A 57,671-nucleotide genomic window follows, 5' to 3' on the forward strand; every position below is an offset into this window, starting at 1 on the left:
TTTATTTTGATTTTGACAAGTCTAACATTACCTCACAAGCAGCATTTGAGTTGGATAAGCTGGTACAGGTGATGCAAAAGTATCCAGAGATGGTTATCTCAGTATCGTCACATACAGACAGTAGAGGATCAGCATCATACAACATGGCCTTATCGGACAGGAGAGCAAAGACAACAGTATCTTATGTAGTCTCTAAAGGGATAGACAGATCAAGAATAACAGGATCAGGCAAAGGAGAGAGTGAGCCTAAGGAAGACTGTGGCTCAGGATGTACAGAGGAACAACACCAGATGAACAGAAGGTCGGACTTCATCATCGTTAGTGGTGGACCTATGTAATATTGCTTTAAGTAAAAAATAAAAAAAGCTCTATCTTTTACGATAGAGCTTTTTTTATGAAATTTTTATCAGAAATAGTATGGCAATAGCTATGGTTACAATTGGTAAAAGTATTAAAGAGACAATACTATATTGAGGATTGTTACTCTTTGTTTTAGTATTAAGAATTTTTCGTTTTTTGCCACTATAGTACATCCAATTTCTAAAATAAAGTGCTATTGAAACTAAGATAAAAAGTGTCCAAGCTTTAGAGGATGACATAGTATTTACTTTCATTTGAGCTAAGAATTCAGAAAAGAAAATACCTAAAAGCAATACTAATGAACATTGTACTAAAGAAATGTAGGCAACACTAATTGTGTTTGAACGCTGTTTATACCTTTTTTTAATTTGATTAAAAAAGGAAAAGAATAAAGTATCAAAGGTTGTCATTTATTAAATATAAAAAAACCTGCTAAATAATTTTAGCAGGTTTTTAATAAGTTATCTAGCTTAATTAATCTACAGATATTTTTACATTATCAACATGTAATGTCATGTTTTGGTTTGATGTATCACTTCCTGTATATCTAAACGCTATATAAGCTGTTCCTGTATAAGAAGAAAGATCTACAGAACCAGAGCTTACCCAAGTAAACCATGTATCAAAATCTACAATATAACTTTTGTTTACTGTTAAAGTTGTCCAAGTTGCAGTTGTTACTCCATCTTCAGTACCATCAAAATCAGTTGAGATTAGTACTTCTAATGGGTCATGACCTGCATCAGGATAAGCATGCTCAGTTGCAAAAGTAAATGTTTCACCTGTTTGAGCATCCATATCAATTCCTGGAGTGATTAACCAAGCAATATTAGAAGAATCTCCAGAGTTATAAGGATTAAGCTCAGCATAACCGTTTCCAGAATATACTTGCTCAGTCCAAACTACACTACCAGCTTCAGCATAGTTAATCCAACCATCAATATTAAGTTCAGTATTATCGATTGCCGAACCAAATCCTTCTTCAAAAACAGGATCGCAACGTTGATCGTTAAAGTCAATATCACTAGTATCATTAAGGCTTAATACTATTTCATCTCCTCCGTAAGTTTGGTAAACAACTCCTGATATAGTTCCTCTGAATTCAGTTGGAACAGGTAAGTCAGAAAAACTTGCAAATGAGCTAGTAAATACATCAAATTCATAACCTGATTCACAACTAGACATTGCTCTTTGTGTATCAAAATCATCATAAGGATCAACAAATGGTCTACCTTCTAAATCACTTAAAAACTGCATGTTTTCTAAAGATACAAACATTCCTAAGTGTGAAGAGTTAATGTCTGAAGGATCTACAACTAAAGGAACAATGGTTTCAGTAACATCAGATCTAAAAACATAGTCAGGCACCATAGCAGCTGTTATTTCAGTTACTTCATCGCCATCTTCTAATCCAATACTTAACAGTTCGTTAGAGTTTTCTCCAATGTATAATCCATTTAAAGAAACATAAACTTCTCTACCCTTATTAAATTGATTGTATGAATCAACTTGATTTAAAAGTATACCTATTGCTGCTGTAGGGTTTTCAGGTGCATCTTGCATGTAAAACTCTTTATAGAAATTTCCTGTTAAATCTGAAGAAGATACATAACCTTTAACAACAATGTTAGATTCTATTGCAGTAGGTGCTCCATTATATAAGTTTTTTACATCTGCAATACTCATCATTGACCAGTTGTCTGACATAGCTACAGAATCTAAAATACGTTGAAGACCTAAGTTTTCTTCAGTTCCTAAATTACTAGGAATAGTAAAGTCGTCATCTTCTACACATGAAGTAATAGTAAATAATACCATTAAGCTTAATGCGTACGTTAATAATTTGTTTGTTTTCATAATTTGTTAATTAATTTTATTTAATTTTTCTTTTTCTAGAATCTAAAATACACATTTACAAAGTAGTTAGTACCACGACCGTACCAATATTTTGGTCCAAACACTCTTGTTGGGTTTGCAGTGTCGTCTCTAAGCTCTCTATAATTAGCGTTTCTACCTTGTTCAAAACCTCCAGTTTTGTACTCTTTGTCTAATAGGTTACCTACACTTGCAAAGAAACCAATGTAGTAATCGTCAATTTTCCAAGATTTTCCTCCTATAAGGTTAACTACCATATAATCGTCAAATTCTTCTTGTTTTAATAACTCAGTAGCAATAGCTTCATCATAGTCATTAAATGGTAATCCATCAGCATCTAAATAGAAATTTTCAGTTCTTGTTAATGGATTAATATCTAAGTATGCGTTTGAGAAAAAGTTTGCTGTTGCACCAAACCACCAGTAGTCTGGATCACGATATTCAAAACCAATTGAAGCAGCACGTTGTGGTCCTCCAGCAATTTTATAATCTTTTAAGTTAGCTTCTCCGTAAGAGATTGAACCATCTTCTGAAGTGAAACTAGCAGATGTTAAGTATAAATTAGGATTGTTGTCGTATGTGTATTGTCCTACTGAAGCAGCACCTTTTAACTTAATTGTAGGTGTTACTTGCGCTTCAATACCAAACTCTGCTCCTATATGTCTTTTATCTATACCTTGTAATACTTCTTGAACAAAAGCAGAAGTTTCGTTATCCTGAATATCAAAACCACTTAAACCATCAGCATAGTAAAAAGATACTTCGTTAGCATCTTCTATTTTTGAATAGAAACCTGTAAGTCTAGCTTTTACAATTGGAGATCTAAAAATATAGCTTGCATCAACTGAGGTTACTTTTTCTTCTTCAATACCTCTTACGATATTGTGGTTTTCTCTTGAGTTAGAGTACGTGTTTCTTAAAGAAGGTGCTCTTGTAATGTAACCAGCGTTAACATCAAATAAGTGTTTACCTGTAATTTTATAAGTAAATCCACCTTTAGCACCAAAACCAGTAAATGATAGTTTTTCACCTTTACCGTATGAACCGTCTCCAGCAAACCTACTGTGTTCCCAAAGACCTTCTCTTTGGTATTGTGTGCTTGTTAAGCTACCAGCAACATAAAAATCAACTTTGTTGTATTTAAATTGTGCTTGAGCATAACCTGAAACGATATCGGCATGTAAGTTATAGTTATATCTAAACTTGTCTCCTTCACCTACACTTCGGTCAGGGTTTTGAGCATCAAATTGATAACCATCAAAAGCATCTACGTTTAAAGCTCCAACAGTAGAACCTAAAACATCAATGATTTCACCAAAATTTTCTGATTTTAATTTTCTGTAATTAACAGAAGCATTTAATAATATATTTTGAGAAAGCTCAGAGCTTAAAATAGTATTAGCTGTAATTTGTTTATCGTCACTTCTGTCTTCATATAAAACATAAGCAGCATTATCACCATTAATATTATTGGTAAGGTTGGCGTCTATAATTCTGTTCCAGTCTAACTGACCATCGTTAATAAATTCTTGTTCAGCTGTATAAGCACCTGCATAATCAGGACCATCATTATCTGCTAAAAAGTAACTTGGTAGTTTTTGGTAATAAGCAGGACTTGGGTTAGCTCCACCTGAGAAATCTAATCTACTATTTCCTAATTTACCAAATTGGTAAGCAACATTTGTGTTTAAAGATGTTTTGCTGCTAATATCCCAATAGTGGTTTAACATTAAAATTGGTTCTTCAACTTCTTTTACACGAGAGTTACGCTTTTCACCATCTAAATAACCCCAATATTCATTATACTTAATTCCTTTTAAATCATAAATTTCTTGTGTGTTAGGAGAAGATTTTCCTCTTCTGTTAGGCGCATAAATTGAAGTAAAGTTTATGCTGTGCTTGTCATTTATTTTTTTCTCTATAGAAGCAAAAAATGAATTAGCATCATATAGTGTTGCATCTTGGAAACCTTCATTTCCCCAACGTCTTCCTACCATAAAAGTGTAAGCCCAACCACCTTTTACTAAACCAGAAGCATAACTAGCCATTAAACGGTTAGTGTAACTTCTGTTTGAAGATGAATACGTAACACGAGCACCTTTTCTGTAGCTAGAAGCTCTTAAATTAATATTTGTAGTTCCTAAAACACCACCAAAGTTGTAAGCAGAAGGTGTTAAACCAGTAGTTAATTCTTGGTTACGTAACACGTCATTAAGTCCACCCCAATTACTCCATTGTGGTCTTCCGTCAAAAACTTTGTTCATTTCAATTCCATTAAGTAATATGGAACCGTTTTCAGAATCTAAACCTCTTACTCTAAAGAAAGAAGAACTAAATTCAAAGGCAGCAGTACGCTGAAAGATGTCTTGCGATGATTGTAAAAGACCAGAAATGTTGTCGGCAGCACTGGTATCATCGTTTAACTCATCGTCAGAAAGAGTGATAGTAAATAAATCAACAGAGTCAGAGACATCAATATCTAATGTCATGTCTGTAATATTCACTGTTCTTCCTTCATTTACTACAATAGGATATCTTTTAGTAGTATATCCATTTTTTGAAATTCTTAAAACTTGCTCACCTAGTGGCACGTTTGAAGAAAATGTAAACTCACCAAGAGCATCTGTAGTAGTTGTTTGTTGTGTTTCTTCTATTGTAATCGTTACACCAGGAATTGGTTCAGATGTTACTGCATCTTTAACACTACCTTTTACAATTGTGCTTTGAGCATACATTGTAAGAGATGAAAAAATTCCAAATAGAAAAATTAATAAACTTTTTTTCATACTAAATTTTAAGTTAATTGTCTTGTCTACATTAAATAATTATTATTTAAGGCGTGCAAATTTACATTATTTATAATAAATATATACTTTTGGCCTGAGTTTTGTACTCATATTAATGATAACATAACATAGCTATAAATGAAATACTTGAAAATTTGTGCTGCATTACTACTTGTAGCATCTTTTTTTACCGCTAATGCGCAAGAGAAAAAGAAATTTAAAATTCACACAGTTGCTTTTTACAATTTAGAAAATTTATTCGATACCATTAATGACCCATTAAAGTTTGACGAGGCGAGTCCAATTATGGAAATGAGCGCTAACAGACAAGAGGTTTATGAGAAAAAGGTTAAAAATATGGCGAGAGTAATTTCTGAAATTGGTGCAGATGTTACAGGAAACGCTCCAGCTATTATTGGTGTTTCTGAAATTGAAAACAGAGATGTACTTGAAGATGTTGTTAACGATCCTCAATTATTAGATAAAGACTATGGTATTATTCATTACCATTCACCAGATGCTAGAGGAATTGACGTTGCTTTATTGTATCAAAAAAAGTTATTCAGACCAATAAGCACAAGTTCTCACGAGTTGAAACTCTATGATGATATTAGTAGAAAGCGTGTGTATACTAGAGATCAACTTTTAGTGAGTGGAGAATTAGATGGAGAGTTAGTGCATGTTGTGGTTAATCACTGGCCTTCTCGTAGTGGTGGAGAAGCACGTAGTAGACCAAAGCGTGTTGCAGCAGCTAAACTTAGTAAGCGTATTGTAGATTCGCTTCAGTCTATCGATCCTTATGCTAAAATATTCATCATGGGCGATTTAAATGACGATCCTACCAATGAAAGTGTAAAAAAGGTTCTTAAGGCTGAAAACAATAAAGACAAAGTAAAACTTAAAGGAATTTATAACCCTTATGAAGATTTTTTCAAGAAAGATGGCTTAGGAACAACAGCATATAGAGATGCATGGAGTTTATTTGACCAAATTTTGGTTACTAAACCTTTAATTGAAAAAGATTACGATTCATTTAGAATGTACAAAGCAGGTATTTTTAACAAAAACTACTTAACTAATAAATATGGACGTTATAAAGGATATCCATTAAGAAGTTTTGCAGATGGTGGATTTACCGATGGCTTTAGTGACCACTTTCCAGTATATGTTTATGTCATTAAAGAAGTAAAAGAATAAGAAGAATTTTCTTCAAATAAAAAAAGCGCAAATATTTATTTGCGCTTTTTTTATTTAAGCTATACCCAACCAAATTTTCCATGGTATCATATACAATACAAATGCTAACGCAATAGTATAAAATATAGCCAAAAGTTTAAACTTAGGTTTAGAAGTTAATTTCTTTTTATGTTTAGAATAGCCAATTGTAATAAGTACAACAGCAATAATCATCGCAAAAGGATGCTCAATAATTTTAGAACGTAAATCATCATTTCCCATAATACTACCCATTCCCATATCACTAATCAAAGCCATATAATCAGATACAAAAAAGAATATTAACCCTAATAAGAGCTGTATATGAGAAGTAATAAGAGTGAATAATGAAACTCTAAAATCAAAGGCTTGAAATTCTTTGTTGCCAAAAAACTTAACAAGAGCATTAACAGTAGCAATGATTAAAACCAAAAGCACCAAGTAAGCCCAATAGGAATGTAAAAATTTAATAGTATCGTACATAGTTAGTATATAAAATGTTTGTAAGACAAAAATAGCGATTTTATGGCATCAATAAGCATAAGCTTATTCTGAAATTGTAAAATGTCGCTTCGCTTCATTACCAAATTCATCTACCACAGTAATTAAGTGCTTACCTTGTTTAGGGATAATGGCGAGTTCGTGGATGTCTTTCGTGCTTCCCATATAAATATCATTAACATACCAAAACACAGTAGTTTCAGGTTTTGAATGGGCGATTTGGAGCACTAAATCGTTGGTTGAACCGTCAAAATCTTTTGGCAGAAAAATACTGTTGTTTTCCTTCGGATAAATAAATGCCATTGAAATACTGTTTTCACCCAAACAATCACTTCTAAATTTTGGCAACGGCTTGTAAAACGGATTTTTGGTTTTGTAATAATACCCCATCAAAGGTGGCAGCACAAACCACGATTTATGCGTGATATTGCTTGTGCTCTCGCAAGAAGAATTCACTTGAAACGTTTCAGTCTTATCCAAATGCACCAACACATGATACGGACAAGGTTTGGTTTTCAATCCGCTAATTTGAATAAATTTATTTTCGGTATCATCACAATTTGGTGATGCTCTATGGCCACTTTTTTTGCAGATAGTAACTTCTTGCATTTCATCAAAAGGTTTTGCAAACCATGGGCTGTTTGGTAACACATCAAACACGTCAAATAAAATAGGAGCTGCTGCTTGTACTCCAACCAAACCTGGTCTGCCTTCGCCATCAGCATTTCCTACCCAAACACCAACCACGTAATCTGTTGTTGTGCCAATAGCCCAAGCATCACGAAAGCCAAAACTGGTTCCTGTTTTCCAAGCAATTTGTTTAGAACCATCAAAAAACTCCCAGTTTTCGTCGCCTTCTGGTCGATTTACTTCTTTTAAACTTTCGTAAGTGAGATAAATGGAGCCTGCATCAAAAAGTATTTTTTCACTATTTTTTTTTCCGAAGTCAACCGTTTCCGAAGCTAAAAATGTAGGTTCACAAAACTCGTTGGAATAATATTCACTCGACGTTTCAGAAAAATGATTTAAGGTTGAAGACAATGCCGCGTAGCTTTTGCACAAGTCCCAAAGGTTGCTTTCGGCACCACCAAGAATGAGCGATAAACCGTAATGATTAGCGTTGTATTTTAAATCTTTTAGCTGAAGCGTTTTTAGGTAATGATGAAATCGATCCAACCCAAACTCCTGAAGCATCCTCACCGAAGGTACATTCAACGAACGCGATAAAGCCCTACTTGCTGGTATGGCGCCATCGTAAGTTTTGTTGTAATTCTCGGGATTGTAACTGCCAAATTGTGTCGGTACATCTGCCACTAAAGTGTTGGGTAAAATATCGCCAGCATCAAGCATTGCAGCATATAAAAACGGTTTTAAAATACTACCTGTACTTCTTGGTTTGTCAATAATATCCACATCTTTTTGGTGGGATTTATCGGTAGGCGTGTTGCCCACATAAGCCAAAACCTGTCTGGTTTTTACATCTAGAACCAAAACTGCAGCATTGTAAATTTCATTCTGACTTAATTCATTGTAATGTCTTTTTACAATACGATTAACCTGCTGCTGCAATGGTGTGTTGATGGTTGTTTTTATGTGTTTACCAGAATAATTTTGAGTCACTTTTTGCAACAAATGAGGTGCGATTTGTGGCAACGGAAACGGTTTTTGTGGCAAACTTTCGGCAACGGATAAATTATAAGTTAACGAATCAATAATTTGGTTTTGAAGCAATTTTGCTAAAAGACGGTTGCGTTTTTTAAGTAAGCGCTCCTGATTTTTCCCAGGGTAAATTAAACTAGGAGCATTAGGTAAAACAGCTAAAGTGGCACTTTCAGCCCAAGAAAGTTCATTCGAATTTCTGTTAAAATAACGCCACGAAGCAGCATCTAAACCAACGACATTGCCTCCAAAAGGTGCATTGCTGCTATAGTAAGAGAGAATTTTATCTTTGGAAGTTCGTAATTCTAAACGTGTTGCCAGAACAATTTCAATGGCTTTTTCAAAATAGGTTCTGTTTTTACCTTTTCTGGATAATCGAATCACTTGCTGCGTAATGGTGCTTCCACCACGTTTTATACCATCAGATTTTAGATTTTCGCGTAAAGCTTTAAAAATGGAAACCGGATTAAAACCAGGATGTTTGTAGAAATATTCGTCCTCAAACTGAATAATGCAAGTTTTGAATTTCTCTGGAATACTATCGTTATGCGGAAATCGCCATTGACCGTCTTTTGCAATTTGAGCACCTAATAATTCATCGTTTTTACTGGTGATAACCGTTGCGGTTGGGTCTTTGAAAAGTTGTTTTGGCAAACAGAAATAGTAGGCAATCAGCAATACAAAAAGTGCCACTGACTTTATTTTGTTGTTTTTTATGTAAGATAAGAGGCGTTTCAAATTAAGTGCTAGATTTTGTCATTCTGCGCTGCGACGCAGAATCTATTTTATTTGGATTCCGCATCAAGTGCGGAATGACAGCTTTGATTATATTTCTCCAAACTTATACTCACGCTCTACCTTACAAATTTTCACATTATACCAACTGTACCAATCTTGTCTGCCTTTTTGTTGTGCTATTAAATGTTCGGTGTTTTGCTTCCAGTTTTTTATAGCTTCCAGACTTTCCCAATAGCTCACTGTAATTCCAACTTCGTTTCTTGCGCTATCCATACCTAAAAAGCCGTCTTGAGTTTTGGCAAGTGCTTCCATTTGGTTAGCCATTTCAGCATAACCTTCAATATTTTCTTTTTGAGTTGAAGTGAAAATGACTGCATAATAGGGTTTAAAATCTTTCTTCATAGCGTGAGCTTTCTTTTGTCCCAAGTTAAAACTTGGACACCTTTAGAGTAGTGAATTCTATCAGGTTTGTTATTGATTAAGTGATTGAATTTAGGGTAATCTAGTTCTAACTTTTTTATTGAAATAGATTCCATTGGCCATTCAACGTGATGCACATCGTACTCAATAATATGGTTTTTATAATCCTGAAAAACCGCATAACGTTCGGTTAGCCAAATATCAGTTTCATCTTTTATAATCTGTTTGTTGTCAAAACGATATTCAGTGTAAAATGAATTGTCGTAATTCTTGTTTATGCAAGTAAAGCTAAAGTCCGTTCGTTCCATTTTAGAATAATAATACGGAAATTTAGACATTGCTTTTAAGACTTTGCACGAGGAGCGTTTACTGCCTTCCATACTTAAAAAGTAAACACTGGGTTTGCCATTGCAAGTAATATAAACGCGTATGTTTATTTCATGAAAATCTGATATATGTGGGACTTTAGGCAAACTTCTTACACCAATATTATTCATATTAAAAGCCACCAAACTAACCCAAGTTTTTCCGTTAATCGTATCTACCGATAAACCTTTAGGTAGAAAAGGTGTTATTTGCTCTGGAGTAACTTCCCAATGTAAAAAAATGGCTTTGTTCCACTCTTGGTAAAACTTCCAAGAGCGTGAAGGGACTTCAAAAGGCCTGTGTTTGGTATGTTTTAATATTTCTTTTGCTTTCAAAACGAGATTAATGATTTATATAATTATACAACTTCGGGAATTCATCTTTAAAACGTTTATCATCCATTTTACCATCATAATCATTATCGCCATATTATAATCCTACATCGATTAATCCTTCGAAATCTTGTTCGTTTTCAGGAAATCTTTTAACTAAACTTATAAATTCCTCCTCACCTAGTCTGTAAATAATTTGTGTTATTACATAGCCTAAATCATAACTACTAGCAGCACCTCCATTAGGAAAATTTTTCAAACTAACTAAAGCATTAGTATCCTTGTTCAAGGATTGTTGAATCAACTTTTTCATTTTTTTGTTTCTACTAAAGCTTTGATGAACAAATAAAGTGTCACCTATAACAATCCCATCAACATTATCAGTTTTACAACCGACTAAAAGAGAAGTTGTAAATGCAAAAATTAAATAACAAATTACCTTTCTCATATTATGAGTTTAATTTTGTCATTCTGCGCTACGACGCAGAATCTATTTCATTTGGATTCCGTATCAAGTACGGAATGACAATTACTTCTCAACAGTTATCCATTGTCCTTTAGTTCTCACTAAATACTCATTGTCATACATCGCTTCGGCTTGAATTCCTGGTAAATAATAGGTTCCTAAATAGGAAGCGTTCAACATCACGTTAAAGGTTTTGGCGCCATGTTTTCCTTTTTTACTTAAATCGAAATAGAAATTCACACGGTCGTCTCTAATGTCTGTATAACGTGCTTGACTTGTAGTCGTGTCACCAAAATCGGTAAAGCGTGTATTGACGATTTCCCAACCTGAAGGGAAAATTTGCGTTAAAGCTACATCGTTTACGTTTTCATTTTTAAGATTACTAACGCTAACAGTTGCTACAAAATCCTGACCTTGTTGCAGCTTGGAAACATCTATTTTGTTGCCTTTTAAATCTTTGTATTGCACCGAAACGCTTAATCCACGTTGTTCTGAAATTTCTTCGCCTAAAGGTAATTTCCCTGAATTCAACACACGTATATACACCACATTATCAATGTTATTGGTAAACGAAAGTGCATTATTGCCGTCAATAACGTTGAGTTCGCGTTGCGCAATGGCACTTTTGGTGTTTATGGTTTCGGTTTTGCCATTGTTGGTATAGCTTATGTTCAAAGCTTTTCCGCCATTGGCTTCCACCATTTTTGCCATAGCCAACAAACTGTAGGCTGTGGTTTGAGTGCTCATCCAACGATTTCCAGACAACTCTTTGGCAATATATTGTGCCAATTCGCGCTGTTTTGGGTTTTTGGTCAAGACCATAGTTTCCAATGCCATGGCTCTATTTCTATCTATCGAACCGTAAGTATAATAGTTGTATCGAGGCGGTTGAAAATTAATATTGGCACGTTGCGAAATGCTTTCACTCGCTTCTTTTTGTCCTGCCAAGGCGTATGCTGCTGCCAATCGCCATTTTGCTTCGTTTGAAATTTCGGTAAACTCACGCAAACGGTTCATGCTTGCTAAATCGGGTTCACCAGCCAATGCCAAAGTGTATAATCGGTAGGCTTGCGCTAAATCAGAGTTGTAAGTTCTGTAACTTGGTCTCCAATCGCGAGCAGCTTGTTTTTGATAACTTAACCAATTGCTTTTGAAGGTTAGCGGCAACACAAAGCCTTTCTTTTCGGCTTCCAACATAAAATGTCCTGCATAACTGGTGCTCCAATCGTTAGCGGTATTTTCTCCCATCCAATAACTCATTCCGCCATTGGGCTGCTGAAAATGGGCTAGTTTTTTAATGCCATTTTCAATGTTGGATTGAATGTTTTGCTTTTTATCATAAGTTAAATCGAAAATATCACTCAAGAATAACTGCGGAAAAACAGCCGAAGTAGTTTGCTCCAAACAACCGTGAGGATATTGAATTAAATACTGCAATCTGCGAGTGAAATCCATTGGAGGTAAGGTTGAAAATTCTATCGTTGCGCTATTGCTTCCTACAACGCCAAAGGTTGAGAAATCCAATGTGCCTGTGGCTTTAGCTTCTAAAGTTTTGTCGATAGATTTTGAAGTAATTGGATTCGGATTCACGACATCCAATTCTACTTTGTAAGTCGATTTTTCGCCATTTCCGGAAGCAATCACTTCAACGGTATTGATGCCTTTTGCTTTACTTACGTCCAATTCAAAATACGCCATTTGCTCATCAGGTTTTGCAAAACTCAAGTTTTGGGTTTGCGCACCAACTACGGAAATGCCATCGCTTAATTTCAAGCTAATATTGACGTTTTTTACTTTGTTTTCCATCGCAAAAACAGTAACCGGAAGTGTTACTTTTTCGCCAGGGCTTAATTTCCGCGGAAGCGAAGCCAACACCATCAACGGTTTTTTCACTTGTACGGTTTTGTCGGTACTTCCGTAAGCTTCTTTGGTATTGTCTCCAGCAACCACCATAGTGCGTACCGAACCAATATAATTTGGCAGTTTGATGCTGTGCGTGTTGTTCTCACCAGCTTTTAAAGTAAAAGGACCTAAATAGGTAACCACAGGTTTAAAACGGTTGGCTTTTTTGTTTTTTCCAGCCAATGCGCTACCATCACCACCAATGGCAAACACTTGGTCAATACTGCCGGAATATGCGCCAATAACATCGTCGAAAATATCCCAAGTTTTTACACCCAAAGCTTGACGTTTGTAAAATTCGTCCCAAGCATTTGGTGTTTTAAAACGTGTTAAATCGAGTAAACCTTCTTCCACCATCGCAATGGTGTAAGTCATGGATTTGTTGTTTTTTTCCGAAACCGAAACTTTAAATTCTTGTTCTGGTTTTAACACATCAGGCATTTTTAGTTGAGGTTCCAGTTTGGTATTTGGGTCTTCCACCATGATTGGAATGACGCCATACAAGCGGATGGGTAAATCGTTTGCCGAAATAGCGTGCGGTTGCAACAACGAAATATTAACGAACACATTTGGCGTCATTACATTGGTTATCGGTACATCCACAACCGTTTCACCTTGTTGGGTTTTTACCCATCTGTAATCGAGAACTTCGGTGCCATTTTCTATACTTACCAAAGCACGTCCTTCGTTACCAGAATTAAAAGTGATTTTTGCCGTTTCGCCAACATTGTACTGTTCTTTATCGGCTGAAAACACTAACATTTTAGCAGCTTCTTTATCGTTTGAAGGTGCTTTTTGCCACCAGTTTTTATAGAAATAAGCGGTTCGTCCTGTGGCGTGACCACTTTTTGGGTCAACCACTCTAATGAGGTAACGACCACGTTCGTTATCGGGAATTTTTATACTGAACGACCCTTTTCCGTTGGCATCGGTATTGACTTTGGTGTCTAAATACGGTCTGTGGTAGCTGCTTGATACGTAACTCGACAGGTTGTCGTAAGAGGAATTCCACCACCAACGCCATTCAATTTTATAGACTTTTACTTCAAGATTGTCACGTTTAATAGGTTTACCATCTTTATCGACCACAACCACATCAAAGGTTTGGTTTTCATCTGTAAAAAATGAGCCGTAGGCATTTCCTTTAGGTGATTTCAAACCAACAAACGACTCGTAAGGCGCATATTGTTTGGTGAAAGCATCCATTGAAAAATCTCCGCCATTTTCAAAGGCACGAACCAAAAATTGTACGTTCAGCATGCCTGGAGCATTTTTACCGACTTCCAACTTTTTGTTGATGCTTGCTAAACCATCAGCATTTACATTGCCTTCAAACACGTTGATTTCTTCGGCGTTGAATTCGCGAGTTGGGTCGTTAAAAACGTAATCGGTATAATTTTTAAACCCTGAATACGATGTGCTGAATTTCGCCTTCACTTCAGCTTTTAAGTTTTTTCCAGCAGCTCCGTGAAGCCATTTTACATCTAAAGTTCCGTTTAATGGTTCGTTGCTGGTTAAAATGTCGTTTTCAAAATCGACTTTAAGTTTTAATCGGTTTGGTTTTACGGTTTCAATTTTCAATCCTTTATGGAAAGTCGCACCACCAACCGAAACTTTGGCGTTGTAATTTCCGGTTTTATCTTCGGTTGATGTTGGTACAGTAAACGTGTAAAAATTGTTGAGGTTATCCGCAGTAATATTTTTGTAAACCAACTTGCCGTTAGGGTCAGTCATTTCCAGTTTTACAGGATGTCCTTTTGGGAGTTTGTTGGCAACGTCATTCAACATAAAAGTTAAATGCAGCGTGTCTCCAGGGCGCCACACACCACGTTCGCCATAAATGTAGCCTTTAAGTCCGCGTTGTAATTTATTTCCTGAAACATCAAATTTGCTTAACGACAACGAATTACCATCAGCCAATTTTACATAGGTTTTGTTAGCACCTTTGGTGACAATGGCAAATGACGCGTGTTTTTCGGCATCAATAGTTACGAGTCCGTCTTTGTCGGTAAATAAAGAAGCGATTTCTTGCTGCTGAAAGTTGTAAATTTTAACCGACGCATTGGCTTCCGGATTGGTGGTTAAAATATCGGTAACTGCAAAATAGTAGGAATTGTTGGTGCTTTTTTTGGCAATCACACCCAAGTTTGAACCTAACAGATTTTGAGATACGATACGGTTTTCGTTGTAATACGCTTCGTGACAAGGGTTATCGCGTTCACGCCAATTGTAAGTGTAGTTTCGGTATCTGTACGTGAGGTTGTCCCAATATTCTTCTTCTTTTAATTCTTCGTCTTCGGTAAAAGTCTCATTGTAATCGCCTTCGTAATAATAGTCTTCTTCGTAGTAATAATCGTCGTATTCATCATCTTCTGCATTGGTAATAGAGGTGTTTGCAGAACAATCGTATAGTGAATAATTTTTGTTGAAACTCAATTCCACGCGATACATTGCACCAGCATCAGCCTTAAAATAATGGGATAAATCGATGCTGTAGGCTTTCCATTTCCCAGTGTTTTCGGCAGCAGTTTGTAGTTGAATGGTTTGTTTGGCAATGCGACGACCAACTTTTTTAATGTTGTATTCGTTGTTACTGTTGAGGTTGTTATCTTGTAGAAATTGTAAAATATTATCTTCAAAAATCTTGATGATGCGTACATCAACAGCACTTAAATTTACCGCTTCAAAGTTGAATTTTAGTTCCTGTGAATTTGGTAAAATGGTACCATTGCTGATTAATCGAACTTGCGGTTTTAGAGCTTCAAAAGCAATGCTTTCAGAAAATGGTTTTTTGAGTTTAAAGCCTTCATCGTTGGAAATGCCTTGAAACACATCAACCAGAATATTGCCAACCAACTTGCTGTCTGGATATACTTTTAACACGTTGCCATCAACAATATATTTTGGGTTTTTTACATTTTGAATAGTAACCAATCCATCAAAGTTTTGCTGTTTTTTTAATGGGTCGGAAAAGTTTATGGAAAGGTATTGTTCAGGCGATTGAATCACATCGACATCAATAATGGTGAAGTTGTTAATACCTGGAATAAGCACTTTGTTTTCGCCTGAATTATCAGCTTTTATAGCTTTTCCGTTCCATTTAACGAGAATTTCGCTGTCCTCAATTTTTCGATTGATGCTATCTATTCTAAATTCAAAAACTTTTGAACGCATGTTGTTTTCATTAAAAACAATGGACAGATTTTTTCCGTCTTGAGAGGCTTCAACTAATTTTTTGGCATCTTCTAAATTAATCACATCTGCCGAACGTAAAATAGACTCTAAATACTGCCAATTTTTGCTGTAGGATTGTAGGTTATTGGTAACGATACTGAAATTTGGCGTGATAGTTTTAAACTGAAAGGTGTAATCTTCAAACCCTTTCGGAATGTTGTCGTAAATCTTGTTCAGCTTTACTGAAACAGTGTATTCTGTTGCAGGTTCTAGAGGTTCGTCTGGAGTAAAAATTAGTGTGTGTTTGTTGGCTACTGTTAGTTTTCCTTCAGAATGTGGTGAGATAGACACGATCTTATCGGTAATTTCTTGTCCCATTTCCCAACCCTCGACATCGTTTGCCAAATTAATTTGAATAGGATCAACCACCGAAACCAACCCTGAAGAGGTGTAACTTATATAGTCTCTAAATTTAAAAATGTTGTCGGTTTCTACTTCTTTCTTTTTGCAGGATGCGACTAGCGTAAGCACAGCTACGATAGCCAAAAATTTTCTTAATGGCATAGATTGATGGTTTTAAAAAATTGAACTTAATAAAAAGAAGTGTAGGTAATTCCTTATAAAATAATTACGCTCAATTTTTAAGTTTTAGTCTTTGGGTTACTGTTAAATAAGTCTTAAATTTTTAATTAAACTTAAAGTTTTAAAGTTACGTTTTTTAAAAATGAACTCTCAAGTTAAAACGACAATTTATTAGTATCTTCGCATAAAAATTTAATAATTCATAAAAAAACGACAAATATGGATGCAATCGCTACCGATTTCGGAATAAAAGAAGCGTTACAACAATTAGGAGTTAAAGATATAAATGAAGGTACATCTACAGGTGTAAATAACTTCTCTAATGGAGATGTTATTGAAAGTTATTCTCCTGTTGATGGAAAATTGATAGCCAAAGTAAAGGCGACAACAAAAGACGATTATGAAAGAGTGATGCAAGCAGCTACTTCAGCATTTAAAACTTGGAGAGTAATGCCTGCGCCACAACGTGGAGAAATAGTACGTCAGTTTGGAGATAAATTAAGAGAAAAGAAAGAAGCTCTTGGTAAATTGGTGTCTTATGAAATGGGTAAATCTTACCAAGAAGGTTTAGGTGAAGTTCAGGAGATGATTGATATCTGTGATTTTGCTGTAGGGTTATCTCGTCAGCTTCATGGTTTAACGATGCACTCTGAAAGACCAGGACATAGAATGTATGAGCAATATCATCCGCTTGGTGTTGTTGGGATTATTTCTGCATTTAATTTCCCTGTAGCTGTTTGGTCATGGAATACAGCTTTAGCTTGGATTTGTGGTGATGTATGTGTTTGGAAACCTAGTGAGAAAGCTCCAATTTGTGGAGTAGCTTGTCAAAACATTGCAGCTGAAGTTTTTAAAGCTAATAATTTACCAGAAGGGATTTCTTGTTTAATAAATGGAGATTATACAGTAGGTGAAATGATGACTAAAGATACACGAGTGCCTTTAGTATCTGCAACCGGATCAACAAGAATGGGTAAAATTGTAGCTCAAGAAGTTGCAGGACGTTTAGGTAAAAGCTTATTAGAATTAGGAGGAAACAACGCAATAATTGTTACACCAGATGCTGATATTAAAATGACTGTTATAGGAGCAGTGTTTGGAGCTGTAGGAACTGCAGGACAACGTTGTACTTCTACAAGACGTTTAATTATTCACGATTCAATATACGATAAAGTAAAAGACGCTGTAGTAGATGCCTATAAGCAATTACGAATTGGTAATCCATTAGATGAAAACAATCATGTTGGACCATTAATTGATACTGATGCAGTAAAAATGTACCAAAATGCATTAACACAAGTTGTTGAAGAAGGTGGAAATATTGTTGTTGAAGGCGGTGTACTTTCAGGAGAAGGTTATGAAAGCGGTTGCTATGTAAAACCAGCAATTGCTGAAGCCCGAAACGACATGAAAATTGTACAGCATGAAACTTTTGCTCCAGTGTTATATTTATTAAAATACTCTGGTGATGTAGAAAATGCTATTGAGATGCAAAACGGTGTAGCTCAAGGATTGTCTTCAGCGATTATGACTAATAACTTACGCGAGGCAGAGCGTTTCTTATCTCATGCAGGAAGCGATTGTGGAATTGCTAATGTAAATATAGGAACGTCAGGAGCTGAAATTGGTGGAGCCTTTGGAGGTGAAAAAGAAACTGGAGGAGGACGCGAGTCTGGTAGTGATGCTTGGAAAGTGTATATGCGTCGTCAAACAAACACTATAAATTATACTACTGAGTTGCCATTAGCGCAAGGTATTAAGTTTAATTTATAAACTGTTTTTTTAAATAAATTAAAGCCACATCAAACGATGTGGCTTTTTTAGTTTTAACACTTTTTGACGCAACCTTTTCTTACAAAATACATCTTTTGTGTATATAAATATTTTATGGCTCAGCTAAAGATAATTTTAAGACGCTTAATACTATTTCTGTTAATCACTTTACTTATAGCTTGTGAAACACGGTTTGAAGATAATACCAGAATTTTAGTTAAAGGGAGTGTGAAAGATCAATATGATTTAGCAATACAAAATGCACAAATAAATGTCTACACAAGCCGTGTTACTTCTTTTTTAGGTGGAGAACAAGAGTTTTTACTTGGAAGCGGTTTTTCAGATTCAAATGGTGAATTTTCTGTAGTTTCTCTTTTTGATAAAGATGAAGACTTTTCGGTTGAAATAGATGCAGGACCAAACCATTCTAAATATGTTTATAAAACCAGTACAATTAATTATGAACCTACAAATTTGACTTTTGATTTAGGAAATAGAATTCTATTAGAGTTGACTGCTGTAAACTATACTATCAATAGAATTAGCGAAGAGGGAAATAACATTCAGTATTCATTTAGATTTACTAGTGAGTTTTGCTCAGAAGTATATGATGAAGGAGTGTTAAATATTGAAGATTCTCAATGTAATACGCAACAGCTTTTAGATGGTATTTTAAATGACAGTACACCTGATATAGAGGGAGATTTTTATGCTCCCACTGGTACTGAAGTTGTATTTATTTATTCAGTTAATGAAGCTCCTGAAAGCACTGAAACATTCATAGTTGAAAACAATAGTAATAATGAGTTTGTATTTTCCTATTAAGACATTTTATGTTGCTGTTTTTGTGTTGTTTGCGTTAAATGCTTTTTCCCAGTCAAGTTCTGAAAAGGATAGCGTGAGTTCAAATATTTCTTATGAAAATAATAGACAACGTTTTGGGTTTTTTTCTATGGGTTATCATAATCCAAACACAACAGGAGATAATTTCATGGGAGATGGTTTACAAGGTAAATCGGGTTTTGATTTTAAATTTCAAATGTATGTTTACAAACAATTCTTTTTAGGTCTTTACACAGGTGCAAGTTATTTTGATGTTAAAGATGTTGAATTGGTTGGCAATTATAAAAAATCAACATTAAATGAAAGTTATCTATATATTGGGTATGAGTTTTTGCCAGCTGATAGAATGCGATTAGGAGCATTAGCTTCGTTTTATGGAGACTCAAGATTTAAAAATTACTATTCCAAAACAAGTAATGTGTATCAAGTAGACAAAGGAAATCTTAATACTTTTGGAGTCTATTTCAATTATGAATTAAGTAGTCACTTTATGATTTATATTGACTATGCTTATAGAACTACCAAAACGGAAATAAATACTTCAACTGAGCTGAACCAATTCTTCGAAAAAGGCAAATACCATAGCATAGGAATAGGCTTAATTTTTGCATTAGGCAGTAAAGATGTGTTATCTGCCTTCATAGACTAGTTTGAAAGAATTCATTGATTAAAAATCAGTGATATTGTTAATCTATTAAGTAAAAATTGAAAGCTTTAACAAACTTTTAGTGTTGTTTTTAAAATTTTTGGAACTGTTTTTGAGTTATTGTTTTAAACGTTTCAGGTTTCTGTAAGTCAAACATATATGAATCAAAAGCACATTCTACACCTGTACTGGAGAGCGGGTTTTGGTATTACACCAAAGCAAATAGAGCAACTTATTGGTAAAACCAAAACACAGGTAGTTGATACGCTCTTTAGGCAATCTTCAAAGACTACTCCTTTAGTAATCGACTTAATTGAACTCGAAAGCTTTTCTGTTGATAGGCTTAAAAAGAGTAAATCCACTAGAATAGATTTCAATAAAATAAGTCGAGAAAAAATACTTGAATTTAATGGTGCTTGGATGCAAAGACTCACTAATACTAATGAGTTGCTACGAGAAAAAATGACTTTGTTTTGGGCAAATCATTTTGTTGTAAAAGAAGATAATGCAGTATTTGTTCAGCAATATAACAATGTTTTAAGACAACATGCTTTGGGTAATTTTGGCGATTTTGTGAAGGCCATATCCAAAGAGCCTGCAATGATAAAGTACCTTAATACCAAACAGAACCGAAAACAAAGCCCTAACGAGAATTTTGCCAGAGAATTAATGGAACTTTTTACTTTAGGAACAGGCCATTACACTGAGCAAGATATTAAGCAGAGTGCAAAAGCATTTACAGGATATAATCATGACTTTGAAGGTGATTTCAATCTTAGACAAAGACAGCATGACACAGGGTTTAAATACTTTTTTGGTAAGGCAGGAAAGTATGATGGTGATGATATAATTGACATTATTTTAGAACAAAAACAATGCGCTAAGTTTATATGTGAAAAGGTGTACAAGTATTTTGTGAATGATAGAGTAAATTCAGTTCATATTGAACAGATGGTGAATCAATTTTATCCTAATTATAACATTGAAAAGTTAATGCGTTTTGTTTTTTCAAGTGATTGGTTTTATGCTGAAGAACATATTGGTTCAAAAATAAAATCACCAGTTGAATTAATTGTTGGGATAAATAATACTGTACCATTTAAGCTGAAAAATGAGCGCGATTCTTTAAAAATTCAACGTGTTTTGGGTCAAGTATTACTTTCTCCTCCTAATGTTGCTGGCTGGAAAGGTGGAAGAAGTTGGATAGACAGTAACACAATTATGATTAGGCTAAGATTAGCTTCGGTTTTATTGAATAATGCGTTTATATCTAGTAAAGAAGATGGTGATTTTGTTGATGCTTATAAACAGCGTTTATTAAAAAGAAATAAAAACAAGCTACCTTTTCAAACAGATGCTAAATGGTCGGTTTTTGAGTCTAATTTCAGCAAAACAAAGGTCAATAACCTTAAAGAGTATATTATTCAACAACCTTTAAACAATGGTACGCTGTCTTATCTTAATAATTTAAACAAATCTTCAAAACAAGATGTATGTATTCAACTTATGTCGTTGCCAGAATATCAAATGTGTTAAGTTATGGATAGAAGAAAATTTATAAAAAACTCAACCTTAGCAAGCAGTTTGTTTTTTGTTCCAAGCTTTGTAAAAGCCTTTGAAACAGTAGCAAGTTCTAAACTAGGCTTTAAACGATTGGTCATTATTCAACTGTCAGGAGGAAATGATGGATTAAATACTGTTGTTCCTTTTAGAGATGATTTGTACCATAACGCAAGACCAACAATAGCATTAGGAAAAGACGATGTTTTAAAGTTGAACGATGATATAGGATTACACTCTAGCTTGGGTCCTTTAAAACGATTGTATGATCAAGGTTACTTGTCTATAATAAACAATGTTGGGTACCCAAACCCTAATCGGTCACATTTTAGAGCTACTGACATTTGGCAAACCGCAAGTGGCTCTGAAGAGTATAAGCAGAGTGGTTGGATAGGTCGTTTTTTGGATAATTATGGCGAACATCCTTACAATGCTATTGAAATAGATGACAGTCTTTCATTGGCTTTAAAAGGTGAAGAGTATAATGGTATTGCAACTAAAAACCCTGAAGCATTATTTAAAACCGCAAACGACCCATATTTTAGAGGAGTACTTAACCACTATAATGATGAACACTTAAGTGAACACAATTTGGGCTATTTGTATAAAAGTATGATAGCTGCAGAGTCATCAGCAAAGTACATTTATGAAACTACAAAAACGATTAGTTCAACTCAAGAATATCCTAATAACCAATTTGGAGCGCAGCTAAAAACAATGGCTAAATTTATTAATTCAGGTATTGATACTAAAGTGTTTTATTCCTCTTTAGGAAGTTTTGATACTCATGCAAACCAAAAAGGCACACATAGTAGATTGTTAGAAATTTATGCAGAAAGTATTGAGGCTTTTGTAAAAGATTTGAAACAGCAAAACACCTTTAAAGACACGCTTATTTTAACGTTTTCTGAATTTGGGCGACGCGTAAAACAAAATGCAGGACATGGTACAGATCATGGTTCAGCAAACAATGTATTTATTGTTGGTGAAAACCTAAAGCGACAAGGACTTTACAATGATATGGCTAGCTTATCTAACTTGGATGCCAATGGAGATATAAAATTTGAAATCGATTTTAGGTCTATTTATGCTACAGTATTAAACAAATGGTTAATGGTAGATGACACTAAAATTTTGAACAAAAACTTTATGAATCTAAAGTTTATATAAAACAAAAACCTTACTTCAATGCCGAACTTTTATCGGGAGAAATAAGGTTGATTTGTAATTGATTAATAGCACTGCTAAAATCATAAAAATTAAATATATAGGTAAAAAAATACTATGAGATGCAGAAAAAAATGTATGAACGGTAAATTCAATAAAAAACTAGCTGTATTTCACTTTTCTTAAAATTCTCATCGTGTCTTTATAAAGTGAATACACGTTGCTTTTATGTGCTTTTAAAAATGGTTTAGCTTCGTCAAGTTTATCAATAGCTTCATGAAAAAGGTTGAGGTAACATATTAAGTATGTTGCTGGTAAGTTTAATAAATCTTCTTCTTCATTTTTATTTAAAAGAAGCCCTTTTTTTAGTTTTTCAAGAATTTTATTGTTGGTGTTGTATATATGATGAAGTACTTTTTTGTCGTATTGTGGAGGCTGAAACAGTAGCTGTGTATTAATGTTGTAGTTTGCGTTGTTTTCAAAACTAATTATGGTTTCCTCTAGAGGATAATACTTATAAGAATTTTGAAGTCCAAGGCTAACGTATTCAATTATTTTAAAAGAACTTTCAGTGTATTCAATAGAAACTTCATCGAGTGTTGAATAAAACAAACGTACTTCTTCGTTTATCAATTTAATATCTACTCTTGAAAAGAATATTTCATTTTTCACTACTTTTTTTTGTCCTGACCAACACACTACAAAATATTCTTTAAACACCTTATATTGAGGGTTAAAATCTTTTCGTTTGACCATAAAATCAAACACGCCATCAAGTGTGTGTTCTATATTGTTTTGCGCATGGGATTCAATTGCTTCAACAAGTTTTGAATTAACATCCTTTATTTCAATATCAAACACTTTAGGCATGCTCATGCTACCATCTCTAAAAAAGACTGAGCCACCATAATATTTCCAGATGTTTTTTCTTAATGAGGTAATTTTATCGTTGGGTCTAATGGTTACTAGACCCACAACTTTGTCGTCAGGTAAATGAGGAAATGGAATGTTTTCGTATTGTACAATAGGAGGATTTGTAAGATAAGCGTTGATGAGGTTTTGAATTTTACTATCGTCAAAAAAATCAACGCCAATAATAGCGTTATCTGAATCTTCAACACCAATAACTATATAAGAATTGTTTTTAGGGTTGCTATTAGATAAGGCGCAAATGTGTTTTAAAAATTTAGCTTTTCCTTCCTTTTGACTAATATCAACTTTTCGCTTTTTGTCATAAAAACTGTTCTCATCGTTATGAGCTAGTAGGTTTTTTATGAGTAGGCGTTTATTAATCATAATTTAAATTTCCTGTGAAAGCAGGAATCTATATTATAGTTCAATGTTCTTTTTTCACAATAGTCGAGCTCGCTTGAGCAGTAGGAAATACAAGTAAGTCAGCAATATTTACATGAGCAGGTCGTGTTACTGCAAAATAAATTATCTCAGCAATATCTTCAGCTTGTAGTGCCTTGTAACCTTTGTAAACAGAGTCTGCTTGCTCACCTCCTTTAAAGCGTACTTTAGAAAACTCTGTTTCAACCAAACCAGGATTTATAGCAGTTACTTTTATTCCAAATTCGTTTAAATCTATTCGCATACCTTCGGTAATTGCTAACACTGCATGTTTGCTGGCACAATACACATTGCCTTTTGGATATACTTCTTTTCCTGCTGATGACCCAATGTTTATTATATGACCTGATTTTCGCTCAGTCATCTGTGGAATAATCGCTTTGCTAACATAAAGTAAACCTTTTACGTTTATATCCATCATTGCGTCCCAATCGTCGAGACTTCCATCTTGTATTGGGTCAAGTCCATGGGCATTTCCTGCATTATTGATTAATATATCAATGGTTTTAAAACTTTCAGGTAACGAAGCAATAGCATCTAGTGTTTCGTTTTTGTGTCTTACATCAAAGTTAAGAGTCACAACATCGGTTTCTTTTTCTAAAGCCTTTTTTACAATCTCTAAACGTTCTTGCCTACGACCACAAAGTATCAAGTTAATACCATGTTTAGCAAATAGGTGTGCTGTTGCTCGTCCAATACCACTTGTGGCTCCAGTGATTAACGCTGTTTTTTTCATAGTCTTTTTTTTTATTTTCTGGCGGGATTAGATACTTAGAGTTTTCAGTTTTATAATATGTGTCGATGATGAAAAACATACAAAAACTAAAAATGCAAGTGATACAAATATGCCACGAAAATGAAACAATTTTACTTTCTGTTTTGTCAGGAAAAAATCTAATGATTGCTGCGGTTAATCCCATTAATAACATTACAGACCAAAAGAGGTATATACTTTTCTGATAGGGAAGTTTAACCATAAAAAAGCCTATAACTATTGAAATAGAAAAATAAACTAATAACCTAAGCATTAATTTAAAGGCTTTTTTCTTCATTATATTTTTTGTTTTAAGGTACTTTATGGCCTTGGCAAGCGGTTAAAACTAAAAACCAATCTTCAAGCTCTAAATCAATAGCAGTAGCCTTTGAGGCAGCAACAATGCGATTTTTATTAGTAGTGCCAACAACAGGTGTTATTTGAGCAGGATGCTTTAATATCCAAGCCAAAAGCAGTTGGTCTTTTGAGGCGTTATATTTATCGGTTAATGCTTCTAGTTGCTTGTGTATGCGTTGGGTTTGGTCAGTTTCATCTTTAAAAACCGTTCCTAGAGGAGACCAACACATTGGCTTTATACCGTTGGTTAACATATAATCTAATGTGCCATCGTGCATAGCTGTGTGTTGTGTAAGTGAAAACTCAATTTGGTTTACATCTATATCTATTCGTAATCCAAGAAGTTCCATTTGTGAAGGTGTAAAATTTGAAACTCCAAACGATTTTATCTTTCCTTCTTTTTTTAAGATTGTAATAGCTTCAGCAATTTCATTAGGATGCATTAAAGGACTTGGTCTGTGTAATAATAATACATCTAAATAGTCGGTTTTTAAATGCTTTAAAGAGTTTTCGGCAGACCAGATAATGTAATCTTTACTGTAGTTATAATGCTTCACTTTATTATTGCGGTTTTCAGTAATATACTGTATGCCACATTTACTTATCAGTTGTATGTGTTCTCTATCAATGCCACTTTCTGCAAAGGCATCACCAAATTGAGATTCATTGGTGTAACCTCCATAAATATCAGCATGATCAAAAGTTGTGATTTGTTGTTCTATGCAATGGTGCATAAAGGCCTCCATTTCTTTTTTAGAAAACTGTTTTCCCCAATTTCCCCAGGTCATCGTACCTGCAATAATTTTAGAATAGTTCAAGAGATTTTAATGTTTATTGTAATTATCAGATAAAAGTACTTAAAACACATTTATTATTAAACTTTTGTTGGTTTATATATTTATTATGAATTGATTATTAGTTGTTTATTTGTGATTTCATAAGGAAAAACATCTAAAGCGCTATTTAGTGCGTACATATTTATGTAACCAAAAAACAATTAATATGATTTTTATGAGACAAGCTAAATTAATTTTAATGTCAGTTTTAACACTAGGTTTTTTAGCATGTAGTGATGATGACACAACAAGTTCTCCACAAGGAACATCAAAGATTTCAGTAAAATTAATGGATGCACCTGGAGATTATGACAATGTATTTGTTGAAGTAGTTGACGTTATGGTTAAAGTAAATGACGACAGTGATGATGATAGTGGATGGGTAAGCGTTGAAGCTATAAATACAGGAGTTTATGATTTACTAGAACTCACAGGAGGAATTAATGTGCTTTTAGCTGATGATTATGAAGTGCCTTCAGGAACACTTAATCAAATACGCTTGGTTTTAGGTGATGACAATACAATTGTAATTGATGGGGAAACACAACCATTAAATACACCTTCAGCGCAACAATCGGGTTTAAAAATTCAAGTAAACGAAACACTGCTTCCGGATTATGAGTATACTTTTCTTCTAGATTTTGATGTAGATGAGTCTGTGGTAATTGCAGGAAACTCAGGAAATATTAATCTAAAGCCTGTTATTAGAGCTTCGGTTGAAGCTGAAACAGGTATTATTAGCGGAAGTGTTTTACCAATAGGAATACAAACAGAAGTTAGTGCAACCAATGGTGTTGATACTGTATCTGCCTTTGTAGATGAATCAGGTTATTTCCAATTAGTAGGATTAGCTTCAGGAAGCTATACTGTTACAATAACTCCTGATGTAAGTTCTGAATTGCCAATACAGACTATTGAAAATGTTGAAGTCAATGTAGGCTCAAATACTGATTTAGGCGTTGTAACCTTGGAGTAAATTATTAAAACATATAAATATTTGTTAAAGCGTAGTGCAATTGGCACTACGCTTTATTTTTTAACCAATTATTAACAACAGCACACAAAAAATTTTAACAATTTGCATCACTCAAATAAGCATACTATATTCGAGCTTTTTAAAAACCAAAAAATGATGGAAGATACAAGTACAATTGATATTAAGTCAATTAACGAGAAAATTGAAAAAGAAAGTGCTTTTGTTGATTTACTTACTTTAGAAATGAATAAGGTAATTGTTGGGCAAAAACACATGGTTGAACGATTACTTATCGGATTACTTGGACAAGGTCATATCCTTCTAGAAGGAGTTCCTGGGTTAGCAAAAACATTGGCTATTAACACGCTTTCTCAAGCGGTTGATGGTAGTTTTAGCAGAATTCAGTTTACACCAGATTTATTACCTGCCGATGTTACAGGTACATTAATCTACAACATGAAGCAAAACGACTTCTCTATAAAAAAAGGACCAATATTTGCCAATTTTGTACTTGCTGATGAGATTAACAGAGCACCTGCAAAAGTGCAGTCGGCATTACTAGAAGCGATGCAAGAAAAGCAAGTAACTATTGGTGACGACACCTTTAAATTAGATAAGCCGTTTTTGGTTATGGCAACACAAAACCCTGTTGAGCAAGAAGGAACTTATCCGTTACCTGAAGCGCAAGTTGACCGTTTTATGTTGAAAACAGTTATCGATTATCCTAAAATTGAAGAAGAACAATTAATTGTTCGTGCTAACTTAAAAGGTGCTTTCGAAAAAGTAAACCCTGTAGTATCACTTCAACAAATCCTTAATGCTCAAAAAGCAGTTAGAGAAGTGTATATGGATGAAAAAATAGAAAAGTACATCCTCGATATTATTTTTGCTACACGTTATCCTGAAAAATATAAACTAGCCGATTTAAAACCACTAATTTCTTTTGGTGCATCACCTCGTGGAAGTATCAATCTTGCAACTGCTGCAAAATGTTATGCTTTTATAAAGCGTCGTGGATATGTCATTCCTGAAGATGTTAGAGCTGTGGTTTATGATGTGTTACGTCACAGAATTGGAATTACTTACGAAGCCGAGGCCGAAAATGTAACTTCAGTAGACATCATTAATAAAATCGTAAACGAGATTGAAGTACCTTAATTAGTTGGCAGTATTCAGTCGTGAGTCTTCAGTGTAAAACTGAAAACTAATTACTGGATGCTATTTTAGGACTGCTTACTGCATACTGAACACTGCATACTAAAAAAAATGGATACTAAAGAATTACTAAAAAAAGTACGAAAAATAGAGATTAAGACACGTCGATTGTCTGATCATATTTTTGGTGGTGAGTATCACTCAACCTTCAAGGGTCGTGGTATGACTTTTTCTGAAGTAAGGCAGTACCAATATGGTGATGATGTTCGTAATATAGACTGGAATGTAACTGCACGTTATAACGAACCATATATCAAGGTTTTTGAAGAAGAGCGAGAACTTACCATGATGCTTATGGTAGATGTTTCAGGTTCTGAATTTTTTGGGACCGAAGCTCAGTTTAAAAATGAGGTTGTAACCGAAATAGCTGCAACACTGGCCTTTTCTGCAACTCAAAACAATGATAAAATCGGACTCATTCTCTTTTCAGATGATGTTGAGCTGTATATTCCACCTAAAAAAGGACGATCGCATGTACTACGTATTATACGAGAGCTTATAGAATTTCAACCTAAAAGTAAACAAACCAATGTTGCTGAGGCGTTAAAGTTTCTTTCTAACGTAATGAAAAAGAAAGCCATAGTTTTTGTGCTTAGTGATTTCATTACTGATGACTATAAGCAAACCTTAAAAATTGCATCAGGAAGACACGATGTTACTGGTATTAGGGTCTATGATAAACGCGAAGAAGACATACCAAATATTGGTATGGTACAAATGCAAGATGAAGAAAGTGGCGAGTTAATGCTTGTAAACACTCAGTCTAAAACCGTAAGACGTAACTACAGCAAATATTATAAAGAGCGTGTAGACTATTACAAGGACAGTTTTACAAAATCTGGTGCAGGAACTATTGATTGTCGAGTAGACGAAAGTTATGTGAAAAAATTGCTAGGGTATTTTAAACGTAGAGGATAAAACAATTTATGATTAACGATTTTAGAAATATGAATTTTAAAATAAAGAACAGAACAATGTTATTGTCTCTGTGCTTTGTGCTTTGTTCTGTATTCTCTTTTGCTCAGGTTACATCATCAATAGATTCTACTAAAATAAAAATAGGTGAGCAAATCACTTATAAAATTCAAGTTGAGGCAGACACCACTGCACTTGTGGTTTTTCCTGAAGGTCAAACATTCTCGCCTCTTGAAATGATTGAGTCTTATAAAGTAGATACTACAAAACTCGATGCTAAATATAGTCTCATCAAAAAATATGGTTTAACGCAGTTTGATTCTGGTCACTATACCATACCAAGACAAAAAATTGTTATTGGAGATAAAACTTTTTTTACCGATTCGTTAAAAGTTGAGGTTTCCAATGTAGTTGTTGATACGACTAAACAAGGTCTTTATGATATTAAACCGCTTATAGGTGTTGAAAAAAGTAAACCCAATTGGATAACAACTCTACTTATTGTAATAGCTATTTTAGCATTAGTTGCCTTTTTACTGTATTGGTTTATATGGCGAAAAAAGCCATTAACCGAAGAAGAGGAAATTGCATTACTTCCGCCTTATGACAGAGCAAAACTTGCTTTAAAAAAGCTAGATGAAACTAATTACCTTCAAAACGCTGAGTTAAAAGAATACTATTCAGAATTGACCTTTATTATCAGAAGGTATTTAGATGAAAAGGTCTACGATAAAGCCTTAGAAAGTACAACGGATGAGCTGATTTCAAGATTGAATCTTTTAAAAGATGCTAATCAAATTGACATTTCAAAAGAAGACATTAAAAACCTTGAGAATATTCTTAAGCGTGCCGATTTAGTAAAATTCGCAAAATCTGCTCCAGATGTTGCACTAGCCGAATTAGACCGAAATACTATTGATCTAGAAATAGACCATGTAAAAGAAGCCTTACCAGAACCTTCTGAAGAAGAAAAACTACTAGATCAACAATATAGAGAATCGCAAGAACGTAAGAAAAAAAGAAAGAAGATTATACTAACTGCTGCAATAGTTTTAGCACTTATGGCAGCAATTTTTACGGGGTTTTCAATTAAATATGGGTTTAACTATGTTGTGGATACCATTATTAGAAAAGAAACCAAACAACTTCTAGAAGGTAATTGGGTAACTAGTGATTATGGTGTGCCTCCAATAAGAATTTCAACACCAGAGGTTCTTAAACGCATAGAAGTTCCTGTTCCTGATGAGATGAAGGATAAAATGAAATTGACCACTTTTGGTTATGAATTACCTAAAGAACTAACTATAGTCATTTCAACCACAACTTTAGCTCAAAAGCAAGAAGGTATAGATTTAAACTTAGCTGTTGAAGGCAATCTAAAAACGTTAGAAGGTAAAGGCGCAAAAAATATTATCACTAAATCAGATAAGTTTACCACACCTAATGGAGCAGAAGGCTTAAAAACCTATGGAACTTTAGATTTTCCTAAATCGCCAACCGATTTTATACATGGTAAATACACGATTTTGAGTTTTACCAGTAATGGTGTAGTTATTCAACAAGTACTTATCACTTGGGTTGAAGATGATGAGTATGCAAATCAAATTGTTGATAGAATAATTAATTCAATTGAATTACAACAAAAAGAAACCGAATAGATGTTTGAAGGTATTGAGTTTTTAAATAAAGAGTTGTTTTGGTTGTTGTTATTACTACCATTGTTGTTGGTTTGGTATATCCTTAAACACAAAAAACAAACAGCCGAATTAAAAATATCGAGCCTTAAAGGGTTTAAGGTAACTAGTTCATGGTTGCCAAAGCTTAAGCATCTCTTATTTGCGTTTAGGTTAATAGCATTAGGATTATTAATTACTGCATTAGCAAGACCACGAACGGTTGATGTTTCAACAAAAACCAAAACCACTAGAGGTATTGATATTGTAATGGCTATTGACGTGTCGGCAAGTATGTTGGCAAAAGACCTATCACCTAACCGTTTGGAAGCCTTAAAAAAGGTAGCTGCTCAATTTATAAAAGGTAGGCCAAATGATAGAATAGGGCTTGTTGAGTATGCAGGAGAAAGCTATACAAAAACGCCTATAACAAGTGACAAAGCTATAGTGCTTCGTTCGTTAAACGAGATTAAATACAATACCATTATTGAAGGCGGAACAGCAATAGGAATGGGTTTAGCAACCTCAGTTAACCGTTTAAAAGATAGTAAAGCCAAGAGTAAAGTTATCATCCTATTAACCGATGGAGTAAACAATTCAGGGTTTATCGATCCAAAAATTGCTAGCGAATTAGCGGTTGAGTATGGTATAAAAACCTATACTATTGGTTTAGGAACCAATGGTATGGCATTGTCTCCTGTTCAAATTTTATCAAACGGAAACTTTCAATACGGAAGAGTTCAGGTTGAAATTGACGAAGAGCTGCTAAAAGAAATCGCTGAGGTTACAGGCGGAAAGTATTTTAGAGCAACTAACAATAAAAAGTTAGCCGAGATTTATGACGAAATCAATAAGTTAGAAAAAACCGAAATAGAAGAATTCAAGTTTTACAATTACGAAGAAAAATACCGTCCGTTAGTACTACTGGCAGGATTTTTACTATTGTTAGAATTCTTATTAAAAAATACAGTTTTTAGAAGTTTTATATAGATGTTTCAATTAGAAGAAAAAATATGGTTTTGGTTGCTACTGGTTATTCCGGTAATACTACTGTTCTTTTTGTTACTCCAATTATGGAAGTATAAAACCCAACGTAAATTTGCCAATAAAACACTTTTAAAACGATTAAGTCCTAATCAATCATTATTCAAGTCAATTCTAAAAGTATTAGTGCTTTGTTTGGCATTTACGTTTATTACAATTGCATTGGTAAACCCAAAAATTGGTACAAAACTAGAAACCGTAAAACGCTCAGGAGTAGATATTGTTTTTGCAGTTGATGTCTCTAAAAGTATGCTTGCTGAAGATGTTGCTCCTAATAGATTGGACAAGGCAAAACAGCTGGTAACTCAAATCATAAACAATTTAGCAAGTGATAGAGTAGGTATTATTGCTTACGCAGGAAAAGCGTTTCCGCAATTACCAATTACAACCGATTATGCTTCGGCAAAAATGTTTCTTCAGAATATGAATACTGATATGCTATCCTCTCAAGGAACAGCAATCAACGAAGCTATCGAATTGGCTAAAACCTATTATGATGATGAGGAACAAACCAATAGAGTGTTAATCATTATTTCTGATGGTGAAGACCATAGCGATATTGCTACTAATGTTGCCGAAGAAGCTAGTGAAGAAGGTATCAGGATTTTTACAATTGGTGTAGGAGACGAAAAAGGAGGTCCAATTCCAATAAAGAGAAATGGAGTGGTTTTAAACTATAAAAAAGATAACCAAGGCGAAACGGTTATCACGCGTTTAAATGAAGACACTTTAAAAGAAATTGCCAAAGAAGCAAATGGAGCTTACATCAATGGAAAAAATACAAACGAAGTTGTAGATAGCATTAGAGATATTCTTAACAAGATGGATAAAACCGAGTTTGAAGCAAAAGAATTTGCCGATTTTAAAGACCAATACCAATGGTTTTTAGCCTTCGGAATTTTTCTATTGGTTTTTGATGTTTTGTTGTTTGAACGTAAGACAGGTTGGTTAAAGAAGTTGAATTTATTTAACGAAAACTTATGATAGTAAATGTCAAAAAATTAGTAATATTCGTTGATTTTGAAGCTTATGCCATGAAACAGATTACTTTATTCATACTTATATTGACAGTTTTTTCTGTCTATTCTCAAGACAAAGAAAAAGAACAGTTATTGGCTTTAAAAAAAGCTAACGACCATGTATATGAAGCTAACGATTTAATAGAAAAAGACGATTATATTTCTGCTGAAATGGAATATAGAAAAGCTATTTCAGAGCAGCCTTCAAATGTAGTTGGAGCTTATAATCTAGGAACATCTTATGTTCAAAAAGGAAGTTACGAAGAAGCCTTGTATCGATTAGAACAAGCCACAAAATATTCAACAGATAAAGCAGCAAAACATAGTGCGTTTCACAATATTGGTAATATTTTAATGGAAAACGAACAATGTAAAGAAGCAGTTGAAGCTTATAAAAATGCATTACGAAATGACCCAACCGATGATGAAACACGTTACAATTTAGCATTGGCTAAAGAATGTGCAGAAAACCAACAAGGTCAAGATCAAGATAAAAAAGACGACGAAAACGGAGAGGAAGAGAAGAAGGAAGATCAAGAAAAAGAACAGGAGCAGGAACAAGAAGATCAAGATAAAAAAGACGAAGGCGACCAAGACAAGAAAGAAGGTGACGATAAGAAAGATGAAGAAGGCAAGCCTAAAGATGAAAAACAAGAACAAAAAGAAGGAGATAAGGAGAAGCAGCAGCAAAAGCCACAACCTGGTCAATTATCACCTCAGCAAATAAAGAATTTGCTTGAAGCTATGAATAACCAAGAACAGAAAGTTCAAGAAAAAATGAATGCCGAAAAGCAAAAAGGAATAAAAGTACAAACAGAAAAGGATTGGTAAAATGATCATGTTTTCTAAGTTCATAGCATTTTTTTTAATAACGTTATCATCTAGCGTTTTTCAAACTGATGCAGATAATAAGTTTTTAGAAAGCGTACATCTTGTTGCCGAAGTATCAAATACCAATCCTAAAAAAGGAGAAGCAATAACAGTTGTTTACAAACTTTATGTATCGCATGATGTTGGTATTTCTGGTTGGGAAGAGTTAAAAGAACCAACTTATGCAAAGTTTGATAGTGAGAACATTGAGTTTGAAACAGTAAAAGTTGAAAACGATAATTATAAAGGTAAGCCTTATCGTTATGTAATTTTTAGAAAAACAAACCTTATACCAACGGATGTTGGTAGTTTACAGATTGAGCCACTTCAACTTAAAGTTACTGCCGATTTACCAAGCAAAGAAAAAAATGATTTTGGCATGTCAGTATTGAAGTCTTATACCAAAACATTGCAAACGAATACAGTAACTATAAACGTTAAATCATAAAATCAAAGAGTTTTACACCATGAAAATCTTAAAAAACATAACATTGTTAATTGCTCTACTTATTACAAGTATTGGGATTTCTCAAGTTAAGTTTGAAGCTAAGGTGAGCAAAACTAAGTTAGGTATTAATGAACGCTTACGTATTGATTTTGAAATGAATAAAGATGGAGACAATTTTACACCTCCAGATTTTCAAGATTTTACAGTTATTGGTGGACCAAACACATCAGTAAGTAATACATGGTTAAACGGTAAACGTTCGTTTTCTAAAACCTACAGCTATTTTTTAGCACCAAAAAAGCGAGGTAAGTTTACTATTAAACAAGCAACTATTGAAATTGATGATCAGGTATATAAAACTCAAACGGTTTCAGTAGAGGTTACTGCTGCTGTGAGTAGACCTAATGATCCTGATAATGCCGAAAATGTTGCGAATGAGAATATTCATCTAGTTGCCGAAATTTCTAAAACCAACCCTTACCTTAATGAAGCAATAACTGTAGTTTATAAGCTATATGTGTCGTCTTCAACAGGAGTAAGTAATTGGCGTGAAATTGATAATCCAAGATATAATGATTTTTGGAGTCAAAACATCAATATCAAAGGATTAAAGGTTCAAAACGGAACGTACAATGGTGAAGACTATCGTTATGTAGTGCTTCGTAAAACAGTGCTTTATCCTCAAAAATCAGGAAAGCTTGAAATAGAACCTTTGTCGCTAGATGTTACTGTAGATGTGCCAACAAACCGAAGAGATATATTTGGAGGAAGATTAATGACCTCTGTGCATAGAACAGTATCTGCAGGTAGCAAAACTATAAACGTAAAACCACTTCCTGAAAGTACTAAACCAGCTGATTTTACAGGAGCTGTTGGTGATTTCGATTTTAATATTTCAGCATCTAAAAGTCAATTAAATGCTTCGGAATCTTTACAGTTAAAAGTTGAAGTATCAGGAAACGGAAATTTAAAACTATTTAACCTTCCTAAAATTACAGTACCTAGTTCATTAGAAATTTATGAGCCAGAGCATTCTGAAAATGTGAGAACCAATTTAGATGGTACACAAGGAAGCATTTCTGATAGTTACACAGTTGTGCCACAATTTAAAGGAAAGTATCCTATACCAAGTGTGTCGTTTTCGTATTTTGATTTAAAGACTGAAACTTACAAGAGAGTATCTTCAAAAGAGATTATAATTGATGTTTTAGAAGGTCCTACAAACAATTCAGCATCAGATAACAGCATTACTACTGCTGCAAGTAACAAACAGAAGGTTGTATTAAGCAACGACCAATTTGCTTTTGTAAAGACTGAAACAAATCTTACGCCAACAACTACTACTCATTTCTTCAAGTCTACAGGATTTTGGAGTGCATTGTTGTTACCGCTTTTAGCAATTCCTTTAGCAATAGTTTTTAGAAGAGAAAAAGAAAAGCGTAATGCAGATGTGTTCGGTAATAAAATTAGAAAAGCCGATAAGCTAGCTAAAAAATACTTAAGCGAAGCGAAACGTACTTTAGGTAAAAAAGAAGCCTTTTATATTGCTTTGGAAAAAGCGCTTCATAACTACTTAAAAGCAAAACTGCACATTGAAACAAGCGATTTAAGTAAAGATAAAATACAAGCATTACTTGCTGAAAAAAGTGTAGACGCTAGTGTTGTATCAGAATTTATTGAAATCCTTAAAAACTGCGAATTGGCAAGATACACACCAATTTCTAATGTGGAGATGCAACAGGATTATGATAAAGCTGCAAAAACTATTTCGTTAATTGATAAACAAATGCAATAAGATGAAAAAGATATTGGTAATTATAACAGTATTGGTGTCTTCTTTTGGTTTTTCTCAAAACGAAGCATTGTTTGATCAGGGAAACACGTTATACAATGAAGGTAAATATGCCGAAGCAATAGAGAAGTATGATGCTATTTTAAAAAGCGACAAACACTCAGCCGAATTGTATTTTAATTTGGCCAATGCGCATTATAAACTCAATAATGTAGCTCCTAGCATTTATTACTATGAAAAAGCATTACAGTTGTCGCCAAACGATAAGGATATTAAAAACAATATGGCTTTTGCAAAGAATATGACCATTGATGCTATCGATGTAATGCCAGAAGTTGGTTTTTCAAGACTAATGAAAAGCGCAACAAATACATTTAGCTATGATAATTGGGCTTATTTATCGGTAGTAGGAATTATATTGTTTGTAATACTTTGTATTGTATATTATTTTAGTCAATCTACCGGTAAAAAGCGAATAACTTTCGTTTCTAGCTTATTGTTTTTAGTATTATCATTAGTGGCTTTAGCCTTTGCATTTCATAAATTTGAAATCGATAAAAACAATAAACCAGCAATAGTGTTTGCTCAAGAAAGCCAAGTTAAGAGTGAACCTAATTTAAGAAGCGAAGAAGCCTTTAAACTTCATGAAGGCACTAAAGTTCAAATTTTGGATACAGTAAACGATTGGAAAAAAATTAAACTTTCAGACGGAAAACAAGGCTGGATTCAGAATAAGGATATCAAAGAACTATAGTTTTAAAATATATTTAACGAATATTTAAAGTTCAAGTTTTATATTTGCAACTTATGTAATTTTCCTTTATGGGTAAGAAAGTCACATCATTAGCTATACTAATAATCTTTTCAGCTTTTTTAGCTGCACCTACAATTATTTCTATTGTGGACAAAGATTTTAATGTAGCTGCTTTCTACAGTGTAAATGAAGAGGAAAATAGCCAAAGCGAAATAAGTAAAAATGTTGAGGTTAAGTTTTTAGACAATTCATTATACGATGATTTAATTGTATTTGATAATAGTATAAAACACAACTCGCATTACCAAATTAACTATTCTTCTCTAAGCCTAGAGAACCTCTCTCCACCTCCCGAACAGCACATATTATAATTAGTTTTTTTACCTATTAGCTTAGTAATAGGTCACATTTTTATTATCAAATTTTAAAAATAAATTTTAATATGTTTAAAACAATTAAAAGTGATTTGCCGGCAAGTATTGTCGTGTTTTTTGTTGCCTTACCATTGTGTTTAGGTATTGCTCTAGCCAGTGGAGCACCATTATTTTCAGGATTAATAGCTGGTATAGTTGGAGGTATTGTTGTAGGAGGTTTAAGTGGATCTAAAATTGGAGTAAGTGGTCCAGCAGCAGGTTTAGCAGCTATTGTATTAACTGCTATTGGAACTTTAGGCGGTTATCAAAACTTTCTTGTAGCTGTTGTAATTGCTGGTGGTATTCAAATTTTATTTGGAGTTTTAAAAGCTGGAGTTATTGGGTATTATTTCCCGTCTTCAGTAATTAAAGGAATGCTTACAGGTATTGGTATCATTATTATTTTAAAACAAATCCCACACTTTTTTGGGTATGATGCTGAGCCAGAAGGAGCTGATAGTTTTTTAGAAGCTTCAGGAGAAAACACATTTTCTGCATTGCTTAGTATTTCTGATAATATTATTTGGGGCTCTTTTATTATTGGAGCTGTAGGTTTAGCAATTCTTATCCTTTGGGACAAAGTTTTGTCTAAAAAAGGTAAAATATTCCAATTGATACAAGGACCTTTAGTAGCCGTAATTTTAGGTATTATATGGTATGTGTTTACTAAGGATAACGAAAGCTTATCTATTGCTGAGTCGCATTTAGTAAGCGTTCCAATACCTGAAAGCGCATCGGACTTTTTTGGTCAATTTAGTTTCCCTAATTTTTCTGCTATCACTAATCCTGATATTTGGGTTGTAGCATTTACAATTGCACTTGTAGCAAGTTTAGAAACTTTGCTTTGCGTTGAGGCAACTGATAAGTTAGACCCTCATAAAAATGTAACACCAACTAACAGAGAGTTATTGGCTCAAGGTGCTGGTAACATGATTTCTGGTTTTATTGGAGGATTACCAATTACTCAGGTAATTGTTCGTAGTTCTGCCAATATTCAATCTGGAGGTAGATCAAAATTATCGGCTATTATTCATGGATTCTTCCTTTTAATATCTGTAATTCTTATACCTCGTTTGCTTAATATGATTCCATTATCAGTATTAGCAGCAATATTACTAGTGGTAGGTTACAAACTTGCAAAACCAGCATTGTTTAAACAAATGTATAAACTAGGATGGAAGCAATCTGTACCATTTTTTGTTACTGTAATAGGTATTGTATTTACCGATTTGTTAGTTGGTATTAGTTTAGGTCTTGCAGTTGGTATAGTAGTTATTTTATTAAAGAGTTACCAAAATTCTCATTTCCTTCATATTGAAGACAAGAGCAATGGAAAACATAAAATAAAAATGACACTTGCCGAGGAAGTTATCTTTTTAAATAAAGGAGCAATCCTTAAGGAGTTGGACAGCATACCAAGAGATACATATCTTGAAATTGATTTAATTAAAACAAGATATTTAGATTATGATATTATTGAAATTCTTGAAGACTTTATCTTAAAGGCTGAAGAACGAAATATTGACATGAAACTAATCTCTAAACGTGGTGTGGTTGAAAACCCTTCGAGTTTTATTAGGTTCTTTAATGAAAGACCTAAATCGAAAATAAGTTTAAGCTAAAAACACCATGTCAAAACAATATAAAATATTAGTACTTACCGATCTTAAAGATTCACCAAGTACTTTACTCAACAACGCTGTCAACCTTGCAAAAAAGGTTGATGGCGAAATTGATCTCTTCTCTGTACAAAAATTTACTGATGTGGTTGAAAGAGAAAGTCAACTTTCAGCCATGAGAACTTTAAATGAGAAGTACAATGCATTTGAAAAAGACATAAAAAATACTGTCGAGCCAATTTCAAAAGCATGTGATATAAAAATCAACTATCAGTTTTCTTTTGGCAATGTTAAAGACGAAATCAAAAACTATATAAGTCAGCAACAACCTGATGTAATAGTTTTAGGTAAGAAAAAAAAAGCCTTTAGCGTGGTAGGAGATAGGATTGCTAATTATGTATTAAAACAGCATAAAGGAACCGTTTTAATTGTACCTTCAAAGAGTACTTTAGAGCCTAATCAAGAATTGTCATTAGGTTTGTTACAAGACTCGGGAGATACAGTAAACAATGCTTTTGTTAAAAACTTGTTTGAGAAAAACACCCAACCATTAAAATCATTTAAGTTGGTTGATGGCGAAATGCATTCCACCACTTCAAATACACTATTCAACTCTAAAGTAATTGAATACGTATTTGATAAGAGTGATAATGCAATCAGTAACTTGTCAAATTATTTAACAAAAAGCAATGTAAATCTTTTGTATTTCAACAAAGAAGAAACAAGGTCTGGTAACAGTTCAAAATCGTCTTCAATGTTTAATGCAGAACGATTAATAAATAACCTTAATGTATCACTTTTAATTGCTTAAGTGAATATACACAAGGATGTATATTTTGGTAAAAATAAGCCACAAAAAACGATAATATAAAACCAAAGCTAATGTTTAGAATTGCTTTTTTCTTTGAGAAATAAAGGTTAAATTAGAAAGCAAACTTTTAAAAACTGCTAAATATGAAGCTTTTTTCAAACATAAGAGGAGATGCATTTGGAGGTATTACTGCAGGTATTGTAGCATTACCATTAGCATTAGCATTTGGAGTATCGTCTGGTTTAGGTCCAAGTGCTGGATTGTATGGCGCAATCTTTATAAGTTTTTTCGCAGCGCTTTTTGGTGGAACTAATACCCAAATATCAGGACCAACAGCACCTATGACAGCAGTTAGTATGGTAATTATTGCTGGTATTATTGCTGCTAACGATGGAGATGTTGAAAAAGCTCTACCAGCTATTTTAACAGTGTTTTTATTAGCTGGTTTAATGCAAATTGGTCTTGGTGCTCTAGGTTTAGGAAAATACATAAGGTACATTCCATATCCTGTAGTTTCGGGTTTTATGACTGCAATAGGTGTTATTATTTTAATTACACAAATTTTACCTGCTGTTGGGTATTACCCTAAAGAAGACCAAGAGTATGTAAATAAGTTTAAGCCACAAGCTGAAGAAGTGATTCTTGAAAATATTCTTAAAGAAGAAGCTAAAGAAGAAATCTTGGTTCTTGAAGACTTTAAAGAAACCATTAGAAGAGCAGAATTAGTAACCGAAGCTGACATACTCAAAGAGTCTAAAACGCTAGCAGCTAAAGAAGCTTCAGGTGTTTTAGGAACATTTAAGGTTTTAGGAAGAGCTTTAAAAAACATTAGTTTACTTGAAGTTTTATTGGCATTAGGCACAATACTTATTATTTATGGTTTTAAACGAATTACAAAAGCGATACCAAGTACACTAGTTGCTTTATTGGTGATGTCTGGGATTGCTGTAGGATTTGGTTTAGACTATAGACCTATTGAGGAAATACCTAGCGGATTTCCAATGCCTAATATAGAAATCATCACTCAGTTTAAACTCAGTAGTATAACACCTTATATTTTTACAGCTTTAACTTTAGCGCTTTTAGGAGCTATCGATTCACTTTTAACAAGTGTAGTAGCTGATAATATGACCAAAACCAAACACAAACCTAATAAAGAACTTGTGGGACAAGGTATAGGTAATACAATTGGAGCTATTTTTGGAGGTATTCCAGGAGCAGGTGCAACCATAAGAACTGTAGTTAATATTCAATCTGGAGGAAAAACAAGATTGTCAGGTATGATTGCAGGTGTAATGTTATTAGTAATACTATTGGCATTAGGTCCAGTTGCATCAAAAATTCCTGCTGCTGTTTTAGCAGGTATTTTAATAACAGTTGGTATAGGTGTAATGGACTATAAAGGACTTAAAGCAATACCTGTATTGCCAAAAGACATAAAAATAGGACCATTAAAATTAAGTTCAGAAGTATTGATAATGTTAGTTGTGTTAACACTTTCAACCTTTTGGAATTTAGTTTACGCTGTTGGAATAGGCTTAGTAATAGCATCGTTGATGTTTATGAAAAAACTTGGGGATTTAACAGCACAACGTTCTGATGTTAAAAAACTTGGAGAAGAAAAAGCTTGGGCAGATGAGGTTGATTTTCCTGTAAAATTGAAAGAAGAAGTCTTTATTAAACACATAAAAGGCCCTTTGTTTTTTGGCTCAACTAGCGATTTTCAAAGTTTAGCAGCTCAAATACCACATACAGCTTCAACAGTAGTCATTCGTTTAGGGCGTATGCAATATATGGATCAATCTGGTTTATATGCTATGGAAGATGTATTACAAGAGCTAAGAAAAAATAATGTTCAAGTTCTTTTTGTAGACTTATTAAAACAACCAAAATATATGATGGAGCGTATTGATATCATACCAGATTTAATACCTCGAGAGCACATCTTTAAAAATTTTAAAGAGTGTACACAATGGATAAAAATTAACGTAAAAGACAAATATTAAAAAAACAGAAAATTATGAAAGCACATACAAAAGAATCTCAGGCAACTATGACTCCTGAAAAGTCTTTACAATTCTTAAAAGAAGGAAATATAAGATTTCAAAATAATTTAAAAGCAAATAGAAACTTACTAGAGCAAGTTAACGATACTAGTGATGGACAGTTCCCTTTTGCGACTATCTTAAGTTGTATTGATTCTAGAGTGTCAGCAGAGTTAGTATTTGACCAAGGTTTAGGAGATATTTTTAGTGTTCGTATTGCTGGAAATTTCGTAAATGAGGATATATTAGGAAGCATGGAGTTTGCATGTAAACTTGCAGGAACTAAGTTAATAGTAGTTTTGGGTCATACAAGTTGTGGAGCTGTAAAAGGAGCTTGTGACCATGCTGAAATGGGTAATTTAACAAAACTTATACAAAAGATAACACCTGCTGTTAATGCAACTGAAGAGCCTAAAGATGAAAGCTTAAGAACATCTAAAAACTTAGATTTTGTGGATTCAGTATCAAAAAAGAACGTGGAATTAACACTAGAAAGAATTCATGCAGAAAGCCCTATCCTTTCAGAAATGGAAAAGAATGGAGAAATTAAGATAGTAGGTGCAATGTATGATATCAATACAGGAGGAGTAACTTTTTATGAATAGTTATTTATTATATTAATCTTCAGAAACAAAAAGCCACTCCAATTGGAGTGGCTTTTTTAATTAACTAATTCTAAATATGAGAAAAATTAAAATGTAATCTCACCTTCGTTAGGTTGATATACATAGTTAAAAGTATAGTATCTATATTCGCTCTCCATACTTGGACTATCAGGAGCGTCTTTGTAATAGCTTAAAATTTCTACTTTTGCATATTTGCCATCGTGGGTTTTAATAACCAATACTCTTCCAGCAGTTGGGTTAATAACATGGTTTACTGGGTCGTAACTGTACCAATCACTAAGTACATAGCCTTCTTCAGAGTCTTGTGTTAATAGTTCTGTATTTACAGATGCAATATCATTAAATGTACCTTCTATTATATATCCAGCAGCTTCGCCACTTCTTGCCGGCTCATCAATAGTACCCATAGAAGAACCACCATTTAAGATTATTGATGTACCTCTAAAAGCAATATCCCACTCGGTTTCACTAGTTGTTGTTGTTCCTAAAGAAAAGCTGAATTTTGTAAATTCTCCAGAGATATCTTCTCCACTACCTTGTCCTCCTGTTTGCGGTGCGTATAAATTTGATACAGTTTCTGCCTCAACGTCTAATAATTGTTGACCTCCATTGTCGTCATCGCTACTACAAGATGAGAATCCTATTAAAACGATTGCTAATGCTAAAAATTTAAGTGTCTTCATGATGTTTAAGTGTTATTTAATGTTTATTAAATTTGAATATTAAGTTTTCCGTATATAATGCGACCTGAAATATTGCTTATGTTTTGTGTATCTGTAAAGCCAAAAACATTGTCAATACCAAAGCCTAATGTGTAATTCTTATAAAGTGTTTTGTTAAACGCGATGTCCCAAGTAGAATAACCATCTACAAACTCATCGTATTTATCTAAATAAGTGTTTCCGTTAGTGTCGTAAAGTCCGTATTTACTTCTGTAAGTTCCTCTAAGGTTTGCATCGAGTTTCCAGCGTTCAAACGTGTAGAAAATCTTAAAATTAGCCATGTGTCTCGAACGGTTGTACAACCCAAAGTAATCTTCTTTTTTAAGCTGAAATGAAGGTGAACTAGGAGTTAATCTTGCATAAACTTCACCATTTTCAAAGGCATCAACAGCTGCTTTGTCTTTAGCAAATAGTAATTGATAACCTCCCATTAATTTTAAATTATTGCTAGGTTTCCAATTCACATTAAACTCTAATCCTTGTGTAAATACCTTATGAACATTATAGTAGCTAAATACATTTTGCCCATTGGTTTTATTAGCGATTACTCGAGTATCAATTAAATCTTCAATATTGTTTCTAAATACATTAAGGTCTACTTTTACTGTATTCGAAAGTCTGTAATCTGCACCAACGTTAATACCAATTGAGTTTTCTGGGTTTAATTCGTTTTCAAATTCTGAAATAGGAACAACAATGTTAGCAAGCTCTCCATTAGCTTCCATTTGCGGAATTGCAGTAGTAACAGCATTGTAACCTAAAACTGTATAACCTACTGATGAGTTTGTAAAGTCGAAGTACAACTGTCTAAAATCAGGAGCTTTAAATCCATAACCTACTGATCCTTTTACAGCAATTTTATTAGATAACTTATACCTTAATGCAGCTTTAGGGCTAAACTGTGATTTATATTCGCTATGGTTGTCAAAACGAGCACCTAGGATAACGTTTAGTTTTTCGGTTGGATTGGTGTCATACTGTAAGTAGGCATAAGGAGAATTAAACTCAGGGTTGGTCGAAAAATCAGTACGTTTTAAGGTTTCATGATTCCAACCAATACCACCAATAAAATCACTTTTTTCTGAAGCTTTATAACTCGCTCTAATTTCTGGTCTTAGTAATAGTTGGTTAAAATCACTTTCACTAAATCTAGAATTGTCTGTATTGTTTAAGTATTCATCTGCCATGTAGCGTGTCGCGTAAAACTCAAAATAGCTGCTCCATTTTTCGTTATAGGTATGGCTTAATTTAGCATGAGCATTCCACTCATTAATATCACTTTCGCCTTTTAAATCTTCAGATGCTACATAATCTTGATTTTGTGTATAGTATCTTCCTGATAAAAACAGGCTAGTATTTTCGTTAAAATTATAAGTAAGCTTAGTGTTGAACGTGTGGTTTTTAAAAGGTTCAACAGTGTTTAAGGCATCATTTGCATTAAGGTCGTAACCATCACTACTAAAACTATTTACAAAAGCACTTACAGAAAACTTTTCTTTTCTGTAACCTAAATTAAAGCTGTTGTCTAGTGTATTGAAGCTTCCAACTCTAGAGTTTAGCTCTCCATTAAACCCATACTTAGGGTTTTCAGTAATTATATTTATAACACCACCAAGAGCTTCACTTCCATATAAGCTAGACGAAGCACCTTTAACAATTTCTATTTGTTTAATGTTCCCAACGGTAATTCGGCTAATGTCTAGTGTTCCTGCTGAACGACCAATAAGAGGTACTCCATCAATTAAAACTAATGTGTATTGAGAGTCTAAACCTTGTAGTTGTATGCCTTCACCACCACCAAAATCAGGCACTGTAATTAATCCTGTTTGCTCGTTTAATATGTCACTTAATCGTAATGAGTTTACACTTTTTATTTCTTTTTTTGAGACTAACTGAGCTGGTAATGGCAAAGAAGATAATTGTCTTACTGTACGTGTTGCAGTAACAATTACTTCGTCAAGTTGCTTGGTTTCAGTAGAATCAGTTTCAACTTCTTGAGCAAACGCTATCAAGCTAAAAAAAAGTGAAAAATAAATACAGATTTTATTTTTATTTAGACTCATTCTTGATTAAATTTGCTGCAAATATAAAATGTTATTTTAAATCAGTCTAAATAAGAACAAAATTTTTTCAATAAAATTTAAAACAGTAAAACAAAACTTTAATAATGAAACAATTAGCCTTAACAACAGTTTTAGCGTTTGCATTTATAATTAATTTAAATGCTCAAAGCACAAAAAAGCAAGACCAGGACGCCATAAAGAGTATGTGTGGTTGTTATGAAGTTACTTTTAACTTTGCTGAAACTTTTGAATATTCAGGAGATTCAACTTATATACCCTCAAAAGTAAAACATGATAAAGGTTTAGAGTGGGTTCAATTAGTTGAAGATGATAAAGACAAAATTTCTATGCAACACTTATTAATTGTTGGTCCTCCTAATAATAAAATGATTGTAAAACATTGGAGACAAGATTGGGAATTTGAAAATACCGATTTGTATGAGTACAACTATGATAATAGCTGGAATTATGTTAGTCTTCCTAAAAGTGATGTTAAAGGACAATGGACTCAAAAGGTATTTCAAGTAGATGATAGCCCTCGTTATGAAGGATCTGCTTCTTGGGTACATGTTGATGGTAAGAGCTATTGGGAAAACACAACGTCTGCACCATTACCAAGACGTGAGTACACTAAACGTAGCGATTACAATGTAACTATTAGAAGAAATCGTCATGAAATCGTTGATAATGGTTGGATTCACGATCAAGATAACGACAAGGTAATTCGTGAAGAAGGAAAAGCTGATGTAGTATTAGCTCAAGAAAAAGGGTTTAATACTTACGTTAAAGTTGAAGACAGTAAATGTAAAGCTGCTCAAGATTACTGGAAAGAAAACGAAGCTAAATGGGCTATTGTACGTGCTAAATGGAGTGAAGTTTTTGCAAGACATACAAACTTGTCTTTGGAGGAAAAAGTTGATAATAAAGGACTCTTTAAATATTTATTTGATGAAGAGAACTATAAAACAGCTGAAGAAATCAATCCGTTAATTGAATCATTTGTAAAAAAATAAGATGCAAAATTTTAAACTAAAACTCCTTGGTTTAGCACTTCTTTTAAGTGTTCAAGGATTTTCACAAGACAATATTTTTTTAAGCCGTGATTTTTGGGATACTAAACCTACACCTAAGGTTATTGACCAAAAAATAAAAGAGGGCAACAATCCTGCTGAGGCAAACAGGAATAATTTTGATGGTGTAGTGTATGCGATTTTACAAAACGCACCATTAGAAACCATTATTCACCTTCAATCTCAAGAAGGAAATGATGCTAACAAATTAACTCACGATGGTAGAACGTATATTTTTTGGGCTGCCTACAAAGGAAATATAGAGTTTATGAAGCACCTTTTAAAACAAGGGGCTAAAACCGACTTAACTGACGATAAAGGAAACACCATTTTAAACTTTGCCGCTGGTTCAGGTCAGCAAAACACTGAGGTATACGAGCTTTGTATTAAAAATGGAGCAAACCCAAAAGTAGACCTAAATCCTGATGGAGCTAACGCTTTATTATTGTCGGCTCCTTATGATTCAGATTTTAAATTGTTAGACTATTTCGTGTCCAAAGGTGTAGATTTAAAAAGCACTGACGCCAATGGTAATGATGCCTTTAACTATGTTGCTAAAACAGGAAATATTGATCTAATGGATAAGCTTATAGCTAAAGGGATTAAAGGAAACGACCAAGCATTTATGTTTGCTGCTTATGGAACACGTGGAAAAACCAATGGTTTAGAAGTGTATAAATATCTAGAAGAAAAAGGATTAAAGCCTAATTCAACAAACCACGAAGGTGTTTCGCCCCTGCATGTGCTTGCTTCACGATCAAAAGATACTGAAGTCATTAATTACTTTTTAGAAAATGGATTAAATGTAAACGCTAAAGATCACAATGGTAATACACCATTTTTAAATGCAGCTTCTAGAAACGACTTAGCTATAGTAAGCTTGTTGTACGATAATAAACTTGAAAACATTAATCAAGCTAATAAAAAAGGAGAAACCCCTTTAATGCTTGCAATGCAAAACAATAGTCCAGAGGTTGTCAATTTCTTGATAGAAAAAGAAGCTAATTTAGAACTAGTAGATGCTGATGGTAACAATCTAGCTTACTATGTTATTAGTGGTTATTCAAACAGAAATAAAGACGGTTTCTTAAAAAAGTTAGACCTAGTAAAGACTACAGAGTTAGACCTAAAAGCACCTCAAAAAAATGGAAATACTTGGTATCATTTAGCTGTTGAAAAAAACAGTTTAGAGCTTTTAAAAATGGCTACTGAATTTGGTCAAGATATCAATGCAAAAAACAAAGAAGGGAATACAGCTTTGTTAATTGCAGCGATGAAAGCAAAAGACGATAGTATTTTAAAATTCCTGATAGAGCAAGGAGCTGATAAAAAAATCACTACCGATTTTGATGAAACAGCTTACGATTTAGCTTCAGAAAATGAGCTACTAAAAGAGAATAATGTTTCAATTAAATTCTTAAAATAAAATTTATTGTCTGTTCGAGCGCAGTCGAGAACTTTTAGTTAGGTCTCGACTGCGCTCGACCTGACACTTACTAATAATTAAAACATGAAATTAAAACATATAACCCTTTTAAGCATTTTAGTTTTAGGATTGGTATCCTTTACAACCTTAACAGAATCTACCAAGTATAAGTGTATGATTCAAATGACGAATTATACAGGAGAAGGCGCTTACATTGTGATTTCGTTAATCAATCCAGAAGGCGCTTATGAAAAAACCTTGTATGTAAAAGGTGATGACGATGAGTGGTACAATACGGTTGAAGAATGGTGGCAATTTTATGGCAAAAAACGTCATAATATTGATGCAATCACAGGCGCAACAGTTGCTGGTGGCGAACGCGCTATAGAAGTGATAGATATTGAAGACTCTAAAATAGATGCAGGTTACAGCATCCGTTTTGAAACCGCTGTTGAAGATGATGAATATTTTGTTGATGATGTACAATTCCCATTAACAACAGAAAACATCAAAGGAAAACACGAAGGTAAAGGCTTTATTCGCTATATTAGAATGATGCCGAATTAATAATAAATTATGACCATATCCATTTGGAGATACAGTCACCTTGCGTTGGCTGTATCTTCTTTTGTTTTTATCGTTTTAGCTTCTGTAACCGGAATTCTTCTGGCATTTCAGCCTATTTCCGAACAATTAGAACCTTACCATGTTGCCGATTTAGACAACATCACACTTGCTGAAACTCTTACAGTTTTTCAAGAGACTTATCCTGAAATTATTGACATAAAAGTTGATGGTAATGATTTTGTGGTTGCCTCTGTATTTACTGAAGAAGGAAACGATTTAAGTGGTTATTTTAATCCTGTTACTGCCCAATATCTTGGCGAAGAGCTAAAACCATCACCTTTTTTTCAATGGGTAACCAATTTCCATAGGTCGTTATTCTTAAAAAGCGTCGGCCGATTTTTTGTAGGTTTATGCTCATTCTTATTGTGCTTAATTGCTGTTACTGGAACTGTCCTAATCATAAAGCGACAACGTGGTTTTAAGCGCTTTTTTTCAAAAATAATTAATGAAGATTTTAACCAGTATTGGCATGTCGTTTTGGGGCGTTTGTCTTTAATTCCAATCATCATTATTACGGTTACAGGTGTGTATTTATCGTTAGAAAAGTTTGATGCTTTACCAGAAGCTGAAATGTCACATCAAGTAGATTTTGATGCGCTTTCTGAAACGCCAAAACAACCGTTATCACATTTTGAAGTGTTTAAAAACACACCACTTTCTAAAGTAAAAGCTATTGAATTCCCTTTTTCTAGTGATGTAGAAGATTATTTCACAGTAAAATTAAAGAATAAGGAGTTGCTTGTTAATCAGTTTACAGGCGATGTTTTAAGTGATATACAACTACCTAATGTCACGCTGTTTTCTAATTTAAGTGTGAATTTACACACGGGAAAAGGCAGTATTTTATGGTCTATTATTTTAGCCATTGCTACGGCAAATATTCTGTTTTTTATCTATTCTGGGTTTGCCATGACTTTAAAACGTCGTAAAAGCCGATTGAAAAATAAGTTCAAACCTCAAGATGCCGAAATTGTTATTCTTGTGGGTTCAGAAAACGGAAGTACGATAAACTATGCCAATGCATTTTACAAACAACTTATTGCTACTGGAAAAAAAGCAGTAATTACCGAAATGAATACATACACGCAGTATCCAAAAGCAAAGCATTTGGTAATAATGACAGCGACTTATGGTCAAGGCGATGCACCAACAAACGCCAATATGTTTTTACAAAAACTACAATCGGAAACCAATGCAAGCACCTTGCAGTTTTCAGTAGTTGGATTTGGCTCGTTAGCATATCCTGATTTTTGCCAATTTGCATTTGATGCTGATAAAGCCTTACAGCAATTATTTCAACAAGATGTTTCTGTGTTTACCATCAATGACAAGTCGGTTGAAGCGTTTAATCAATGGGTCAATCAGTGGTGCGACGCTACAGGAATTACTGTAAATATTCCGCAAGAGCAATTAGTGACCAAACCCAAACAGCTTAAAAAATTTAAGGTAGTCAGCAAAACAGAAACCAATACTGATGACACGTTTTTTATCACCTTAAAACCTAAAAAGCACCATCAATTTACTTCGGGCGATTTATTGGCTATCTATCCAAAAAACGATTATAGAGAGCGTTTGTATTCTATAGGAAAAGTAAACGGAAATGTTCATTTGAGCGTGAAGTTACATAATAAAGGTTTAGGTTCTGGATTTTTATATAACGCTGAAATAGGCTCAAAACTAAAAGCGCGTTTGGTGAAAAATTCTGCATTTCATTTTCCTAAAAAAGCAAAACCTGTGATTATGATTGCAAACGGAACTGGAATTGCACCATTTCTTGGAATGCTTCAGCAGAACAAAAAAACAGAAACCCATTTATATTTTGGACTGCGAACAACGGAATCATTTAAGATGTATAAAACGCAAATAGATGACCTTATTTATGAAAAAAAATTAAGTAATTTTAAGTTAGCTTTATCTAGGGAAGGAATGAGACAATATGTTCAGGACAAATTACATAATGACGCAAAATTTATTGCAGAAACGCTTTACAATAATGGTGTGATTATGATTTGTGGTTCGCTAGCAATGCACAAAGGTGTAATAAGTGTTTTAGAGGATATTGTTACGACTTACAATAACAAACCGTTGAGCTATTATCAAAATAATCAACAAATAAAAAGCGACTGCTATTAAGTATCGCTTTGTTCTTGAGTGTCTTCAGGGACAGCTTCTTCATCAACGTCTTTTCCTTTGTTTAAAATACTTGGAAACAACATAGGAGCTAAAGATTTTACAGGTTTGTAAAGAATAGACGTTTCTAAATCTTCTTCATCTGCAAACGGAATGGTGTTGTTCATATTGTCAAAAACAATAAGCAATATGCTTAATATTAACCCAATTTTAAGTGCACCAAATACACCTCCCAAAAGTTTGTTTAAAATTCCTAAAGCAGCAAAATCAGCTAGTTTAGTTAAGGCTTTTCCTGCTAAAGCAATTGCCAAAACAATAACTACAAACGTAATGGCAAAGGCAAGAATGTTTACATATTTTTCATCCCAATCTACACTATCTTCAAAAAAAGAAGCAGCATAATCACTAAAATGAATGGCGCCATAAACACCAGCAACCAAAGCTACAAGTGAAGCAACTTCAACAAAAAGCCCTTTAAAAAGCCCTCTTACAAGTCCAAAAAGCAACAATGCTCCTAAAACAATATCAATAACAGCCATTATGTTAATTTTTTTCAAATATAACTTTTTAATAGTTAAAAATATTGTGCCTTAAATTTGTTAGTTCTAGCCAAGTCTAGAACAGCTAGATTATAAGTAAAACTTTTTTTAAGGTTTCTGTTACCTTGTAGGTTTAAATATCAAGGTTTTTTAACTTTGCAACTTAATTAAATTGAGATTCCTGCTTTGGTAGGAAAATATATATGTCTAGAGACGAACAGTTAAAACAACGATGGGAACTTTTGGTTAACAAGCTGTCTGTACAGTTTGCTGATGGCGACACGTTAGATTTAGATGCCATTATATACCTTATTGGCGTTCAGGAATTAGGACAAATACACCGTCGTTTTAAAAAAGACCACAAACTAGATTTAATGCATATTGCCATATGTAGGTTGTTAGAACCTTATGGGTATTATGAATTTGATTTTTTTGATGACGATGGTTGGCCACATTATAAAGTAAAAGAACAATTGCCTCACCTTAAAGCAGGTGAGCAAAGTATTTTAATGAAAGAAGCCATTGTCAATTATTTTTTGGAAGCTGAGTTTATTGAATAGATTTACTAAATTTGCACTCATTTTATTGATATCATGATAGACAAGATTAAAGCGCTTATTGCTGAAGCAGAAGCATTCAAAGCTGAAACTAAAGATGAAGTTGAAGCATTTAGAATTAAATACCTTGGAAAAAAAGGGTTGCTTAATGATTATTTTAAAGAATTTAAAAATGTAGCTAACGACCAGAAAAAAGAATTTGGTCAAGTTATCAATGCTTTAAAAAAGACTGCTGAAGATAAAGTAAACGCTTTAAAAGAAGAGCTAGAGAGTAAAGAAGAAGATAAAGGTATTTATGGTGATTTGTCTCGTCCTGGAGAACCTATTGAAATAGGTGCGCGTCATCCAATATCTATTGTAAAAAATCAGATTATTGATATCTTTTCACGTATTGGGTTTAATGTAAGCGAAGGTCCAGAAATTGAAGACGATTGGCACAATTTTACAGCGTTGAACTTGCCAGAATACCATCCAGCACGTGATATGCAGGATACGTTTTTTATTCAAACCAATCCAGATATCTTATTGCGTACGCATACCAGTTCGGTACAAGTGCGTTATATGGAAAACAATAAACCACCAATTCGAACTATTTCACCAGGTCGTGTTTACAGAAACGAAGCAATATCTGCGCGTTCGCACTGCTTTTTTCATCAAGTAGAAGGTTTGTATATAGATAAAGACGTGAGTTTTGCTGACCTTAAGCAAACGCTTCAATATTTCACTACTGAAATGTTTGGAAAAAGTAAAATACGTTTACGTCCGTCGTATTTCCCGTTTACAGAACCAAGTGCAGAAGTAGATGTATATTGGGGACTTGAAACGGAAGTAGATTACCGTATTACAAAAGGAACAGGTTGGTTAGAAATTATGGGTTGCGGTATGGTAGATCCTAATGTGTTAGAAAACTGTGGTATTGATTCTAAAGAATATTCAGGGTTTGCATTTGGTATGGGAATAGATCGTATTGCCATGCTACTACACCAAATAGGTGATATACGTTTGTTAAGCGAAAATGATGTGCGCTTTTTAGAGCAGTTTAAGTCTTCGATTTAAAGTTTAGGGATTCGTTGCGTAAAATCTGATGGATTTCCTATGAATAAATCGGAAGCAATGAACTATACACGTTGTTGTGTGCAGTTATTATACATTAACGAATATAGACCAAAGTACCAAGGGTAGAAGCAATATTGATTGTATTTTCATTAACAACATAAATTTGCCCACCACCATTACTTGTTGAATAAGTATATGTATTGTTACCATTTGAATTATAATTACCAGCAAGTAAAAGTTGATTTGGATTATTAAAACAAAAGTTAGTATCCGCACATTCATTATTACTGCAAAAATTAAAAATTTGGTTAAATCCGACAGAAAGAGAAAAAGTGTTTTGAGAAAATATTGCTGGTGTGCCATAATATGTAAATCCACCATAGGTTGTGTTCCCACTTTCATCACAAGACTGAGTGCTATTATATTGATTAGCAAAATAATTACTTACCTGAACTAAAGTCCATTGACCTGATAAGTCAATTTCTCCGCATTCTTGTACATCGTTACCGATAGCATTATAACAACATTCTGAAATACTTGTAGTCTGTGCCCATTGGACAGAGAAATTAAACGTATTGGCTCCATTCGAAATAAAATTAAAGGCAGTATTAATAAAATTCCATTGTTTTATAAATTTATTAAACCAACTATAATTAATATTAATACCCGAGTTTGTTCCACAAGTTACTATTCCATCTAGATTGTTTAATATAGTGCTATTTGCGGAGTACAATATTGTCCCTATTCCAGCATTGGAATTGCTTGAGACGTCTGATATAGTTTGTACAGTTGATAAGATATTGTTCCTGATTGTCGACAAACATGCAACGTCGTTGTTATCCAACAATGGTATTAAAGTAAGAAGCAAATTATTGCTGAAAGTACCTAAGTTTTCATAAAATGCTTTATCATGCTCAGTGCTACCATCTCCAAAACCAGGTTTACCTGTATAAAATTTGAATGTAAAATCACCATCTCCCTCAAGTGTATAAATTACTTCGACTGGATCGTCAAATGTTCCTCCATTGCCTGAGAGAATATCCTCCACAGAATTCGGAACTAGTTGTACACCTTTTACCAACAACTCATCTATTTTAACATCATCTTTTAGAACACTTATAACGGTTGAATAGGCATTCGGTAAATTTCCTTGTCCTGGGCTAAAGGATAAAAGTCTTCCGGCACTGTTTACCAAAACAGGAATACCTTCTTGATTGGCTGATCTTGAACTTGCAGATTGAAAAAGTGAAGTTAGAGCATTTTGCAGCTCAGAATTAGTTTGATCGAACAAAGGTCTATTCGTAAGTAGGTTTTCTTCGATTTCTTGAAGCAAAGGCGTGAAGTTACTATCATTTAAAACAGAATCTATAAAATCTTGTTTGCCATTTTCTGACAGAAAGACTATACTTGGAGACATCATCACCAGTGCCAATGCAGTGGAATTTGCATCTATGTTGTTATTCGGTCTGTTTGGATAATGGTATCCCATTAAAATAGTTTCGTTCAATTCGTTTTCAACGTATATACCTGTGAAATCATTACCAATCTTAGTTTGAAATTCCCCATCAACTACATTAGTTTGATCAATAGAGGTACTTACTGTTAATGAGTTCACATTTATCGAACTTTCAGGTGGTAGAATTATCTCACCATTGAAACTTAATAAATTATTATCTGTATTATCCATCGATTTATCATCTTCAGAACAAGATGTTAGAACAACTGATATTAGGATAAAAAGTAATTTTTTCATTATTCAATTTATTGATTAATAGCTCATTAAAAGTAATAAAAATATTAATAACTTAAATACGCCTAAGAGGAGTACTGTCACTCAAAATTGCACACAACGGTCTCGGCTATGATTTCGTTGTGGAATCATTCGCAGGATTGTTCCACTTAGAAATCAGCTTTTTGATTAATAGTTTTATTTTGGTGTGGCATAAAACCGCAATGAATTATAGCCATTGTTGGGCATAGTTTTATTTAAATATTGAATTTTATTTATTTGAGCCCTAATTGTTCCATTTCATAATTCCAATATTCTTTTTCAGAGTTAAATCCTAATAGTTTTAAATTACATGCTAACTCCATGTTATTGTCATTTGCGTTACTTGTGTAATAATTTATATCATCGGAAGTTGCTGTCCAAATTAGTTTTAACTGGTTATCCTCTTTTTGAAATTTAATTTCATTGTTATATAGTTCGCGTGGACTCCAAATTCCATAATGAGCTGCGGAATCATTTTTGGAATTAATTTCATAACCTCTTTTAATTTTAATCGTAGAATTATTTATATCTTCAATGTCCTTAAATTCTGTATGAAATAGTCTAAGTTTTATCCAACATTGATTTGCATCAGTGTGTAATTCCGTATTTAAATATTTCTCTAATGAGGCTTTTTCATTTTCGGAACGATCAAATGAGTCTGCTGAAACATTAATATTTATTACGATTTTATTATTGGGTTTTTTATAATATACAAGCTCCGTTTTATCAAACTTGTTGAAATAAATTAGGCCATCTCTATTTTTGATTTTTATATAGTTATTCATTTAGTCTTACAAGGTTTTGAAATAATTATGCCCAACGGTCTCGGCTATGATTTCGTTGCGGAAAAATCCGCAGGATTCTTTCCGCCGTAGCCGAAAGATAGCAAATTTGCGTTGAATTCCGATTAGGAATTCAACCGCAATGAATTATAGCCATTGTTGTAACCAGTGCTTTTTATTTTATTGATATCAATATACTTAATTTACCTGAACCTTTATTTGTCTCAATTTTTAAAGTAAAAGTTTCAAAGTCCCATATTCGTCCATACCATTTATTGGATTGAATCAAATCCTTTTCTTTTTCCCATTCAAATCTTTCTTTAAAATATTTATCCGCTCCAAAAATTTCAACCGCATTATTAACAACTAATTCGTACTCTCTTATAAATGTGAAGTTTGAATAATTATTGGTTTTTCGATAAAAATAAAGGTAGCTTTTACCATCCTCAAGGATTTTATCAATTCTATTAAAGAATCCCAAATAATTATGAACAGGCTTAATTGTATTTGTCTCTCTATTTATATCAATAGATTTATAAGAATCTACAATCAATCCATTTTTCAAATCATTCATTAAAAGTTCGGAAAAAGTATTTTGGTCTTTTTCTTCCTTTTCGACAATAAAGTCAAAAGATTGGATGAATTCATCAGCGTGAATAACTTTTGTGTCAATTCCAAGTAACTTATAAAGTGCTCTGGTTTTTTTCAAAAAACCATTATCGTCTGAAACAACACAATCGCAGTAAGCTCCATAATAACTATGAATCCCATCATTTAGCATATTATTGAATCTAACACTTTTAGATGGTTCTTTACTTATGCCTAAAAGGTCAAGAGTAAAGTATGCGTTTGTAAAAAAGTCATATTTTGATATTTCCTTGTCTCCATTTGGATTTAAATTACTATTCACATATTCTATAAACGTCTTTTGAAGATGAGAATCTTTCAAGTCTTCATTGAAATCTATCTCGTCATAGTCAATAGTAAACTTTCCATTGTTAATATGCTTGTCTGTAACGTTTCTCAATCCCTTATACACAGATTTATCCTCCTGCATATTTTTAAGCATTCCCATAAAATGTTCACTCCATTGCAATATACTCATTGGTTCTTTGCCAAAAGGAAGAAAGTTTTTTAATGGGTCAGTTATTGACGAGTCCAAGTTTTCCATTCCTGGAAAGTTGAAATCTAACTTTGTTTCGGTTAAGAGAGTTTTTGCATTTTCAAACTTTTCTTGGTCTTCTGGATTTAGGTCGCTCGTGTCAAAATCAAAGATGCTTGAGAAATCAATATCATCTGTTTCTTTTTCAATATCTGCAAATGCTTCTAAAGGTCTTGCTAAATAGCAAGAGGTTTTCTTTTCAATTGCGTGGTATGATAGGTAATTATCATTCACAATTGAATCCATAAATTCTAATTCGGAATATTTAATATTTGTTTTATCGTTTTTTAAATCTCGAAGATGTGCGTGAGAGTAACAGAATAAACTTGCCTTTTGTTTCCTGATTTGATTCAATAGTTTGACATATTGAGCTTTTTCCTGTTTGAACAGGTGACTGAAGATTTGTTTGTCAAAATATATTCTTACCATTCATTTTTTCGGCATTGGTTACAACAATTGGATATACGTATTACGTATATTCATACTATATGTCTAAGATAGCAAATCTTTTATTCAGCCAAAGATTAATTTCTCTATCAATATTGAGGTCACGTTTAAAAGTTGTAATTATTTCCTCTAAACTTATTGAATATACTTTCTCAAAAAATCAAACCGTTTACTCCCTCAACGTCTCTTGAAACAATTTAAAAATGCGTCGGTACTCATCGCTCCAGCTAGAGCTTTCTACAAAGCCATGACCTTCTAGTGGGAATACAGCTAATTCCCAGTTTTCTTTTTTCAGTTCAATTAAACGTTGTGATAGACGTACCACATCCTGAAAATGTACGTTAGTATCAATCATACCATGTAGCATCAATAAGTTGCCTTTTAAACCATCGGCAAAATAAATTGGTGAACTTTGTTGGTAGGCTTTTGGGTCATCAACAGGAGTGTTTAAAATATTTGCGGTATAGCCATGGTTGTAATGTGCCCAATCGGTCACTGAGCGTAAAGCTGCACCACTTTTAAAAGTATCAGGATATTTAAACATAGCCATAAGCGTTATAAAACCACCATAAGAACCACCATAAATTCCTAGTTTATCTGGAGAAACTCCATGTTCTTCAACCAGGTATTTTGCACCATCAATTTGGTCGTTAAGGTCTTTTCCTCCCATGTGACGGTAAATGGCTGTTCTCCAATCTCTACCATAACCTTTACTTGCTCTAAAATCTATAGCTAAAACAGTGTATCCATTATCGGTTAAAATATTATGGAACATGTATTCTCTATAATAAGACGACCACCAATTATGAACGTTTTGTAAGTATCCTGCACCATGAACAAAAATTACTGCTGCACCATTGTTTTTGTCAGGACTAGGCTTGTAAAGTGTTGCTGGTACTTGTGCGCCATCTCTAGCAGTAAAGTTTATAATTTCGGCTTCAGTCCAGTTGTAGGATTTAAAAGCATCGGTTGTAGACTCAGTAAGTTGTGTCATTTTTGCACCAGCTTTGTTATCCATAACATACAATTCCCAAGGTTTATTGGTGTATGAATATCTTACAGCCAGTTTACGTTCGTCTGGTGAAATAGAAACTTCATGACCACCTTTTTGAGAGGTGATTTGTACCATTTTTCCTCCTTTTACTGGTAGGTGATAAAAATGGGTTTGATGCGCACTTTCTTTATTGCTAATGATGTAAAAGGTTTTTTTGTCTTTAGAAAGTGTTACTTGCTGAATTTCAAAATTACCTTCGGTAAGTGCTTTTGTTTTTCCTGAGTTTACATTGGCAGTGTACAAGTGTGCATATCCTGTTTTTTCTGATTTAAACCAAATAGTAGTATTGTCAATCCACTCAACAACACCATTGGCAAACCAACCAATTTCTGGTCCACCAATCCAAGCATCGTCATGTTGATGATCGATAAGTTTTAAGT

At 33.6% G+C, this 57,671-nt stretch carries 47 protein-coding genes (1 of these 47 running past the window's edge); 28 read left to right on the forward strand and 19 right to left on the reverse strand.

Translation table 11 applies throughout. The features are described 5' to 3' along the window. Positions 1-338 (forward strand): OmpA family protein (locus A8975_RS10945; RefSeq protein ID WP_134200495.1); only part of this gene is annotated, 338 nt, incomplete at its 5' end. Between the two features lie 54 nt (positions 339-392). Here A8975_RS10945 and A8975_RS10950 read toward each other — a convergent pair. The 3 genes from A8975_RS10950 to A8975_RS10960 all read right to left on the reverse strand — a co-directional run bounded on the left by A8975_RS10950 (position 393) and on the right by A8975_RS10960 (position 5,021). After that, entirely contained in the window at positions 393-770 is a 378-nt protein-coding gene (locus A8975_RS10950; RefSeq protein ID WP_134200497.1) for a hypothetical protein, read from the reverse strand. A 64-nt stretch (positions 771-834) separates the two neighbouring features. Next, complete coding sequence (locus A8975_RS10955; RefSeq protein WP_134200499.1) at positions 835-2,217, reverse strand: DUF5689 domain-containing protein; 1,383 nt, start codon at positions 2,215-2,217, stop codon at positions 835-837. Between the two features lie 35 nt (positions 2,218-2,252). After that, positions 2,253-5,021 carry a carboxypeptidase regulatory-like domain-containing protein gene (locus A8975_RS10960; RefSeq protein WP_134200501.1) on the reverse strand — a complete coding sequence of 923 codons (2,769 nt, stop codon included), beginning with the start codon at positions 5,019-5,021 and terminating at the stop codon, positions 2,253-2,255. Positions 5,022-5,159: 138 nt separating this feature from the next. Here A8975_RS10960 and A8975_RS10965 point away from each other — a divergent pair, with 138 nt between their 5' ends. Continuing rightward, positions 5,160-6,218 carry an endonuclease/exonuclease/phosphatase family protein gene (locus A8975_RS10965; protein ID WP_134200503.1) on the forward strand — a complete coding sequence of 353 codons (1,059 nt, stop codon included), beginning with the start codon at positions 5,160-5,162 and terminating at the stop codon, positions 6,216-6,218. A gap of 54 nt (positions 6,219-6,272) precedes the next feature. Here A8975_RS10965 and A8975_RS10970 read toward each other — a convergent pair whose 3' ends face one another. From A8975_RS10970 to A8975_RS10995, 6 genes are all read right to left on the reverse strand, one after another. Continuing rightward, entirely contained in the window at positions 6,273-6,719 is a 447-nt protein-coding gene (locus tag A8975_RS10970) for a hypothetical protein (RefSeq protein WP_134200504.1), read from the reverse strand. A 63-nt stretch (positions 6,720-6,782) separates the two neighbouring features. Continuing rightward, positions 6,783-9,134, reverse strand: coding sequence for a penicillin-binding protein 1C (pbpC, locus tag A8975_RS10975; RefSeq protein ID WP_134200507.1), 2,352 nt, complete (start codon positions 9,132-9,134; stop codon positions 6,783-6,785). A gap of 87 nt (positions 9,135-9,221) precedes the next feature. Then, the gene (locus tag A8975_RS10980; protein WP_134200509.1) at positions 9,222-9,536 is read right to left on the reverse strand and encodes an antibiotic biosynthesis monooxygenase family protein; all 315 of its coding nucleotides are present in this window, start codon (positions 9,534-9,536) and stop codon (positions 9,222-9,224) included. After that, positions 9,533-10,255, reverse strand: coding sequence for a YqjF family protein (locus tag A8975_RS10985; protein WP_166667471.1), 723 nt, complete (start codon positions 10,253-10,255; stop codon positions 9,533-9,535). The genes A8975_RS10980 and A8975_RS10985 overlap by 4 nt, the downstream gene beginning before the upstream one ends. Before the next feature lie 94 nt (positions 10,256-10,349). Continuing rightward, complete coding sequence (locus tag A8975_RS10990; RefSeq protein WP_134200513.1) at positions 10,350-10,700, reverse strand: hypothetical protein; 351 nt, start codon at positions 10,698-10,700, stop codon at positions 10,350-10,352. 81 nt (positions 10,701-10,781) lie between these two features. Beyond that, the gene (locus tag A8975_RS10995; protein WP_134200516.1) at positions 10,782-16,358 is read right to left on the reverse strand and encodes an alpha-2-macroglobulin family protein; all 5,577 of its coding nucleotides are present in this window, start codon (positions 16,356-16,358) and stop codon (positions 10,782-10,784) included. 237 nt (positions 16,359-16,595) lie between these two features. On the opposite strand from A8975_RS10995, the gene A8975_RS11000 reads away from it, so the two are divergent. From A8975_RS11000 to A8975_RS11020, 5 genes are all read left to right on the forward strand, one after another. After that, a complete protein-coding gene (locus tag A8975_RS11000; RefSeq protein ID WP_134200518.1) occupies positions 16,596-18,149 on the forward strand; it encodes an aldehyde dehydrogenase family protein in 1,554 nt (517 codons plus the stop codon). Positions 18,150-18,263: 114 nt separating this feature from the next. Continuing rightward, positions 18,264-18,974 (forward strand): hypothetical protein, encoded by a 711-nt coding sequence (locus tag A8975_RS11005; protein WP_134200520.1) that lies wholly within the window; start codon positions 18,264-18,266, stop codon positions 18,972-18,974. Further along, positions 18,952-19,641, forward strand: a complete 690-nt coding sequence (locus A8975_RS11010; protein WP_134200522.1) for a hypothetical protein — start codon at positions 18,952-18,954, stop codon at positions 19,639-19,641. Before A8975_RS11005 ends, A8975_RS11010 begins: the two co-directional genes overlap by 23 nt. A gap of 156 nt (positions 19,642-19,797) precedes the next feature. After that, the gene (locus A8975_RS11015) at positions 19,798-21,174 is read left to right on the forward strand and encodes a DUF1800 family protein (protein WP_131508642.1); all 1,377 of its coding nucleotides are present in this window, start codon (positions 19,798-19,800) and stop codon (positions 21,172-21,174) included. Between the two features lie 3 nt (positions 21,175-21,177). Continuing rightward, positions 21,178-22,368: a DUF1501 domain-containing protein gene (locus tag A8975_RS11020; RefSeq protein WP_131508644.1), complete on the forward strand. Its 1,191-nt coding sequence runs from the start codon at positions 21,178-21,180 to the stop codon at positions 22,366-22,368. A 159-nt stretch (positions 22,369-22,527) separates the two neighbouring features. On the opposite strand, the gene A8975_RS11025 is transcribed toward A8975_RS11020, so the two are convergent. From A8975_RS11025 to A8975_RS11035, 3 genes are all read right to left on the reverse strand, one after another. Continuing rightward, entirely contained in the window at positions 22,528-23,661 is a 1,134-nt protein-coding gene (locus tag A8975_RS11025) for an ATP-binding protein (RefSeq protein ID WP_134200524.1), read from the reverse strand. Between the two features lie 40 nt (positions 23,662-23,701). Next, positions 23,702-24,454: an SDR family NAD(P)-dependent oxidoreductase gene (locus tag A8975_RS11030; RefSeq protein ID WP_134200526.1), complete on the reverse strand. Its 753-nt coding sequence runs from the start codon at positions 24,452-24,454 to the stop codon at positions 23,702-23,704. Positions 24,455-24,783: 329 nt separating this feature from the next. Beyond that, complete coding sequence (locus A8975_RS11035) at positions 24,784-25,647, reverse strand: aldo/keto reductase family oxidoreductase (protein WP_134200528.1); 864 nt, start codon at positions 25,645-25,647, stop codon at positions 24,784-24,786. Positions 25,648-25,864: 217 nt separating this feature from the next. Between A8975_RS11035 and A8975_RS11040 the strand changes: the two genes are divergently transcribed. From A8975_RS11040 to A8975_RS11110, 15 genes are all read left to right on the forward strand, one after another. After that, positions 25,865-26,641, forward strand: a complete 777-nt coding sequence (locus A8975_RS11040; protein WP_129760992.1) for a DUF4382 domain-containing protein — start codon at positions 25,865-25,867, stop codon at positions 26,639-26,641. Positions 26,642-26,794: 153 nt separating this feature from the next. After that, entirely contained in the window at positions 26,795-27,799 is a 1,005-nt protein-coding gene (locus A8975_RS11045; protein ID WP_129760824.1) for an AAA family ATPase, read from the forward strand. Between the two features lie 108 nt (positions 27,800-27,907). Beyond that, the gene (locus A8975_RS11050; RefSeq protein ID WP_129760825.1) at positions 27,908-28,774 is read left to right on the forward strand and encodes a DUF58 domain-containing protein; all 867 of its coding nucleotides are present in this window, start codon (positions 27,908-27,910) and stop codon (positions 28,772-28,774) included. 29 nt (positions 28,775-28,803) lie between these two features. Further along, positions 28,804-30,429: a BatD family protein gene (locus tag A8975_RS11055; protein ID WP_243832982.1), complete on the forward strand. Its 1,626-nt coding sequence runs from the start codon at positions 28,804-28,806 to the stop codon at positions 30,427-30,429. Further along, on the forward strand, positions 30,430-31,434 hold the full coding sequence (locus tag A8975_RS11060) for a vWA domain-containing protein (protein WP_129760827.1): 1,005 nt from the start codon (positions 30,430-30,432) through the stop codon (positions 31,432-31,434). Beyond that, positions 31,435-32,472 carry a VWA domain-containing protein gene (locus A8975_RS11065; RefSeq protein WP_134200532.1) on the forward strand — a complete coding sequence of 346 codons (1,038 nt, stop codon included), beginning with the start codon at positions 31,435-31,437 and terminating at the stop codon, positions 32,470-32,472. It begins immediately after the preceding gene. Positions 32,473-32,522: 50 nt separating this feature from the next. Beyond that, positions 32,523-33,338: a tetratricopeptide repeat protein gene (locus A8975_RS11070; protein WP_134200534.1), complete on the forward strand. Its 816-nt coding sequence runs from the start codon at positions 32,523-32,525 to the stop codon at positions 33,336-33,338. 7 nt (positions 33,339-33,345) lie between these two features. Then, positions 33,346-33,825, forward strand: coding sequence for a BatD family protein (locus A8975_RS11075; RefSeq protein ID WP_166667472.1), 480 nt, complete (start codon positions 33,346-33,348; stop codon positions 33,823-33,825). Between the two features lie 19 nt (positions 33,826-33,844). Beyond that, positions 33,845-35,620 carry a BatD family protein gene (locus A8975_RS11080; RefSeq protein ID WP_134200538.1) on the forward strand — a complete coding sequence of 592 codons (1,776 nt, stop codon included), beginning with the start codon at positions 33,845-33,847 and terminating at the stop codon, positions 35,618-35,620. A 1-nt stretch (position 35,621) separates the two neighbouring features. After that, positions 35,622-36,371, forward strand: a complete 750-nt coding sequence (locus tag A8975_RS11085; protein ID WP_131508662.1) for a tetratricopeptide repeat protein — start codon at positions 35,622-35,624, stop codon at positions 36,369-36,371. 68 nt (positions 36,372-36,439) lie between these two features. After that, complete coding sequence (locus tag A8975_RS11090; protein ID WP_131508664.1) at positions 36,440-36,742, forward strand: hypothetical protein; 303 nt, start codon at positions 36,440-36,442, stop codon at positions 36,740-36,742. Between the two features lie 71 nt (positions 36,743-36,813). Continuing rightward, positions 36,814-38,406, forward strand: coding sequence for a SulP family inorganic anion transporter (locus A8975_RS11095; RefSeq protein ID WP_131508666.1), 1,593 nt, complete (start codon positions 36,814-36,816; stop codon positions 38,404-38,406). A gap of 7 nt (positions 38,407-38,413) precedes the next feature. Next, complete coding sequence (locus tag A8975_RS11100; protein ID WP_134200540.1) at positions 38,414-39,214, forward strand: universal stress protein; 801 nt, start codon at positions 38,414-38,416, stop codon at positions 39,212-39,214. A gap of 143 nt (positions 39,215-39,357) precedes the next feature. Then, on the forward strand, positions 39,358-41,220 hold the full coding sequence (locus A8975_RS11105) for a SulP family inorganic anion transporter (RefSeq protein ID WP_134200542.1): 1,863 nt from the start codon (positions 39,358-39,360) through the stop codon (positions 41,218-41,220). A gap of 14 nt (positions 41,221-41,234) precedes the next feature. Beyond that, positions 41,235-41,864 (forward strand): carbonic anhydrase family protein, encoded by a 630-nt coding sequence (locus A8975_RS11110; RefSeq protein ID WP_129760835.1) that lies wholly within the window; start codon positions 41,235-41,237, stop codon positions 41,862-41,864. An 86-nt stretch (positions 41,865-41,950) separates the two neighbouring features. On the opposite strand, the gene A8975_RS11115 is transcribed toward A8975_RS11110, so the two are convergent. Both A8975_RS11115 and A8975_RS11120 read right to left on the reverse strand, forming a co-directional pair. Further along, a complete protein-coding gene (locus A8975_RS11115) occupies positions 41,951-42,568 on the reverse strand; it encodes an HmuY family protein (RefSeq protein ID WP_131508671.1) in 618 nt (205 codons plus the stop codon). A gap of 26 nt (positions 42,569-42,594) precedes the next feature. Then, positions 42,595-44,670: a TonB-dependent receptor plug domain-containing protein gene (locus tag A8975_RS11120; RefSeq protein ID WP_134200544.1), complete on the reverse strand. Its 2,076-nt coding sequence runs from the start codon at positions 44,668-44,670 to the stop codon at positions 42,595-42,597. Positions 44,671-44,774: 104 nt separating this feature from the next. On the opposite strand from A8975_RS11120, the gene A8975_RS11125 reads away from it, so the two are divergent. From A8975_RS11125 to A8975_RS11140, 4 genes are all read left to right on the forward strand, one after another. After that, positions 44,775-45,683, forward strand: a complete 909-nt coding sequence (locus A8975_RS11125; RefSeq protein ID WP_131508675.1) for a DUF6607 family protein — start codon at positions 44,775-44,777, stop codon at positions 45,681-45,683. Between the two features lies 1 nt (position 45,684). After that, positions 45,685-47,166 carry an ankyrin repeat domain-containing protein gene (locus tag A8975_RS11130; RefSeq protein WP_134200546.1) on the forward strand — a complete coding sequence of 494 codons (1,482 nt, stop codon included), beginning with the start codon at positions 45,685-45,687 and terminating at the stop codon, positions 47,164-47,166. An 84-nt stretch (positions 47,167-47,250) separates the two neighbouring features. After that, positions 47,251-47,733, forward strand: a complete 483-nt coding sequence (locus A8975_RS11135) for a DUF2271 domain-containing protein (RefSeq protein WP_166667473.1) — start codon at positions 47,251-47,253, stop codon at positions 47,731-47,733. A gap of 9 nt (positions 47,734-47,742) precedes the next feature. Continuing rightward, entirely contained in the window at positions 47,743-49,926 is a 2,184-nt protein-coding gene (locus tag A8975_RS11140) for a PepSY domain-containing protein (protein WP_134200548.1), read from the forward strand. Here the strand turns inward: A8975_RS11140 and A8975_RS11145 are convergent. Beyond that, complete coding sequence (locus A8975_RS11145; RefSeq protein WP_134200735.1) at positions 49,923-50,462, reverse strand: CvpA family protein; 540 nt, start codon at positions 50,460-50,462, stop codon at positions 49,923-49,925. The genes A8975_RS11140 and A8975_RS11145 overlap by 4 nt on opposite strands. A gap of 203 nt (positions 50,463-50,665) precedes the next feature. Here A8975_RS11145 and A8975_RS11150 point away from each other — a divergent pair, with 203 nt between their 5' ends. Further along, entirely contained in the window at positions 50,666-51,022 is a 357-nt protein-coding gene (locus tag A8975_RS11150; RefSeq protein ID WP_129760841.1) for a hypothetical protein, read from the forward strand. A 33-nt stretch (positions 51,023-51,055) separates the two neighbouring features. Further along, entirely contained in the window at positions 51,056-52,075 is a 1,020-nt protein-coding gene (gene pheS, locus A8975_RS11155; protein ID WP_129760842.1) for a phenylalanine--tRNA ligase subunit alpha, read from the forward strand. 94 nt (positions 52,076-52,169) lie between these two features. Here pheS and A8975_RS11160 read toward each other — a convergent pair whose 3' ends face one another. The 4 genes from A8975_RS11160 to A8975_RS11175 form a co-directional block, all read right to left on the reverse strand. Next, positions 52,170-53,828 (reverse strand): hypothetical protein, encoded by a 1,659-nt coding sequence (locus A8975_RS11160; RefSeq protein WP_131508683.1) that lies wholly within the window; start codon positions 53,826-53,828, stop codon positions 52,170-52,172. Positions 53,829-54,079: 251 nt separating this feature from the next. Beyond that, positions 54,080-54,631, reverse strand: a complete 552-nt coding sequence (locus A8975_RS11165; RefSeq protein ID WP_131508685.1) for a hypothetical protein — start codon at positions 54,629-54,631, stop codon at positions 54,080-54,082. A 172-nt stretch (positions 54,632-54,803) separates the two neighbouring features. After that, a complete protein-coding gene (locus tag A8975_RS11170; protein ID WP_134200550.1) occupies positions 54,804-56,036 on the reverse strand; it encodes a hypothetical protein in 1,233 nt (410 codons plus the stop codon). A gap of 370 nt (positions 56,037-56,406) precedes the next feature. After that, positions 56,407-57,671, reverse strand: the 3' portion of a protein-coding gene (locus A8975_RS11175; RefSeq protein WP_134200552.1) for an alpha/beta fold hydrolase. Its footprint extends 1,099 nt past the window's final position; 1,265 of the gene's 2,364 nt are visible here — the last part of the coding sequence; its start codon lies off the right edge, out of view — the gene reads right to left on this strand; the stop codon is at positions 56,407-56,409.

This window comes from Meridianimaribacter flavus (genome assembly GCF_004366715.1).
Classification (GTDB): domain Bacteria; phylum Bacteroidota; class Bacteroidia; order Flavobacteriales; family Flavobacteriaceae; genus Gaetbulibacter_B; species Gaetbulibacter_B jejuensis.

Excerpts from the sequence above, each read along its gene's own strand:
- A8975_RS11135 (WP_166667473.1), top strand. The coding sequence starts at position 47,251 with ATGAAATTAAAACATATAACCCTTTTAAGCATTTTAGTTTTAGGATTG.
- A8975_RS11015 (WP_131508642.1), top strand. The coding sequence starts at position 19,798 with ATGAATCAAAAGCACATTCTACACCTGTACTGGAGAGCGGGTTTTGGT.
- A8975_RS10965 (WP_134200503.1), top strand. The coding sequence starts at position 5,160 with ATGAAATACTTGAAAATTTGTGCTGCATTACTACTTGTAGCATCTTTT.
- A8975_RS11010 (WP_134200522.1), top strand. The coding sequence starts at position 18,952 with ATGAGTTTGTATTTTCCTATTAAGACATTTTATGTTGCTGTTTTTGTG.
- A8975_RS10950 (WP_134200497.1), bottom strand. The coding sequence starts at position 770 with ATGACAACCTTTGATACTTTATTCTTTTCCTTTTTTAATCAAATTAAA.
- A8975_RS11120 (WP_134200544.1), bottom strand. The coding sequence starts at position 44,670 with ATGAGTCTAAATAAAAATAAAATCTGTATTTATTTTTCACTTTTTTTT.
- A8975_RS11170 (WP_134200550.1), bottom strand. The coding sequence starts at position 56,036 with ATGGATTCAATTGTGAATGATAATTACCTATCATACCACGCAATTGAA.
- A8975_RS11125 (WP_131508675.1), top strand. The coding sequence starts at position 44,775 with ATGAAACAATTAGCCTTAACAACAGTTTTAGCGTTTGCATTTATAATT.
- A8975_RS11100 (WP_134200540.1), top strand. The coding sequence starts at position 38,414 with ATGTCAAAACAATATAAAATATTAGTACTTACCGATCTTAAAGATTCA.
- A8975_RS11065 (WP_134200532.1), top strand. The coding sequence starts at position 31,435 with ATGTTTCAATTAGAAGAAAAAATATGGTTTTGGTTGCTACTGGTTATT.
- A8975_RS10990 (WP_134200513.1), bottom strand. The coding sequence starts at position 10,700 with ATGAGAAAGGTAATTTGTTATTTAATTTTTGCATTTACAACTTCTCTT.
- A8975_RS10970 (WP_134200504.1), bottom strand. The coding sequence starts at position 6,719 with ATGTACGATACTATTAAATTTTTACATTCCTATTGGGCTTACTTGGTG.
- A8975_RS11075 (WP_166667472.1), top strand. The coding sequence starts at position 33,346 with ATGTTTTCTAAGTTCATAGCATTTTTTTTAATAACGTTATCATCTAGC.
- A8975_RS10980 (WP_134200509.1), bottom strand. The coding sequence starts at position 9,536 with ATGAAGAAAGATTTTAAACCCTATTATGCAGTCATTTTCACTTCAACT.
- A8975_RS11140 (WP_134200548.1), top strand. The coding sequence starts at position 47,743 with ATGACCATATCCATTTGGAGATACAGTCACCTTGCGTTGGCTGTATCT.
- A8975_RS11025 (WP_134200524.1), bottom strand. The coding sequence starts at position 23,661 with ATGATTAATAAACGCCTACTCATAAAAAACCTACTAGCTCATAACGAT.
- A8975_RS11005 (WP_134200520.1), top strand. The coding sequence starts at position 18,264 with ATGGCTCAGCTAAAGATAATTTTAAGACGCTTAATACTATTTCTGTTA.
- A8975_RS10955 (WP_134200499.1), bottom strand. The coding sequence starts at position 2,217 with ATGAAAACAAACAAATTATTAACGTACGCATTAAGCTTAATGGTATTA.
- A8975_RS11105 (WP_134200542.1), top strand. The coding sequence starts at position 39,358 with ATGAAGCTTTTTTCAAACATAAGAGGAGATGCATTTGGAGGTATTACT.
- A8975_RS11110 (WP_129760835.1), top strand. The coding sequence starts at position 41,235 with ATGAAAGCACATACAAAAGAATCTCAGGCAACTATGACTCCTGAAAAG.
- A8975_RS11090 (WP_131508664.1), top strand. The coding sequence starts at position 36,440 with ATGGGTAAGAAAGTCACATCATTAGCTATACTAATAATCTTTTCAGCT.
- A8975_RS11150 (WP_129760841.1), top strand. The coding sequence starts at position 50,666 with ATGTCTAGAGACGAACAGTTAAAACAACGATGGGAACTTTTGGTTAAC.
- A8975_RS11050 (WP_129760825.1), top strand. The coding sequence starts at position 27,908 with ATGGATACTAAAGAATTACTAAAAAAAGTACGAAAAATAGAGATTAAG.
- A8975_RS11045 (WP_129760824.1), top strand. The coding sequence starts at position 26,795 with ATGATGGAAGATACAAGTACAATTGATATTAAGTCAATTAACGAGAAA.
- A8975_RS11165 (WP_131508685.1), bottom strand. The coding sequence starts at position 54,631 with ATGAATAACTATATAAAAATCAAAAATAGAGATGGCCTAATTTATTTC.
- pheS (WP_129760842.1), top strand. The coding sequence starts at position 51,056 with ATGATAGACAAGATTAAAGCGCTTATTGCTGAAGCAGAAGCATTCAAA.
- A8975_RS11130 (WP_134200546.1), top strand. The coding sequence starts at position 45,685 with ATGCAAAATTTTAAACTAAAACTCCTTGGTTTAGCACTTCTTTTAAGT.
- A8975_RS10995 (WP_134200516.1), bottom strand. The coding sequence starts at position 16,358 with ATGCCATTAAGAAAATTTTTGGCTATCGTAGCTGTGCTTACGCTAGTC.
- A8975_RS11060 (WP_129760827.1), top strand. The coding sequence starts at position 30,430 with ATGTTTGAAGGTATTGAGTTTTTAAATAAAGAGTTGTTTTGGTTGTTG.
- A8975_RS11070 (WP_134200534.1), top strand. The coding sequence starts at position 32,523 with ATGAAACAGATTACTTTATTCATACTTATATTGACAGTTTTTTCTGTC.
- A8975_RS11020 (WP_131508644.1), top strand. The coding sequence starts at position 21,178 with ATGGATAGAAGAAAATTTATAAAAAACTCAACCTTAGCAAGCAGTTTG.
- A8975_RS11115 (WP_131508671.1), bottom strand. The coding sequence starts at position 42,568 with ATGAAGACACTTAAATTTTTAGCATTAGCAATCGTTTTAATAGGATTC.
- A8975_RS11145 (WP_134200735.1), bottom strand. The coding sequence starts at position 50,462 with ATGGCTGTTATTGATATTGTTTTAGGAGCATTGTTGCTTTTTGGACTT.
- A8975_RS11080 (WP_134200538.1), top strand. The coding sequence starts at position 33,845 with ATGAAAATCTTAAAAAACATAACATTGTTAATTGCTCTACTTATTACA.
- A8975_RS10960 (WP_134200501.1), bottom strand. The coding sequence starts at position 5,021 with ATGAAAAAAAGTTTATTAATTTTTCTATTTGGAATTTTTTCATCTCTT.
- A8975_RS11055 (WP_243832982.1), top strand. The coding sequence starts at position 28,804 with ATGAATTTTAAAATAAAGAACAGAACAATGTTATTGTCTCTGTGCTTT.
- A8975_RS11095 (WP_131508666.1), top strand. The coding sequence starts at position 36,814 with ATGTTTAAAACAATTAAAAGTGATTTGCCGGCAAGTATTGTCGTGTTT.
- A8975_RS11030 (WP_134200526.1), bottom strand. The coding sequence starts at position 24,454 with ATGAAAAAAACAGCGTTAATCACTGGAGCCACAAGTGGTATTGGACGA.
- A8975_RS11040 (WP_129760992.1), top strand. The coding sequence starts at position 25,865 with ATGTCAGTTTTAACACTAGGTTTTTTAGCATGTAGTGATGATGACACA.
- A8975_RS11085 (WP_131508662.1), top strand. The coding sequence starts at position 35,622 with ATGAAAAAGATATTGGTAATTATAACAGTATTGGTGTCTTCTTTTGGT.
- A8975_RS11000 (WP_134200518.1), top strand. The coding sequence starts at position 16,596 with ATGGATGCAATCGCTACCGATTTCGGAATAAAAGAAGCGTTACAACAA.
- A8975_RS11160 (WP_131508683.1), bottom strand. The coding sequence starts at position 53,828 with ATGAAAAAATTACTTTTTATCCTAATATCAGTTGTTCTAACATCTTGT.